The organism is Roseobacter sp. HKCCD7870 (genome assembly GCF_037830315.1).
In the GTDB taxonomy this organism is placed as follows: domain Bacteria; phylum Pseudomonadota; class Alphaproteobacteria; order Rhodobacterales; family Rhodobacteraceae; genus M30B80.
In genome coordinates, this window is sequence record NZ_JBBLYO010000001.1 from 1506227 (window position 1) to 1561703 (window position 55477).

Below are 55477 nucleotides of genomic sequence, written 5' to 3' on the forward strand. Positions count from 1 at the left end.
TGCAAAACATGCGACATCAAAGACCCCTCGCAAAATATCACTTGGGTCACACCGCAAGGTGGGGATGGGCCAAATTACCCGAATATGTGATTGAAAATCGGATTAATTCAGCAGGGCGCGGCATCTTTATCGGGTGTCGCGCCATTGTTTTCATCCGATCAAGCCCCTAATCTCAGTCACATATAAACGGGAGCCACCCTATGCGTCACCTGACAGCCTCAGCCTTGATCCTTGCCCTGTCTTTCGGCGGGCAAATACACAAGGCCGAGGCGCAGATTGTGAACCGTGACACAAGCGCGGGGGCCTATCTCGCTGCGCGGCATGCGCTGAACGAAAGCAACTATCGGGTTGCAGCGAATTATCTGGATCAATTGCTGGCCTTAGATCGCACGAACGGGGATTTGGCCATCAATGCGATCCTTTCCTATGCGGCCTTGGGGGATTGGTCACGAGCCGCCGAGATTTCAACCACCATCAAAGACGACAATCCAAGCCGTGAATTGGCAGATTTGGCGATCTTGGTCGACCTTTTGCAGAGAGGCGATGTTGAGGCCGCATTCACCCGCATCCGCGCTGAGCGGGGCGCGGGTCTATTGGTGGATGATCTGATTGCGGGCTGGCTTTACCTTGCACAGGGCCAAATGGATCTCGCAAGCGACAGTTTTAATGGGCTTGCGGGGGATCAGGGCCTTGCCGATCTCGCCTATTACCACTTGGCCCTCGCCCGTGGTGCGGTCGGCGATTTCGAGGGTGCCGCACAGATTTATGAGGGCGTGGAATTCAATCTGGGCGCAGCAGGATCACGCATCCTGCGGGCCTATGCGCAAACCTTGGTGCAACTTGACCGCGCGGATGACGCTGTGGCGATGTTGGACGGCGTCTTGTCCCAAAATCGTGATCTCAGCCTTGCGGCCCTGCGGGATGACATCGCGACCAATCCAACCCGCAGCTATGATTTTGTGGTCACCCCGCAGCAAGGTTTGGCGGAGGTTTTCTTCACATTGGCCGAGGCCTTAGGGCGCGAGAGCGGGCCGACCCTGCCGCTGATTTACGCACGAGCGGCCTATCACATCGACCCCAATCATCCGGAGGCTGCGCTTTTAAGCGGAGATCTGTTGGTGGAAACGGGCCAGTTCGAGCTGGCGGTTGAGATCTATGGTGCCGTGCCTGCAGATCACCCCTTAGCCCTTGAGGCAACGATTGGCCGTTCTGATGCCTTTGCCCGCACAGGCCGCAGTGATGAAGCGATCACAGCCCTGCAAGACCTGATTGCCGCAGAGCCACAGCCCTTTGCCGTTCATGCACAGCTTGGCGATTTGCTGCGCCGTGACGAGCGGTTCACCGAGGCCGCAGCGGCCTATAGCCAAGCGGTAGAGCTGATTGATCAAGAAGATCCAAGGTTCTGGTTCCTGTTTTATGCGCGCGGGATTTGCTATGAACAAACCGATGAATGGGATGCAGCCGAAGCAGATTTCCGTAAGGCGCTGCGCCTAAGCCCTGACCAAGCCTCCGTGTTGAATTACTTGGGCTATTCTTTGGTGGAACAACGCCGCAATCTAGACGAGGCGTTGACGATGATCGGACGAGCGGTCGCGCTAGAACCCGAGTCTGGCTATATCGTAGACAGCCTTGCTTGGGTCTATTTCCGTCTTGGTCGCTATCAGGAGGCAGTCGCGCCAATGGAACGCGCGGTCGAATTGCTGCCCACTGACCCGATCGTCAATGATCATCTGGGCGATGTCTATTGGAAGGTTGGCCGTCAACGCGAAGCGCGGTTCCAATGGGAACGCGCGCTGTCCTTTGAACCGACCGAAGAAGATGCTGAGCGGATCAGACTGAAACTTGAGCTCGGTCTGGATGCGGTTCAGCAACGCGAGGTCGAAGGGAAATGACCCTGCGGCCCGCACGCGCCAAGCTCAATCTGGCTTTGCATGTGGTGGGCCAAAGGGCGGATGGGTATCACTTACTCGACTCGCTTGTGTGCTTTGTTGAGGTGGCAGATTACCTTGAAATCAGCCTAGCAGAGGAGCTTACCCTCACAGTTTCAGGTCCTTTTGCCGAGGGTGTGCCCACCGATCAGCGTAATTTGGTGCTGAAAGCGGCGGGTCTTTTCCCGCGCATAAAGGGCCAAGGTGCTGCAATCCATCTGGTCAAAAACCTGCCCCATGGCGCAGGTATTGGCGGCGGGTCGGCCGATGCGGCAGCCACTTTGCAGGGGCTTGCAGACCTATGGGGATGCGATCTGCCCCCGCGCGATGCGATCCTATCTTTGGGCGCAGATGTGCCAGTGTGCCTCGAAACTGCGCCCGTTTATATGCGCGGCATTGGAGATGAAATCACCGCCGCGCCCACGCTGCCGCCGCTTTGGGCGGTTTTGGTCAATCCCAATCTGCCACTGGCCACACCATCTGTATTTGCCGCGCTGACCACCAAGACTAATCCCGCACTGTCGGCATGGCATGATGATTTTTGGACTTGGATCGCCGCGCAACGCAATGATCTACAAGACCCCGCCATCGCCCTTTGCCCAGAGATTGGCAGTGTTTTGGCAGAACTACGCCGCACCAAAGATATGCGTCTGGCCCGTATGAGCGGATCAGGCAGCACCTGCTTTGCCCTTTATGACAGCGCCGTTACCGCTGAAAAGGCCGCCGCAGACCTCGCGGCCAACAAGCCGCACTGGTGGGTCAAAACGGGTGCAGTTCTTCGTTAAGGATTACGCGATCCGCGCAACCACATAATCCGCTAAGTCGCGCATCATATCGCGCAAGGGATGATCAGGAAGGCCGGCCAAAGATGTCTTTGCGTGATCCGCAAACCGCAAGGCCTCAACGCGGGTTTCTTCAAGCGCACCATGGCGGGTCAAAATGGCAAAGGCCTGTTCCAAATCCCCTTCGCCCTGATCCCCGCGGCCAATCGTGCGCGCCCAGAATTCACGCTCGGTTGCATCGGCCTTAGCAATCGCACGAATGACGGGCAGGGTCATTTTCCGCTCACGGAAATCATCGCCCGTATTCTTGCCCATGGCCCCCGAAGCACCGCCCCAATCCAAAAGATCATCAACGATCTGGAAGGAAACGCCCAACGCATCGCCATATTGGGCAAGGGCCTCACGATCTGCATCACCGCGCCCCGCCAGAACGGCGCCCGACTCGGTGGCCGCCTGAAACAGGGCGGCAGTCTTGCCGCGGATCACCTGCATATAGGTGTCCTCACTGGTGGTGATATCCATCGCGGCGGTCATCTGCAGAATCTCGCCCTCTGCAATCGTTGCCGCCGCATTGGAGAGAATTTCCAAAACATCCAAATTTTGCGGCTCGACCATCAACTGAAACGCGCGCGCAAATAGATAATCGCCGACCAAGACCGAGGATTTATTGTCCCAAAGCAAATTCGCAGTCGGACGACCACGGCGCTGGTTGCTTTCATCGACCACATCATCATGCAAGAGCGTGGCCGTGTGGATAAACTCTACGGTCGCGGCCAATTTAATATGGCCCTCGCCTTCGTATCCGCACAGATTGGCCGCCGCCAAAGTCAGCATCGGGCGAATACGCTTTCCGCCTGCATCAATCAAATGTGCCGCCACCTCGGGAATGCGTGGCGCGTGCCGCGAAGCCATGCGTTCACGGATCAACTGATCCACAGCGCCCATTTCCGCCTCAAGATGGGCGGCCAAAAGCTCATGCGGTTTTGCACTGGCATGGTCTAGCGACATGAATTCTCTTTCTCCCGTGACCCGCAGCCTCTCTCGACAGACGCGATCGGGGGGCCTAAATCAACCTGATGCATGAAGTTCTGCGCAGCAACGATCCAACGGTCATCGCCTTTGCCTCCGTCATCTTATCTGGCGAGGGTATAGAGGTGTTCGAGTTTGACGTAAATATGAGCCTGCTTGAAGGCTCCATTGGCATATTGCCGCGCCGATTGATGGTGCGGCGGCAGGATTTGCACATGGCGCGCATCGCATTGCGCGATAATGGTTTAGAGGTCAGCCCATGAGCGTGCCTTTCTCGGACGATGATCTGACCTGCGATGGTTTTTTGGATGGCGCGCTTCAGATCTACCAGCCAAGCACAGGCTATCGCGCCGCCACAGACCCGATCTTTTTGGCGGCAGCCTGTCCGGCGCGCGCGGGTCAATCGGTGTTGGAATTAGGCTGCGGGGTTGGCACAGCCAGCCTAGCTTTGGGAAAGCGTATTGCTGACTTACGCATGGTCGGGGTTGAGCGGCAGGAAAACTATGCGCAGCTTGCACGGCGCAATGCCGACAATGCCGCCCTTCCCTTAGAGGTCGTGGTTGCGGATCTAACCACTCTGTCACGGCATCTCACTGAAACTTTTGATCATGTCATGGCCAACCCGCCTTTTTTCGCAACAGGGGATGGAACAGGGGCCAAGGATGCAGGGCGTGAAGCAGCACGGCGCGAGGAGACAGGGTTAAACGACTGGATCAGCTGCGCACAAAAGCGCCTAAAGCCAAAAGGATGGCTGACCCTCATCCACATCGCTGAACGTCTGCCAGAAATATTGGCGGCCCTTCAGGCCGAGAAATTTGGCGGGATTTCCATTTTGCCCCTGCAATCCCGCGCAGGGCAAACCGCAAAGCGCGTGGTGATCCGCGCGCGCAAATTGGCGAAAACACCTGCCACCCTCTGCCCGCCCTTCATCATTCATGCGGGCGCGGCCCATGAAAAGGATGGCGATGACTATTCGGATGCCGCCCGCGCCGTTCTGCGCCAAGGTGCGGCGATCAACTGGCCATAAGACCAGCATCGGCAAACTGCCGCGCATCATGACAGTTTTATGAAGGGAATGCGTGACACGACTCAAAATCCGTGATGCACTGATTTTGCCAAACATTAACGAGAGGAGATTTGACCATGTCACTGAACGGACATTTGCAGCAACTCAAGAAGAAGCACGAAACCCTCTCAAAACGCGTGGAAGAAGCGCAACGAAGTCCAAGCATGGATGGATCAGAAATCCGCGAGCTGAAAAAGCAAAAGCTGAAAATCAAAGAAGAAATTGCCCGCCTAAACGGCTGAGCCAAAAGAAAACCGCCCCCCACCAGAGTGAGGGGCGGTTTTTTCATCAGCTTCGTGATTACACGAAGAACTGCGCCCCATTGGCGGAGATGGTAGATCCATTGATGAACCCAGCATCATCGGATGCAAGGAAGGCCACGCAGCGGGCGATTTCGTCAGGTTCACCCAAGCGACCCGCTGGGATGCCTGCAACGATTTTCGCGCGCACCTCTTCAGGGATCGCCATAACCATTTCGGTTGCAATATAGCCGGGGCAAATCGCGTTGGCCGTAATGCCTGCGCGCGCGCCTTCTTGGGCCAGAGATTTCACAATCCCCAAATCTCCCGCCTTGGTCGCGGCGTAATTCACTTGGCCGAACTGGCCCTTTTGGCCATTGATCGAAGAGATCACAATGACACGGCCAAATTTGCGCTCGCGCATTCCAGGCCAAATCGGATGAACCGTGTTGAACACACCCGTCAGGTTGGTGTCGATCACCTCATGCCATTGTTCGGGCGTCATTTTGTGGAAAGGCGCATCGCGGGTGATACCCGCATTGGCGACAACAACATCAATTGGGCCAAGATCAGCCTCAACCTTGGCGATACCCGCAGCGGAATCTTCGTAAGAGCCAACATTCCATTTATAGGTTTTGATGCCTGTGGCCTTGGTGAATTCCGCAGCTTTCTCATCATTGCCCGCATAGGTTGCAGCAACCTCATAGCCTTCGGCCTTTAAACGCTTGGAAATTGCCTCCCCAATGCCGCGGCTGCCACCTGTTACTAATGCTACTCTTGCCATATCTTCCTCCGATCAGGCCTAGGTCTGTGTAACGTTGTTATGATAGATATGCTGCGTGCGCAACATTGTTTCGCATATGATTTTGCGGATGCAAAAAGGGGCGCCCGAAAGCGCCCCTTGCGAAATACCCCAATAAGTTGCCTCAGGGGCGTTCAAGGCACATGGCCACGCCCATGCCGCCGCCGATGCACAAGGTCGCCAGACCTTTTTTCGCATCACGGCGCTGCATTTCGAACAAAAGCGTGTTCAGGATACGACAGCCAGACGCACCAATCGGGTGGCCAATGGCAATCGCGCCGCCATTCACGTTCACAATATCAGGGTTCCACCCCATATCCATGTTCACAGCACAGGCCTGCGCAGCAAAGGCTTCGTTGGCTTCAACCAAATCAAGATCAGCAGCAGCCCACCCCGCTTTGTCCAATGCCTTACGTGACGCATAGATCGGGCCAACACCCATGATCGAAGGGTCAAGACCTGCAGTAGCATAAGAAGCAATGCGCGCCAATGGGGTTAGACCGCGCTTCTGCGCGTCTTCTTCTGACATCAACAACACCGCGGCAGCGCCATCATTGAGGCCCGAGGCATTGCCCGCTGTCACAGAGCCATCCTTTGCAAAGGCAGGACGCAAGCCTGCCATCGCTTCGACTGTTGCGCCATGGCGGATATATTCATCGCTATCAACAACGGTTTCACCCTTACGCGTTTTCAGCGTAACAGGGGTGATCTCATCCACGAATTTACCTGCCTTTTGCGCCGCCTCAGCCTTGTTCTGGCTCGCAGCCGCAAATTCGTCCTGAGCCTCGCGGCTGATTTGCCATTGATTGGCGACATTCTCGGCGGTCTGGCCCATGTGATAGCCGTTAAACGCATCCCACAAACCATCACGAATCATTGTGTCGATATAGGCCAAATCACCCATTTTCTGGCCCTGACGCAGGCAGGCTGCATGGGGGCTCATCGACATATTTTCTTGACCACCAGCGGCAACGATTGCGGCGTCACCCAACATGATGTGCTGTGCCCCAATTGCGACTGAACGTAGGCCCGAACCGCAGACCTGATTGATGCTCCATGCGGCCGCTTCCTTTGGGAAACCTGCATTAATATGCGCCTGACGCGCGGGGTTCTGACCTTGTGCCGCTGTCAAAACTTGCCCCAAAATTGTCTCGGACACTTCGGATTTATCAATCCCTGCACGGGCCACAATGGCCTCAAGCACAACGCGCCCAAGTTCATGGGCAGGCGTATTTGCGAATGATCCCAGAAAACTACCTACCGCTGTGCGTGCAGCAGAAACAATCACCACGTTGGTCATTAGACGTCCTTTCCTGACCTATCCCTGCCGACCCCGTGGCGGAGAGGAGAGGGCCGCGGGGCCGAAATTCTTTCCTCCGGTTCTAGTGATAGGCCTTCATCGCTCAACCGACAACAGACTTTGTTGTCGCGCTTTCTAGACATCTGCGCGATTGACAGATTAACGCGACCCAGGGCGCACCCGCCATGGCGCAGCAATAGAGGGGTGAATAGGGGCGGTTTCCTTCAGCCACGGCTTTTCCAAACTGGGCACGGCATATACATATCCTTGCAACCCATCAAAGCCCGCCCGTGACAGCCAATCGGCATGAGCAGGGTTTTCAATCCCTTCCGCCACAATCAGCATATCAAAATGGCGTGCCACGGATTGGATCGCAGAACATAAAACCTGATTGTCGGGATCATCGGCGACATGCGCCACTAATTGCGCATCAACCTTCAGAATATCAAACGAGAAGTCCCGCAAATAGCGCAAGGCAGTATTCCCTGCCCCAAAATCATCCAAGGCAAAGCTAACCCCTTCGCGTGCAGATCCCGCATAAACGGCGTCACCAATTCAGGCATCTGCATCGCGCTTGTCTTAGTGATCTCAAGGATCAAACGTTCCAAATCTTGCGGATGGGCGGCAATATGAGCGGCCAGAATTTTATGAAACGGCGCATAGCCGATAGAGCGGGCTGACATATTCACCGCAAGACGCGGATGCGGCGCTTCATGTATAGCTGCAAGCCCCATCGCAAGGGCCGCACAATCCAGTCTGCGGCCAAGTTCTGTGGCCTCAACCTCCATGATAAAATCGCGGGCGGGGATCAACCGCCCCGCCTCATCAAATACGCGCACCAACCCCTCGTAAAAGGCAGGGCCTTTCCCATGGGCCCGCATAATCGGCTGAAATGCTAAGGCGACATCCCCGCGCCTCAAAGCCCCTTCGACTAGGGCAATTGCCCCGCGCCGCATATCGGTCATGGCAACCGCGAAAGGGCTGGCCAAATCAGGATTTGCAAAATCGCTGCGCGGCACGGTCATGGTCATCTCCAATTGCTGCCTTGTAGATGTGCCGTGCCAACTCTTAATGTGAGGTGAACAAAGGGGCAGATTATGGATGATCCAACGATAATTCGCTGCGCATGGTGTTTAGGCGATCCCGACTACATCACCTATCACGACCAAGAATGGGGGCGGCCCCTTAATGAGAGCCGCGGGCTGTTTGAAAACTTGTGTCTTGAAGGGTTCCAAGCAGGCCTAAGTTGGATCACGATCCTGCGAAAGCGCGAGAATTTTCGCGCTGCTTTTGCAGGGTTTGATCCCCATGCACTTGCCAAATGGGGTGCAGCGGATATTGAGCGATTGATGCAAGATCAAGGCATCATTCGCCACCGCGGTAAAATTGAGGCTACCCTTACAAATGCACAGGCCTATCTCAAACTTGAGGCTGAGATTGGCTTTTCAAAATTTATCTGGGGCTTTGTGGATCACACCCCGCAGATAAACCGCCCCCAAACCCTTGGTGATGTTCCAGCACAAACCGCAACCTCGGCGGCGCTGTCCAAGGCCCTAAAGCAGGCAGGGTTCAAATTCTGCGGCCCCACAACAGTTTATGCCTTTATGCAAGCCAGCGGGCTTGTGAATGACCATTTTGCAACCTGTGCCTTTGCGCCAAATATCACATAGCCCCCAAAAGCGCGGATTTGTCTCTTGGAAGTTCAAGGCTTTCCCTGTTAGGGAAACCCAAACGACAATCGAGGACATGACATGGCCACACGGCGCGCTTTGGTAACGGGTTCATCTGGTTTTATCGGGTTTCACCTGTCGCAGCGTCTCTTGGCCGATGGGTGGGAGGTTCTGGGCCTAGATGCCATGACCGATTACTATGATGTCACCCTCAAAGAACGCCGCGAGGCGATGCTGAACCAGTCGCCCAATTTCCGCGTTGTGCATGATCGGGTTGAGGGTGCGGGTGTCATGGATGGGCTCATGGCCGATTTCCATCCTGACGCGGCGATCCACCTGGCCGCGCAAGCGGGGGTGCGTTATTCCATCGACAATCCCGAAAGCTATGTCGAAGCCAATTTGATCGGAACCTTCCGCGTGCTTGAGGCCGCGCGCCATCACAAGCCCGCACATTTACTGATCGCTTCGACCTCCTCCGCCTATGGCGCGAATGAGACGATGCCCTATGCCGAAACGCAAAAATGCGACACACAGATGTCTTTCTATGCGGCAACCAAGAAATCCAACGAAGTGATGGCGCATTCCTATGCCCATCTCTTCGACATCCCCACCACATTGTTTCGGTTTTTCACGGTCTACGGCCCATGGGGCAGGCCTGATATGGCACTATTCAAATTCACCAAGGCGATCCTCGAAGGTAAGCCTATTGATGTCTACAACCATGGCGAGATGGCCCGTGATTTTACCTATGTCACTGATCTGGTTGATGGGATTGTGCGTCTGATTGATGCCATCCCGACCCGCCCCAACGCGGCCACTGAGATTGCTGAAGGCGATAGCCTTTCACCTGTTGCGCCCCATCGCATTGTGAATATCGGAAATTCACAATCAGTGCCTTTGATGGAATTCATCGCCGCCATAGAAGCGCGTCTTGGGATCGAGGCGCAAAAGAATTTCATGGGTATGCAAGCAGGCGATGTGCCTGCCACATGGGCTGATGCGAGCCTTTTGATGCGCTTAACAGGCTACAAGCCACAAACTACAGTGCAAGACGGAGTTGCCGCGTTTGTGGACTGGTATCGCAATTATTATCGCTGCTAGGACGAGAACAAGATTGGCCAAAAAGGGACATTAAACCATGCGGATTGCAATGATTGGCACAGGCTATGTTGGCTTGGTTTCGGGGGTCTGCTTCTCGGATTTTGGGCATGAGGTGATCTGTGTCGACAAAGCCCCAGAAAAAATCGCTAAACTGAATAAGGGTGCGGTTCCAATTTATGAGCCTGGCCTTGAGGATCTGATGGCCCGCAATGTCGAGGCGGGGCGGCTGTCCTTTACAACGGATTTGGCGCAAGCTGTGGATGGGGCAGATGCTGTGTTTATTGCTGTTGGCACGCCCACGCGGCGGGGCGATGGCCATGCTGACCTCACCTATGTCATGGCCGCCGCCGAAGAAGTCGGGCGCGCGCTGACAGGCTACGCCGTGGTGGTGACGAAATCGACTGTGCCTGTTGGCACCAACCGCAAGGTGCAAGAGGTTGTGGCACAGGTCAATCCAAAGGCGGAGTTTGATGTTGCCTCAAACCCCGAGTTTCTTCGGGAAGGGGCCGCAATTGACGATTTCATGAAGCCAGACCGCGTTGTGGTTGGCGTGCAATCAGAGCGCGCAGCCAAGGTTATGGCCGAGATTTATCGCCCCCTGTATCTGCGCGATTTTCCAATAGTGACCACCGATTTGGAATCGGCGGAAATGATCAAATACGCGGCCAATGCCTTTCTTGCGACCAAGATCACCTTCATCAATGAAATCGCCGCGCTCTGCGAAAAAGTCGGCGCGGATGTGAAGGAAGTCTCAAAAGGTATGGGGCTTGATGGGCGCATTGGAAATAAGTTTCTACATGCAGGGCCAGGGTATGGTGGGTCTTGTTTCCCCAAGGACACCCAAGCCTTGGCGCGGATTGGTCAGGATTTTGCGGCCCCCCAACAGATTGTAGAAACAGTGATCCGCGTGAATGACGCAGTTAAACTGCGCATGATCGAAAAACTGCGTGATCTGTGCGATGGCAGTTTCAATGGCAAGAAAATCGCCGTGCTGGGCGTAACCTTCAAGCCAAACACCGATGATATGCGCGATGCGCCTTCGCTTACCATTGTGCCCGCTCTTGTGGGCGGCGGCGCGACCGTGCATGTAGTCGACCCGCAAGGCCACCGCGAAGGGGAACATCTGTTGCCAAATGTGACATGGTGCGATGACCCCTATACCGCTGCGGAAGCCGCCGATCTTTTGGTGATCCTAACCGAGTGGAACGAGTTCCGCGCACTGGATTTAACCCGTTTGTCCAAAGGCATGGCGCAGGCGCGCATGGCCGATTTGCGAAATATATACAGCCGCCAAGATGCGCTAAACGCAGGCTTTGCCACCTATGACGCTATAGGACGCTAAGGGTTTAAGCCAAACCTGCCCGCAGGCAATCGTGCAAGTGCAACAGACCGACAGGGCGTTGCTCATCATCCAACGCGAAAAGGGCTGTGATTTTATGCGCAGACATGACCGCCAAGGCCTCGGCAGCAAGGGCATCTGGGGCGGTCACGCGGGGGGATTTGGTGGCGACATCACCAGCCGTGCAGGACATCAGCCGCACCATGTTGCGCCGCAAATCCCCGTCTGAGATCACCCCATCAAGGCGACCTTCGCCGTCCAAGACCCCCACGATACCGAAGCTTTTCTCGGTCATCACCAACAGGGTCTCAGGCATCGGGGTAGTCACCTGAACCAAGGGCAAGGCCGCCCCTTCATGCATCAATTGCGCAACTTTTGACAATTGTGCGCCCAGTTTCCCGCCGGGATGAAAGGTGCGGAATTGATCGGGTCGAAAACCGCGCTGCTCCATGACACAAACGGCCAATGCATCGCCCAAGGCAAGTGTCAGGGTCGTTGAGGTTGTCGGCGCCATCCCAATCACACAAGCCTCAGGCGCGGCAGGCAAGGTCAAGCGATACTGCGCCGCCCGCATCAATGTGCTGTCTTCGCGCCCTGATATGCCAATCATCGGGATTGAAAACCGCGCCACATGGGCCACGATATCGCCCAATTCAGCCGTTTCACCTGAGTTTGAGATCAAAATTACCAAATCCTCAGGGGTGATCATACCTAAATCACCGTGGCTTGCCTCAGCAGGGTGGACAAAAGCCGAAGGTGTGCCAGTCGAAGCAAGGGTTGAGCTGATCTTGCGCGCAATATGCCCCGATTTTCCGATACCAGATAAGATCACACGGCCTTTCGCGGCCAGCATGGCCTCAACCGCGCCGTCAAAATCAGCAGGCAAATGCGCGGCCAAAGCCATCACCGCATCCGCCTCAATTTTCAAAACGCGGGCGGCGGTGTCGCGGATCGCGGCCAATTTATCCTGCTGTGTCATAATCTCTTGCCCGATCTGGTTGGTGTGGCGTGCTGTGGTCTGACTTAGACAAAAAATCAAGCTTTGCACAGGGTCTCACATGCATTTGAGGGGTTTTGAGAACGGGATACACCTGTCAAAGTCGTGCTCAAAGCAAGTCGCACCTGAGGGGGGATAAAATGAACCGCCGTTTTGGCAATTGGCCAGATCCAAACCAGTATCACCGCCCCCGCGCAGGGGCCTATGCGATTATTGATGCAGGTGATGGCATTCTGGCCACATTCCAAGAGGATCCAGACCCCGAATTTCAATTGCCTGGAGGCGGGATTGACGCAGGCGAAACCGCCATCCAAGCCTTGCATCGCGAAGTTTTGGAAGAAACGGGATATCGCATCCATGGAATTCGCCGCTTGGGGATGTTTCATCGCCATACATTTATGCCCGATTATGGCTATCACGCACATAAACAATGCCACATCTTCTATGCCCAACTGGGGCGCCGCATGGGGGATCCAACAGAGGCAGGCCATAGCGCGATTTTCCTGCCGTGGGACGAGGCTGAAACGCTATTAGCCGTGTCAGGGGATCGGCATTTTGTGCGGCAACTCCTGGCCCATTATGGCCGATAAGCCAACATGGCGGCAGCGCGTGCATTTCATGCGTTGCGCGGGGCGGCCAGTAATCTTGGCCTAACCAGCTTTTGCGAATATTGCCACAGACTTGAACATCGTGAGGGGCTCGCAACACAGGCCGATCTCGACAGTTTGACCCGACTGCTTTCGACCGGTCTTGCGGCGCTGGCGCACCATATCCCCCAACTTGGCGCCGAGATTTAGACCGCGCTTTTCAAATCAAAAACTCAGCTAAAACCTCGTCATTGGTAATGTCGCGACAGGCAAATCCACGCGCCTCAATCCGCGCCATTAGATCAGGAAAATGCGCGGCGTCTTTTGTTTCAATCCCAATTAAAACCGACCCGAAATTGCGTGCGGATTTCTTCAAATACTCAAATCGCGCGATATCATCATCTGGGCCAAGCAGGTTCAAAAATTCGCGCAGGGCCCCTGGGCGCTGCGGCATACGCAAGATGAAATATTTCTTGACGCCCAAGAAGCGCATTGCGCGCTCTTTGACTTCGGGCAATCGCTCGAAATCGAAATTTCCGCCAGAGGTCACACAGACCACCGACTTACCCGCAATCTCATCAGCAATTTCAGGCAAAACATCAACCGACAAGGCCCCCGCAGGTTCTAGCACAATGCCTTCGATGTTGAGCATCTCTTGAATCGTCACGCATATCCGGTTTTCAGGTGCCAAATGCACGCGTTCAGGCTTGATATGATTGAGCCGCGCAAAGGTTTTTTCACCAATCCGCGCAACAGCCGCGCCATCGACAAACGTATCTTCAATTTTGACCGTCTTTGGCACGCCCTCGGCCAATGCTGCGGTCAGACTTGGGCCGCCCACAGGTTCAACCAAGGTCACTGCCTGATCACGCCCGAGATACGACAACATACCCGCTGACAACCCCCCGCCTCCTACAGGCAACACCAAGCAATCGGGGGCGTGGCCCAGTTGCTCGACCATCTCAACAGCCACCGAAGCCTGCCCCTCAATCACATCTTCATCATCAAAAGGTGACAGGAAATGAGCACCTTCGCGCGCGCAAAATCCCTGCGCTGCGGCCAATGTCTCATCGAAATAATCGCCAACCAATTCAATGCGCACATTGGCCCCCCCAAAGGCACGGGTTTTGGCGATCTTCTGCTGTGGCGTGGTGACGGGCATGAAAATCACACCCTCAACCCCAAAATGCTGGCAGACATAGGCCACGCCTTGTGCGTGATTGCCCGCACTGGCGCAAACGAATTGCCGGCGCGTGGCATCCACGGCCAAGGCCTTGCGCATTGCGTTAAAGGCACCGCGAATTTTATACGAGCGCACAGGACTAAGATCCTCGCGCTTTAGCCAAATATCCGCGCCATAGCGCTCTGACAGATAAATATTTTTCTGCAAAGGCGTGGGCGCAAACAAGGCGCGCATAGCCTGTTCGGCAGCTTTGGCATTATTTTTAAAATCATTCATTCCCTAGGCCTGCCTTAAAGATTGCCCCCTGTCTAGCCTGCGCAATGCGCCAAGCGGATACTGCACCAACTTGCGTCCCTCGCCAAAACCCGTTATCGCGCGCCAATCCCTTTCAAATTCGGAGCTAAACGATGTCTGCGCCCAAGAAAGTTGTTCTCGCTTATTCAGGTGGTCTCGATACATCCATCATCCTGAAATGGCTGCAGAGCGAATATGGCTGCGAGGTCGTGACCTTTACCGCCGATCTGGGTCAAGGCGAAGAACTGGAGCCCGCACGCAAAAAGGCCGAATTGCTGGGCGTGTCCGAAATTTTCATCGAAGATCTCCGCGAAGAATTCGTGCGCGATTTTGTTTTCCCGATGTTCCGCGCCAATGCGCTTTACGAGGGGCTTTATCTTCTTGGCACATCCATCGCGCGCCCGCTGATTTCCAAGCGTTTGGTTGAAATTGCCGAAGCCACTGGGGCCGATGCGATCTCGCATGGGGCAACGGGCAAGGGCAATGACCAAGTGCGTTTTGAATTGGCCGCCTACGCGCTTAACCCAGACATCAAAGTCATCGCACCGTGGCGGTTGTGGGATTTGACCAGCCGCACAAAATTGCTGGATTTTGCAGAAAAAAATCAAATTCCTATCGCCAAGGACAAACGCGGCGAAGCCCCATTTTCAGTGGATGCAAACCTGCTGCACACCTCTTCTGAAGGGAAAGTTCTCGAAGACCCCGCACAAGAAGCGCCCGACTACGTCTATCAGCGCAGCGTCCATCCTGAAGACGCGCCTGACACGCCCGAAATGGTGGAAATCACGTTTGAGCGCGGTGATGCAGTTGCAATCAATGGCACCGCAATGAGCCCTGCCACAATCCTGACCAAGCTTAATGAATTGGGCGGCAAGCACGGCATTGGCCGCCTTGATCTGGTTGAAAACCGCTTTGTTGGGATGAAATCGCGCGGCATTTATGAAACACCAGGCGGCACGATTTTGCTTGAGGCCCATCGCGGGATTGAGCAGATCACCTTGGATAGCGGCGCGGGCCATCTGAAAGATTCCATCATGCCGCGCTATGCGGAACTGATCTATAACGGCTTCTGGTTCAGCCCTGAGCGCGAAATGCTTCAAGCGCTAATCGACAAAAGCCAGGAGCATGTATCTGGCACTGTGCGCGTCAAACTCTATAAGGGAGCGGCACGCACTGTGGCGCGTTGGTCTGATCACAGCCTATATTCCGAGGCCCATGTGACCTTTGAAGAGGATGCGGGCGCCTATGATCAAAAAGATGCGCAGGGCTTTATCCAGCTGAACGCGCTGCGCTTGAAACTGTTGGCCGCGCGCAATCGCCGCCTAAAAGGTTAATCGTTCCTGCGCTCTTGGGCCTGCATCCAAGCCCAAGAACTGACGCACATCTCATCTAGCCCGCGCTTTGCTTCAAACCCAAGCAGATCGCGGGCTTTTTCTGTTTTGGCACAATAAATTGGCACATCCCCCTCACGGCGCGCGACAATCTCATAGGGCAACTGGCGGTTCGTAGCGCGCTCATAGGCGGCGATCATTTCCAAGACCGAATACCCCCGCCCCGTCCCAAGATTGACCAAATGCCCGTGCCCCTGCCGCAACTGCGCCAAAGACAGAACATGGCCTTCGGCCAAATCTTCAACATGGATATAATCCCGAACGCCCGTGCCATCGCGCGTGTCATAATCATTTCCAAAAACCGAGATTTTTGCCAATGCGCCAGTGGCCACCTTGGCAATATAGGGCATCAGATTGTTTGGAATATCCGCAGGGTCTTCGCCAATCAGCGCCGAGCCATGCGCCCCAGCGGGGTTGAAATAACGCAAAACACCCACCGCCCATTCCGGATCAGCTGCGCACAGATCTTGCAACATTTCTTCGCAGATGATTTTGGTGCGCCCGTAAGGGTTCATCGCGCGGCGTGGCGCAGTTTCGGGCGTTGGGGTTTCATCAGGCTCACCATAAACTGTGGCGGATGACGAAAACACAAGGCGCTTACACCCTGCCCGCTCCATTGCGCCGAGGAGGTTCAAAAAACCACCCACGTTATTATCAAAATACGCCAATGGCTTGGCAACGCTTTCGCCCACCGCTTTATGGGCAGCCAAATGAATCACCCCGCCAAATTCATGTTCCTGAAAGGCCTGATCAAGGCAGGCACTGTCGCGGATGTCCCCCTCAATAACGCTTGGGGCCGTGCCCATAATCTGCGCCAAACGCACAGGCACATCGCGGCGGGCGTTGTTAAAATTATCGAATATGACGGGGGTATAGCCCGCCTCATGCAAAGCGACCACGACATGCGAGCCAATATAGCCCGCCCCACCTGTTACCAGAATTTGCTTTGCCATGGATCACCCGTGCGGAAACTGCGGTATTGTTAATCCTGCTGTCAGAAAACACCCGCGCGGTCAAACCCCTGATCGCTATTTGGCTTTGGGCAAAGTGATCGCTTTGGCCTTTGGAACCAGCGCATTGATCTGGCGCAGATGCTGAGGCAGGCAGACTTTTTCAAAGTCATAGGACTTCACCACTTGGGCACGGGCGGCTTTGCCGAGTTTCTCACCGAGTTTGTAATCCGACAAAAGTTGGATCGCCTTTTCGGCGATCTCATCAGGGTTCAATAAATCCGCTAAAAGCCCCGTCTTGCCATCTTTAATCACCTCGCGCACGGGAGCCGTGCCAGAGGCCACAATAGGGGCCTGCATCGACATCGATTCAAGCAAAGACCAGGACAAACAAAGGGCACCGTCAAATAGATGTGACAGCGCGAGAGCTGAATAATGGTGCGATAATCCGCATAAGGCACACGGCCTAAAAAGTGGACACGCGACCAATCAAGGTCTTTGCCCACTTTTTGCTCCATTTGCGCGCGATATCCCCCTTGGATATCCGATTTCTTGCCATATGAGGCCTCATTGCCACCAATGATCAACGCCCTTGCATTCGGCCGCGCCTCTAGGATTTTTGGCAAAGCGCGCATGAAGTGGTGGAAACCGCGCACAGGCTCCAAATTGCGCGCCATATAGGTGAAAACCTCATCCTCTCGCGTCAGTTTCTTCGCAAGCCGAGACAGCCCGATTGTGGCATCTGGATCAGCCATAAGCCTGTCCGTTCGGATGCCATCGTGGCAGGTGTAAAATTTAGAATGGAAGCTTTTGGGAAAGGTATCGTGCTGCCATTTCGTGGGTGTAACCCCTCGATCAACCGTTTCCAAATTGGCAAAGTTCATCGCGTTGCGCGCATGCATGATGTAGGGCGTGTCTTTGGAAGACGGATATTCAGGATCAAAGCCAACACTGCCGCCCTCATTGAGAAAGAAATATTCAAAATATCCAATGACAGGGCATCCGGGCCAAACCTGACGCACAAAGGTCAACTCACCCCAACCAATATGTCCCAAGATGATGTCGGGTGTGAACCCTTCGGCCTTTATCGCCTGCATCGCAACGGCCGCGCCATAGCCATTGCCACAACATTATTCCCAATATTTACTGAGGGCATAGGCACCGTCAGAGGGTCTGTGATGGGTTGGATAGCTGACAATCTTGACCCCATCGCGCGGCGCAATGCCCTGTCTTTGGGTCAGAAACACAATTTCATGCCCACCTTGTGCAATCAGCCAAGACAATATTTCTCGATACTGACCGGGATAATTTTGGTGAACCATCAAAATTTTCATATGCGCCTTACCCCGTTCGCAGCCTGAGGCGGTTTTTGCGCAAGCCACGCGCAATGAGAGCCAAATCAAAGTTATGGCCCGTAAATGACCATCGAAATTTGCCCAGATTGTGGCAGCCGCATGGCGGCTTTGCGGCCCAAAGCGTGGTTTGGGTCTTGCCCTTGGACGACCTATATGAAAGCAGACCGCGGTTGACGGGGCGCGGCCTTTGGCTGACCCTGACCGAAAAGGCGCGATTATTTTAGGCGAGGGACGAAAGAGAATGACTGTTGGCGCGGATGCCGCTTGGGATGATGTGGTTTTACCATTTCAATTAGACGCTTCCGATATTCGGGGGCGCGTGGTGCGCCTTGACCAGACGCTGGATCAAATTCTTAGCCAACATGATTACCCATCAGGGGTTGAGGCTATGGTGGCTGAGATGGTGCTTTTGACCGCCTTGATCGGACAGACCATAAAACTGCGTTGGAAATTGTCGCTGCAATTACGCGGTGATGGGCCGCTGCGTTTGATCGCGACAGATTTTTATGCCCCTGAAAGCGAGGGGAAACCCGCCCGCATCCGTGCCTATGCGAGTTACGACAAAGACAAATTTGACAACAGCGCCGCACCCTTTCCACAGGCGGGCAAGGGCTATTTCGCACTTCTCTTGGATCAAGGCACGGGCAGCGCGCCCTATCAGGGCATCACACCTCTGACGGGCGATGCCTTGCGCGGTTGTGCAGAGGCTTATTTTGCACAATCCGAACAGTTACCGACACGGTTTATGTTGGGCTATGGTCGTTCCTCCACCCCAGGGCAGGAGGGAGAGAATTGGCGCGCAGGCGGCGTGATGCTTCAGCATATGCCCAAAGCAAGCCCGCATGTGACTGGCGAAGGCGGATCAGGGGAAGCGGGGCTTTTGGCCGCAACCGATCTTCTCAATGAGGATGAGGGCGAAAATTGGAACCGCGCCAATATCCTTCTTGATACTGTAGACACGTTTGAATTGATTGGCCCCTCTCTCAGCCAGACGGATCTCTTGCTGCGCTTGTTCCATGAGGAATCTCCACGCGTCTTTGATCCGCTACCAGTGCGGTTTGGCTGCACCTGTTCGGAGGCGCGGGTGCGTCAAAGCCTGTCGATCTATTCGGCCAAAGATATCGCGCATATGACCACGGAAGACGGGCAGGTCTTGGCCGATTGCCAATTCTGCGGGGCGCATTATGAATTCGACCCTGAAACCCTTGGGTTCGAGGCGACAAAACCCGTGCCAGAGGTGTAAAGGGCCAATGGCGGGGGCGGCGGGAAAGATCACTCTAGATCAGGTGATGGCGGCGTTTGAGCGGCCCGCCAAACCCTCCTCCGATTATGATTTGAACCCTGACATCAAATTGCCTGCGGGACGCAAACTGCGCCCTGCCGCTGTGCTTTTCGGCATCGAGGCCTTTGGGGCCACGCCACAGGTTGTATTGACCAAACGCGCCTCGCATTTGGCCCATCACCCTGGACAAATTGCTTTCCCAGGCGGCAAGCAGGACGAAACCGATGCTAGCCTCGATCATACCGCCCTGCGCGAGGCGCATGAGGAAATCGGTCTGCCTGTGGCACAGGTCAATGTGCTGTCCCATCTGTTGCCGCATGAAACAGTCACGGGCTATCTGATCACCCCGATCTTGGCTGAAATCACCGCGCCCTTTACAGCAATGCCAGAAGCGAACGAAGTAGACGAGGTGTTTCGCGTCCCGCTTTCCTTCGTGATGGAGCCGCAGAATTTCCGTATAGAGGCCCGCCGCTGGCAGGGACAGTGGCGCAAATTCTATGCCGTGCCCTATGGCCCCTATTACATTTGGGGCGCGACCGCGCGGATATTGAAATCTCTTGCGGATCGTATCACATGAACCAATCCCCTATCATATCCGCAGGTTGGCTTTCCAATCGCACCACGCAAGCAGCCTTGGCACTTTTGAGCGATGCAGGCCACCAAGCCTATGTTGTGGGCGGTGCGGTGCGCAATCACCTGATGGGTCATGCGGTGGGGGATATTGATATCGCCACAGATGCAACCCCACAGCAGGTAATCGAATTGGCGCAAGCGGCCTCTGTAAAATGCTTAGAAACGGGCATTGAACACGGCACCGTAACCCTTATCCTATCGGGGGAAAGTTATGAAGTGACCAGCTTTCGCCGTGATGTCGAAGCCCATGGCCGCCGCGCAACCGTAGCCTTTGGCACAAGCCTGACCGAGGATGCCATGCGGCGGGATTTCACGATCAACGCACTCTATGTTGATGCGGGCGGTGCGATATCTGATCCCACGGGCCAAGGCTTGGACGATCTGCGCAGGGGTCTGTTGCGCTTTATCGGGTCGGCGCATCACCGCATCCGTGAGGATTATCTTCGTATTTTACGCTTCTTCCGATTTCATGCGCATTATGCACCGCCAGATGCAGGGTTTGATCCCGACATACTCGCGGCCTGTGCGGCACTGGCAGACGGGCTAGACCAGTTGTCGCGCGAACGGATTGGGGCAGAGATGATCAAGCTTCTGTGCGCCCAAAACCCCGCACCCGCCTTGGCCGCGATGGAGCAAGCGGGAATTTTACATCACTGCATCACAGGCGCAAATCTGCGCGCCTTAGGCCCAGTTTTGCATTTTGAGGCCGAGCGCGGCTTTGCACCTGATCCCGCCCTTAGGCTTGCCGCGATTGGGGGGGAAGATCCGCAAACGGAACTCCGTCTATCCAAATCTATGACCCAAAATGTGGCAGTTTTGCGCGAGACAGCTACGGGCAACATGGCGGGCGCAGAATTGGGCTATCGCCATGGTGAGAAAATGGCCCACGCGGCGCTGATGCTGCGCCATGCCTTCTTTGAAACCACGCTTGATCTCTCTGAATGGGAAGCCGCAACATTGGGCGCACAGGCGGAGTTTCCAATTCGCGCAGCCGATCTCATGCCCAAGTTGCAGGGGCCAGACTTGGGCAAAGCCCTTGCGGAGTTAGAAGCACGTTGGATTGCCTCAGGCTTTCGCCTGACCCGCAGCGATCTTTTGGCGCTTTAAGATTACCTCATGACGGCAGGCCCACACCATGCTAGGGCAGTGCCATGAGCGCGATCCCATCAAAAAGCGAAATCCTGCAATGGATTTCCGATCATCCACATGCCAGTTCAAAACGCGATATCGCGAAGGCTTTTGGTATCAAAGGGGCCGCGCGCATTGATCTCAAGCGCCTTCTCAAAGAGCTTGAAGAAGAAGGCCATCTGCGCCGCGCCAAGAAAACCTATGCCGACCCCGATAAATTACCACCCGTGGCCATCCTGACAGTTTTGGCCGAAGATAGCGCAGGGGATCAATTCTGCCGTCCGATGGAATGGCAGGGCGAGGGGGACGCGCCAAAAATTCTATATGTTCCCCGTGAGGCTGATCCTGCCTTGGGTGAAGGCGACCGTATCCTTGCTCGTTTGCAAGAGGTTCATGGCGAAGACCACAGCTACCTCGCGCGCCTTATTCGGCGCATCGGCACCAATCCCCGCAAATTCATTGGTATTTTCCGTACAACCTCGGAAGGTGGGCGTATTTTGCCCGTCACCAAAGGATCAGACAAAGAATGGCGCGTGGCCTCAGATGCCACCTTATCCGCAAAAGATGGCGAGTTGGTCGAGGCAGAGCTTGCAGGGCCAAAGTCCCGCATGGGCCTGCCGCGGGCGCGCATCGTGACACGGCTTGGCGATCCAAGCGCGCCGAAGGCGGTCAGCCTCATTGCTATCCATGAACATGGGCTGCGCGATAATTTCCCAGACGAGGTCATCGCAGAGGCTGACAAAGCCAAACCAGCATCAAAATCAGGTCGTGAAGATTTAACCAATCTTCCTTTCGTGGCCATTGACCCCTCAGACGCGCGTGACCATGATGATGCGTGCTATGCGCATGCAGACCCTGACCCGAAGAACAAAGGCGGTCATGTCATCTGGGTCGCGATTGCCGATGTCGCGCATTATGTGCGCGCGGGCAGTGCGCTTGATCGCGAGGCAAAAAAGCGCGGCAATTCTGCCTATTTCCCAGATCGCGTTGTGCCGATGCTGCCTGACCGATTATCGGGGGATCTTTGCTCTTTGCATGAGGGCGTTTTGCGCCCCTGTCTTGCCGTGCGGATGGTCATTGATGCAACGGGTGAGAAAAAGGCGCAAAGCTTTCATCGCGGGCTTATGCGCTCGGTCGCATCTTTGTCCTACGAAGAGGCGCAGGCCGCCCAAGACGGCGCCCCAACCCCGCGTTGCGAGACTTTGATGGAGCCCGTCATCGCGCCCCTCTTTGCGGCTTATGAGGCACTCAAAACCGCGCGGGCGCGCCGCCAACCGCTTGACCTTGATCTTCCAGAGCGGCGTATCATTCTCTCCGAAGAAGGCGAGGTTGAAAGCGTGGCCTTCCGCGACAGGCTAGACGCGCATCGCCTGATTGAAGAATTCATGGTTTTGGCCAATGTCGCCGCAGCTGAAACTTTGATTGCGAAAAAATCGCCGCTCTTGTTCCGCGTTCACGAAGAACCCGATCCCGACAAGCTGGACGCTTTGCGCGAGACGGCCGCCACAGCGGGGCTTGTTTTGGCGAAAGGTCAGGTGTTGATGACCCGCCATCTCAATGCACTTTTGGCGCAGGCCGAGGGCACGGATCACGATGAGTTGATCAATATTTCCACCTTGCGCTCTATGCAGCAGGCTTATTACCACCCCGAAAATTTCGGCCATTTTGGTCTTGCTCTGCGGGCTTATGCCCATTTCACATCCCCCATTCGCCGTTATGCAGATTTGATCGTGCATCGGGCGCTGATCTCGTCTCACGGATTTGGCAAGGATGGCTTGAGCGCCGAAGATATCGAAACGCTGGACGTCACCGCTAAACAAATCTCCGAAGCTGAGCGCCGCGCGATGGTGGCCGAGCGAGACACGACCGACCGTTATCTGGCCGCCTATCTCAAGGATCGCGTGGGGGCGGAATTAACAGGTCGCATTTCAGGTGTGGCGCGGTTCGGCGCATTCGTGAAACTGGACGAAACGGGCGCAGACGGCTTATTGCCCGTGCGCAGCTTGGGCCGCGAGTTTTTCCATTTTGATGCAGACACCCAGACATTGATGGGTGCGGATACGGGTTTAACCTTAGGCATTGGGGATCGCGTCTTGGTGCGCCTGACGGAGGCCTTGCCCGTGACAGGCGGCATTGGTCTTGAGCTACTAGAAATTCACGGCACGCAACACCGCCCCAACACAGGCGGCAAACGCGGCAAGCGCGGCTTTGGCGGGCGCAGATCGGGCCAAGCTGAAGCCAAAAAGCTTAAATTGCGCAAATTGAAAAAGCGAAAATCCTAATCTCGATTGCCCCTAGGCGGAATGCATTCTGCGCGCTAGGTTTGTCCATGAGCGGCAAAACCAAGCGCCAGCGGGCTGTTGCTGGTCTGTATCGGGGAATAAAAATGCAGGTGAAGCAAAACGCCTTGCAATGGTGCGTGGCTATGGCCGCCATTTTCATATCGCTTGGCGCAGAGGTAAGCTTGGCTCAGGGATTAGCGGTCAGCAGTTCACCCTTGCCTTACCCACGACCTGCCACGCTCAGCACCCAATCCAACCCTGCACCCCGCGAAAGTTTTTCTCAATGGCGCGCAGATTTCGCATACCGCGCCGTGGCACAAGGTATTTCGCCCGCAGTGGTAGATGCCGCCCTTGGCCGAATGACCCCTTTAGATGAGGTTGTGCGTCTTGATGGCAATCAATCCGAATTTGTGCGCCCCATTTGGGACTATCTCGACAGCGCCGTGTCCACGCAACGCATCGAAGGCGGGCGGGCCAATTATCAAAGGTGGCGCGAAGATTTGGCGCGGATCGAATCTCAATTTGGCGTTCCTGGAGAGGTGGTTGTCGCCGTTTGGGGGGTCGAGACATCCTATGGCAGTTTCCGTGGAAACACAGACACATTGCGCGCATTGGCCACGCTGGCATGGGAAGGGCGCAGGCGCGCCTATTTCGAAGCCGAACTTCTCGCCGCCTTGCAAATCCTAGAGATCGGGGCGGTCAGCCCCCGCGCCTTTGCAGGGTCATGGGCAGGGGCAATGGGGCATACGCAATTCATGCCAACCAGCTATCTGGCCTATGCGGTCGATTACACGGGCGATGGTCGCGCAGATATTTGGGGCGATGACCCGCGCGATGCCTTGGCCTCAGCCGCCAATTTCCTGAGCGAAGCAGGATGGCGGCGCGGGCAACCTTGGGCGTTAGAGGTGCGCTTGCCACAAGGATTTGACTATCGCCTTGCCAGTCGTGAGGAAAAACGCGGTGCCGGTTTTTGGCGCAACCGCGCAGTCACCCTCGCGGATGGTGAACCCTTGCCAGATCATGGGCCCTCTGCGCTACTCCTCCCCGCAGGGGCGAATGGTGTGGCGCTTATGGTCTACGATAATTTTGGTGTCCTAGAGCGCTATAACCCCGCTGACAGCTATGTGATCGCGCTAGGTCATTTGTCAGATAGGATCGTGGGGCGTTCAAACGGATTTCGCGCCACATGGCCCCGCAATGACCGCGTCCTAACGCGGAGTGAGCGTGCAGAATTGCAAACACTACTCACCGCGGCAGGGTTTGATACAGGCGGGGTCGATGGGCGGATTGGGCCCAATAGCGTGGCAGCAATCCGCGCCTATCAAATTGCCAACGGCCTCCTACCTGACGGCTATGCCAGCCCCGATCTTTTACGCCGCCTGCAATAGGTGGGACTCGACTCTTTCTGGGGCGTGGACTAAATAAGAACAAAATGTGAACATTTGATGGATGATTTCGAATGTCCGCCCCCGCCCCCCAAATGGCCCGTGCCAAAACGCGCCGCATTTTGTCGATCTATTTGCCGCATCTTGCTGCGGAGCAAATCTTGCGCCTGCATCGCGGCACGAGCCTGCAACCACTTGCCGTGATTGCGGAAGCGGGCAATCGGCAAGTTCTCTCCTCGCTCTGCCCAAAAGCACAAGCCGCAGGGCTTTATCGTGGACAAGCGTTAAGCGCCGCTATGGCGCTATGTGCAAATCTGATCACCCGCAGTCAAAACCCCGCGCAAGAACAAGCCTTTCACAAGGCGCTGTGTCGATGGACAGAAAAATTTTCGCCTTGGATCGCGGCTGAGGGGACAGATGGTCTGGTGATGGATATTTCTGGCTGCGCCCATCTTTTTGGTGGGGAAACCGCCATGGCCGAGACCATTTGCGCCGATCTCGCGGCATTGGGGCTAAGTGCGAAAATTGGGCTTGCCGATACGCGCGGGGCAGCTTGGGCCTTGGCCCGCTTTGGACATGGTCGTGGCGAAGCGCAACAAGCCCGTGGTGATGCCATCAGCCAAGAAGCGCGCGCTACGCGGGCACGCGCCGCTTTGCGCAGGCGTGACATGGGCCCAAAATTTGCGCCACTTGCCCGCCAAAGCAAAGAGGCGTCTATTCATATCGCACCCCCGTTAGAAACCCGCGCGGCAGTTTTGCCCTTGCCTATCGCCGCTTTGAGGCTTGGGGACGAAACGATAGACGGGTTGGCACGGCTTGGCCTGCATCAGATTCACCATCTGCTTGCGCAACCCCGCGCAGGTCTGGCACGGCGCTTTGGCCCGTTTTTGCTCCAGCGCCTTGACCAAGCTTTGGGAAGTCTTGCCGAACCTGTCTCGCCCGCGCGCAGTACGCCCTATTTCGCGGTGCGCATGAGCTTTCCCGAACCCATTGGCACAAGTAATGATCTTGATGCAGCGATCCTACGTTTAACCGAAGCGCTGTGTCAAAAGCTCGACAAAGCAGGGCGAGATCTGCGCAGCCTACGTCTTGATCTTGCCGAAATGACCGAAGCGCGCCGTCATATCACTTTGCGGCTTGCGCGCAGCCATACCGATGCGCGCACCGTTTACAGCCTGTTGAAATTACAGATGGAACAAGGCCTCAAAGATTTAGAACCTTCTACAGCCTTTGATATGATCCGCCTTGAGGCGCTGCAAACCGAGGCGCGCAATGCCATCGCACATCAAGGCGGGGATAGTTCCGCGCGCGCCCATGCGGCGCGCAGCGCCTTGGACGATCTGATCACGCGCATTGGCACAAGGATTGGGCTAGAAGCAATCACCCGACCCCATCCGGCAGAAAGCCATCTGCCCGAAAAATCACAGAAGTCTCTTGCGGCCGCATGGTCAGACCCGTTTGGGGGCCTATGGCCACGCGCGCATCTTCCGCGCCCTTTAACCCTATTCAAGCCCGAATTTATTGATGCCCCCGACAGCCCAGAACCGCCATTTCGCTTTGCATGGCGGCGACAAAATTTCACTGTGAAATCCTATATCGGCCCCGAAAGAATCGCGCCAGAATGGTGGCTTGATGACCCCAATTGGCGCACTGGATTGCGGGATTATTGGTGCATTACCACCGAGCAAGGTGCCAGATTATGGCTTTTTTATGCCCATGGAGGTGCGATAACAGGCGGTTGGTTTGCCCAGGGTGACTTCACCTAAAAAGCGAAACTCAAATAATTTCAATGCATTGCTGATTTGCGAACGATCCGTTTCCAAGGATTGGATTTTTTTATTTGGTCAATAATGTCTAAAAATATAAGATTGTGGCTGAATAATGGCATTTAGGGGTTTATGCTATGCTTGCTCTTTTGTTGATGGCGCCAATCTTGGCTGCGGGCATCAGCTTTGCTGTGCTTACCGATGATAATAACGATGACGACAACACATCATCAAATGGCGCTGGCACAGGTTCTGGTGCTAGCTCAGGTGGAGGCGCTGGCGCAGGTGCGGGCTCAGGTGCGGGCGCTGGATTGGCAAGTGTTCCCAATATCAATCTCACAGATGGCGCAGATAGCAGAACCATGTCTGACGCAGGGGCACTCTTCGCAAAAGACGGTGATGACACGATCTCTGGGTCAAATGGGGATGACTTCATTCGCCTCGGCTTCGGCAATGACGAAATGCAGGGCAATGGCGGCGATGACAGTCTCTCGGGCGGCGCGGGTTCGGACACGATTACTGGCGGCACGGGCAATGACTCGATTGTCGGTGAGGCGATGGCGACCTTCTTTGGGGCGGCGAAGGCAATGACACATTGCTAGGCTTCACAGGCAATGACACGCTTTTTGGCGGCGTTGGAGATGATAGCCTTGATGGCGGCTTTGGCTCCGACAGTCTGGTGGATGGGATCGGACGCAACACCCTGATCGGCGGTGGCGGTGCAGATTCTCTAGCCGCCTTGGACGAATACAATACAGGGGCAGGCGCGGCGAATGCGGATACGTTGAATGGCGGCTCTGAGGGTGATGTCTTGGTCGGCGACAATGGCGATGTTCTGACAGGCGGCTCTGGTGTTGATGCCTTTGGCGTTCAAGTGACCAAAGCGGCAGGTGCCGCGCTACTGACAGAAAATGTTGTGACTGTGACCGATTTCACCGCGAACGAAACGCTACAAGTGCTGCTGACCAATGCAGATGGTTCTTCGGCTGATCTGACAGGGGCGAGTTTGCAATTGGTGGCAGACGGCGCGAACACCAATGTTCTTGTGTCCTTTGGTGGTGGGCCAGGCACATTGGTGGCGACCTTGCAAAACATTACGCCTACGCAAATTACCGCGGGATCAATTACCCTCACAAATTAAGGTGCAATTCACTCCAACTGAAAAGGGCGCCATCTCTGGCGCCCTTCTTTTTTAGCCTTTTCAGATTGCCGCTTTACGGCTTTCTTCAAGGTAAATCTCGCGCAAACGTGTCGCCACAGGGCCAGGTTTTCCTGTGCCAATAGGCGTTCCATCCAGTTCAACCACAGGCATCACGAAGGTTGAGGCCGAGGTGATAAATGCCTCATCTGCCGCTTGCGCCTCGGCGACTGTGAAGGGGCGTTCTTCTACCTTCATCTGTGCTTCACGCGCGAAACGCAGCACCGCTGCGCGGGTGATCCCATGCAAAATTTCAGTGCCAAGATTGCGGGTGATGATCGTGCCATCCTTGATGATATAAGCATTGTTTGACGTGCCTTCTGTCACAGCACCATCTTCCACCATCCACGCATCGTCACAGCCAGCCGCCTTTGCCATCATCTTGCCCATCGAAGGGTAAAGGAGCTGAACAGTCTTAATATCGCGCCGCCCCCATCGCTGATCTTCGATAGAGATTACCTTCATCCCTGTCTTTGCCATTGGGCTTTCTGCCAAACCTGGTTTGGACTGGGTGAACAGCACCAAGGTTGGCTCTGTCTCAGGGGCAGGATAGGCAAAATCGCGATCATTTGGTGCGCCACGGGTGATCTGTAGATAGATCATACCATCGACCAAGGCATTGCGCGTGACCAGTTCGCGATGAATTTCAAGCAAGCGATCACTGTCAAATGGCGCGCGCATATCCAATTCGTTCAAGGAACGCGCAAGGCGTTTTGCGTGGCCTTCGAAGTCAATAAGTTTGCCATCCAAGACGCTGGTCACCTCATAGACGCCATCGGCAAACAGAAACCCCCGATCAAACACCGAAACTTTGGCCTGATCCTCGGGCAGATATTCGCCATTCACATATACGATGCGCGTCATCTCAACTCATCCCCATAATTCTGGACGCGCAGGATGCACCCCGTCTGCGTCAAATATCAAAGCGTGCTCACGGTCTTCTGCCAGAAGAAGCGGCCCGTCAAGATCGGTAATTGCCGCGCCTTGTGCCACGAGAAGCGCAGGGGCCATAGCAAGAGAACTGCCGACCATGCAGCCCACCATAACCCCATAGCCCTCCGCCACAGCCGCATCGCGCAACGCAAGCGCCTCCGTCAAACCGCCTGTTTTATCCAATTTGATGTTCACCATATCGTATTTGCCCACCAGATCAGGCAGGCTTGCACGATCATGGGCGGACTCATCGGCGCAAACTGGCAAGGGGCGAGCGATTTCGGCCAAAAGATCATCGGCACCAGCAGGAAGGGGCTGTTCCACCATCTCGACCCCCAGACGGATCAGATGCGGCGCAAGATCATTGTAGCTGTCCACAGTCCACCCCTCATTGGCATCCACGATGATCCGCGCGCGTGGCGCACCACGGCGCACCGCCTCAAGACGCGGCATGTCATCGGGCGTGCCCAATTTAATCTTAAGCAGCGGACGGGATTGATGGCGCGCTGCCGCAGCCTCCATGCGCTCGGGCGTATCAAGCGACAGGGTATAGGCTGTAATCTCAGCGCGCGGCGCGGACGCAAGCCCCGCCAAATCCCAAACGGGCCGCCCCGTTGATTTTGCGTCCCAGTCCCACATCGCACAATCGACTGCATTTCGCGCGGCCCCTGCGGGCAATGCGTCCTGCAAGCTTTTACGATCAATCCCTGCAGGCAGCCCCTCTATTTGCGCCACGACCGAGGCAATGCTTTCGCCATAGCGCGCATAGGGTACAGATTCGCCCCGCCCCGTGATCCCATCGCGGCTGATATGGACTGTGACCACCTGCGCCTCACTGCGCGAGCCACGTGAAATCGTAAAAACCTCGGCCAAGCGAAAGGTTTCGGGCGTGGCCGTGATGGTAAAACTCATATCGCCTCCAATGCGTCACAAAGACGTGCAGCACCTTGGCGGAAAGGATCGACAGCAGGCAAGCCCATGCGCTTTTCAATCTCTGCAAGATAGGGCAAGGCTTCATCCTCGCCAAATGCGGCGGTGTTGATTGAAACCCCCACCACTTGCGCCGCCGCATTAGATTGGCGTGCAAGTGTCAGGGCCAGATCACGCAGCGCCTCAAGGCTTGGCATTTCATAATCGGGCAGACCACGCATATGGGGGCGGGTTGGTTCATGGCACAAGATCAACGCATCGGGCTGCCCCCCATGCACCAAAGCCATGGTCACACCAGAATAGGAAATGTGGAACAGGCTGCCCTGTCCCTCGATCATATCCCAATGATCTGGGTCATTATCAGGGGTTAACCATTCCACCGCCCCTGCCATGAAATCCGCGATGACCGCATCCAATGGCACGCCTTCGCCTGTGATCAGAATACCTGTCTGGCCCGTGGCGCGGAAACTGGATGTCAACCCGCGCGCCTTCATCTCGGCATCCATGGCCAGCGCCGTATACATCTTCCCAACCGAGCAATCCGTGCCAACGGCAAGGCAACGCTTGCCGCTGCGTTTTACGCCATTAGCGATGGGATATTGCACATTTGGCACCCGCACATCATGTAGACTGCGCCCTGTCGCCTTGGCTACGGCGACCAAATCAGGCTCATCACGCAACAGATTGTGCAACCCAGAGGCCAGATCAAACCCTTCCTCTAGGGCCGCGATCAAAACCTTTTTCCATGCAGGCGAGATCACCCCGCCACGATTGGCAACGCCAATCACGAGGGTTTCCGCACCAGCGGCGCGCGCCTCGGCCAAAGTCATATCGGGCAAGCGCATATCGGCCTGACACCCTTCCATGCGGAATTGGCCTATTGCGTTCTCAGGGCGCCAATCACGAATGCCTTGCGCCACTTTGGCCGCCAAAGGGTCGGGCGCATCGCCCAAAAACAAAAGGTAAGGGGTCTTGATCATCTTGGCTCTCCGACAAAGAGGTGAAGCTTTGTCACAGGATAATCCAAGCCGTCAGAAATTCTTTCGCAAAATCACGCGACCTGCACGCAATTTTCGCACGAATTTCTTGGAAAATAGGCCACAAGCGGCGGTTTATTGCGTCATTCCAGTCGAATCAGGTCAAGTATCCCGAAACCTGTGGCGCCACTTCTTCAAAATCCAAAGCGGCGCGATCAGAGGCGGCGGTGTTGCGCTTGAATTCATAGCGCATCAAATCACCATCTTGTTCTGAGGCGATAATCAACGCCTGACATTGGTGACGAGAGCCTTCGTAAACATCCACCAAACCGCGCAAATGCGGAGTGGTTTCCGCGTCAACCGCGAAACCTGAGGGCGTGAATTCTAGGATTGCATAAACATCATCCCCGATCTGAACCGAACGGGTCGCGCGGCGCTTGAGATCGCGCATCTTCGCGTGGCGCAGGCCATCTACGACATCTTTGGGCAAAAAATCGTTCATAACACACCTATCAACTCCCACTGTAACATGGATCATGCTTGGTTTTGGTCAACATCGGGTTAACCAACCTGCAAATTCGTTGCCAATTTGCAACATGGGTTCTGTGCATATACGCAGAGTGCCTCTGCATGACCTAGGGTTGGACGAAAAGGCCACACGCATTAGGTCTGAGGCAACAGGAAACAGCGAGACGAGGCGGAACCAATGGGTCTTTTGGTCGATGGCACATGGCAAGATGTTTGGTATGACACCGAAAAATCAGGCGGCGCATTCCAGCGCAGTGTGGCCTCGTTTCGCAACTGGATGACCGAAGATGGCAGTGCAGGACCCTCAGGTGAAGGCGGCTTCAAGGCAGAATCGGGTCGCTATCACCTTTATGTTTCACATGCGTGCCCTTGGGCCAATCGCGCCATGATCTTCCGCGCCATCAAGGGTCTGACTGACCATATCAGCGTCAGCGTTGTGCACCCCGATATGCTCGGGGATGGGTGGACATTTTCCACAGATTTTGACGGCGCTACGGGGGATACACTCTACGGCCTGCCTTTCGCCCGTGATGTCTATCTCAAAGACACACCCGACATGACGGGCCGCGTTACAGTTCCAATCCTTTGGGACAAAGAGCGCGAGAAAATCGTCTCGAATGAGAGTTCGGAAATTATCCGAATGTTCAATTCGGCCTTTAACGGGATCACAGGCGACACACAGGATTTCTACCCGGAAGAACTGCGCCAAGAGATCGACCAAGTGAATGCGCGCATTTATGACGAGGTGAATAACGGCGTCTACAAATCAGGGTTCGCGACCTCACAGGCGGCCTATGATGATGCTGTGCATACGCTTTTTGAGGCGCTCGATTGGTTGGATGACGGCCTCAGTCGCAACCGCTATCTGATCGGCGCACGCATCACCGAGGCCGATTGGCGGCTGTTTACCACGTTGATCCGATTTGATCTGGTCTATCACCTGCATTTCAAGTGCAACCGCAAGCGGATCATCGATTACCCCAATCTTTGGGGCTACACGCGCGAGCTATATCAATGGGCGGGTGTGGCAGATACGGTGCATTTTAATCATATCCTGCGCCATTACCATTACAGCCACGATATGATTAATCCCGCACGCATCCTGCCGATTAACCCTGTGCTGGATTTCAACGCCCCACATGAGCGCGACCACCTCTAGGCGGGGCGGGACAAATCGCCTATCTAAGGCGGCATGACGACCAAAACCCAACATAGCCGTGACCATGGAGGCGGCATTGATGCCGCGGCTGCCCAATATGGCGGGGGGCGCGCAGATTGGCTTGATCTTTCAACAGGGATCAACCCCTGCCCCTATCCAATCGGTGACCTGCCTTCCGATGCATGGCGCGCCCTGCCCGATCAATGGGCTGAGGCCGCGCTGATTGCCGCCGCGCGCGCATTTTGGTCGGTTCCCGCATATCTTGATATTCTGCCAACACATGGCGCCTCTGCGGCAATTGCGCGATTGCCCACGATTTTTCGGGATTTGGACAAATCCGTGCAGATCGCCATGCCCACCTATAATGAATGGGCGGCCAGTTTCGAGGGTGCAGGTTGGACGATATCCCAAGGCAGTGCCGCGCTTGCGATCTATGTCCACCCCAACAACCCCGATGGTCGCCTCGCGCCTGCACCAGTCAGTGACAAAATCCGCATCTATGATGAAAGTTTCTGCGATGTGATGCCTGAGGCAAGCCACCTGCCCAAAATCGCAGAAAACAGTCGCGATATTGTGCTTAAAAGCTTTGGGAAATTCTGGGGCCTTGCAGGTCTGCGCCTTGGCTTTGTCATCGCCGCCCCCGACACGATTGCCCGTTTGCGGGCGGTCATGGGCCCATGGTCTGTTTCAGGCCCCGCCCTTGTGATCGGGGCGCGGGCCTTGCGTGATCCCGCATGGGCCGAAGATACCCGCCGCAGATTGGCGCAAGATGCGGCGCGGCTTGATGCGCTGATGGCGGCGGCAGGTGCAAATGATCCGCGCGGCACAAGCCTGTTTCGACTGTTCCATGTTGGCAACGCTGCGGCCCTGCAATCCAAGCTTGCGCAGCATCACATCTGGACACGCATCTTTCCCTATTCCACCTCTATGATCAGACTGGGCTTACCCCATGCACCCGAAGACTGGACAAGGTTGGAAAAGGCATTGGCATGATCACGGAAACCGCTGCCCTCTTGGTTCTGGCGCTTGGCCTTGATGCCCTATTTGGCGAACCGCGCATGCTGTGGCAGCGCATCCCCCATCCTGCCGTGGTGATGGGGCGGATAATTGCTTGGGCAGATCGCCGCTACAACACCGAAAACGCGGCTGCACGCAGCGCAGGCGTGACGGTTATGGCGCTTCTGTCCCTTGGCGCTTTGGGGCTTGGGGCCACAATCGCGCTGTTGCCCTATGGAGAGGTGATCTCAATCCTGCTTGCAGCCATCCTTATCGCACAGCGCAGCCTCATATCCCATGTCCTGGCCGTGCGCGATGCTTTGGGCCTATCGATGCCCGAAGCCCGCCGCGCGCTCAGCGATATCGTAGGGCGGGACACGGCTGAATTGGGTGAAAGCGAAATCAGCCGTGCCGCGATTGAATCTGCGGCTGAAAATTTTTCAGACGGGGTGATTGCCCCTGCCTTTTGGTTTCTTATCCTCGGGCTACCTGGCGTGTTGCTCTACAAACTCGTGAACACAGCCGACAGCATGATTGGCCACCGCACGCCGCGACATGAGGAATTTGGGTTTGCTGCCGCCAAGTTTGACGACATCCTCAACTACATCCCTGCCCGTCTCAGCGGGGCACTGATTGCCGCTGTTTGCGGCAAACCTGCTGCTTGGGCGGTGATGCGCGAGGACGCCTCAAAGCACCCAAGCCCCAATGCAGGATGGCCCGAAGCCGCAATGGCAGGCGCGCTTGATATCACATTGGCAGGCCCGCGCAGTTATCATGGGCATCTCAGCGATCACCCAAGCCTGAACGCCGCAGGACGGGCAGAGGCCACACGCAGCGATATTTCGAACGCGGTTACGATCCTTTGGAAATCATGGGCCGCATTTGTGTTTGCTGTCTTACTTCTGGCGGTCTTGGCCACCTAGGCGACCAAGGCCTCAGCCTTTTTCAGATCAACACTGACCAATTGGCTGACACCTTGCTCGGCCATTGTGACGCCGAACAAGCGATCCATCCGCGCCATCGTCACAGCATGGTGCGTGATGATCAAGAAGCGCGTTTTGGTGCGGCGGGTCATCTCGTCCAACATATCGCAGAAACGGGTCACGTTGGCATCGTCCAAAGGCGCATCCACCTCGTCCAACACACAGATTGGCGCAGGATTGGCCAAGAATACCGCGAAGATAAGCGCAAGCGCGGTAAGGGTTTGTTCCCCCCCCGACAACAGTGACAAGGTCGAGAGTTTCTTGCCCGGCGGTTGGCACAGGATCTCAAGCCCCGCTTCCAGAGGGTCATCGCTTTCGACCAAAACAAGCCGCGCTTCACCACCGCCAAAGAGGTGACTAAACAACTGTCCGAAATTGCGGTTGACCTCATCAAAGGCTGTCAAAAGACGCTCGCGCCCTTCTTTGTTCAAGGCCGCAATCCCCGAACGCAGCTTTGAAATGGCAGCCTCAAGATCCTGCTTTTCTGACAGCAACGTGTCATGCTCGGTTTGGACTTCGCGCGCATCCTCCTCAGCCCGCAGGTTAACCGCACCAAGCGCATCGCGCTGACGGCGCAGGCGCATAACATCGCCTTCAAGCTTTTCAGCCGAGGCCATATCGGTCGGGTCTGTCTCTAATTGCTCTAACAACGCGTCAGGGGTGACTTCCATCTCCTCATGGATGCGCTCTGCTGCATGGGCAACGGATTCTGCCGCACCATCGCGCCGCGCTTCGGCAGCCGCACGGGCTTCGCGGGCATCCGAGGCGCTGCGTTCGGCATCACGCTCGGCAGATGTCGCGGTGCGCGCAATACCTTCTGCAACGCTCAACGCATCTGCGGCAGCCGCCTTGCGTGCCTCGGCATCTTTGATCTTTTGCGCCAATTCTGCGCGCTGGCCCGCAAGATGGTCGGGTTTGTTCTTCGCATCTTGCAATTGAGCCTCGGCCTCAATGCGGCGGGTGTTCAACTCCGCCATGCGGGACTTGGCGGCATCAAGACGCTTTTGCCACCCATCTACTTCGCTTGCAATTTGGTCAATGCGGCGTTCCCGCGCTTCGCCTTCGCGTTTGATCTCGTCATGCGCCGTGCGTTTGGCCAGCATCGTCAGGCGCGCAGCCTCGACTGTCGATTTCGCGCTTTCAACCCGCGCGCGCATTGTCGTGAGGTCTTCAAGGGCTTTTTGCCCCGCCTCAGCTTCAACCAATTGCCGCTCGGCACTTGCGGCTTCCTCGCCATGGCGGCTGACGGCTTGGGTCAATGTCTCAAGACGACCCGCCAAAATATTGCGCTCTGCTTCGGCGCGCGACAAGAGGCGGCTGGCTTCGGCCATCGCGCTATCGGCGTCACGGCGCGATTGGCGGGCAGTTTTATCTGCCTCGCTTGCACCAGTGAGGCGTGCTGAAATTTCGTCATGACGGCTGCGGGCGGCATCGGCGGCATCCTTGGCCACAGTCAATTCCTGGTCCAACTTTTCCAGTTGATTGACCTGCTGCAAGCGCCGTGCAGCCGCGCTTGAGCTGTCCTCAGATGCAAGGCTATAGCCGTCCCACCGCCAGAGATCCCCCTCGCGGCTGACCAAGCGCTGACCTGGCAAAAGATCCTTTTGCAACCGCGCCCCATCTGCCACATCGACAATACCGACCTGCGACAAACGCCGCGCCAATACGCGCGGCGCGCGGGTGACATCGGCCAAACAAATCGCCCCTTGGGGCAAGGGTTGGGGATTGGCATATTGATCCAGACCAAGCCACCCCGTCAGCCGTGTTGCCAGACCATCTGCGCGGATCGGGGCCTTGAGGTCATCGGCCAAGGCCGCCCCAACGGCGGCCTCAAAACCCACATCCACCTTCACATGATCCAGCAATTGCTCCGCCGCGCCCTGTTCACGCTCAAGCAGGCGGCGCAATGCGCGCACTTCGGACTCAAGCGTGCTGAGCGTGCCATTGGCCTCAGCCAAAGCCGCGCGGGCCTCGCCCTCTTCGCTTTGTGCGGTGGCGCGATCTGCTTCGGCCTGTGCCAATGCAGCCTCAGCTTGGTTTGCTTGCTCTGTCGCACTGGCCAAAGCGGTTTGTGCTGTGTCTACATCGTGGCTCACCTCGGCCAAGCGCTCTTCGGCTTCCGCCGCCGCAAGCCGTGCCTTCTCCGCCTCGGCGCGGTTCCGCTCAAGGGCCGCGCGAGCGTCAGAAACAATGCGCTCTGCGGATTGATGGCGCGCTGCAAGACGCGCCGCGTCTTCTGTCAGCTGACTGAGGCCCGTTTCACAATCGGCCAAAACCTCAGCGGCATCAGCGGCCGCAAGTGACGCTGCGTTCAGCGCCTCATCATGGCCTTTACGCGCCTCAAAGAGGGCTTCGCGCTCCTCCATCAGCTTGGCCACTGTTTCGCTTGCATCCGTGTTAAGGCTGTCCTCGCGACCAATGTCACGGGTCAGTTGTTCAATGCGTGCTTCCAAACTTTCAATCGTTTGACGAACACGGAAATCTTCGGCTTGCAGCGTTTCGCGCTCTACAGTCAGCCGCTGCAAAATTGCGGCGGCAATTGCCTCCTCCTCCCGTTTAGGGGGAAGGGCGGCTTCGGCCTCCTCACGCGCTTGGGCGGCCTTGACCGCGGCCGCCTCAGCCTGCGCCGCAGATTGCACGGCCAAGCGCAAGGTTTCCTCAGCGCGTGCGCGGGCCTGATCTGCCTCTCGCCACCGCAAATATAACAGCATCCCTTCGGCTTGGCGCAGCTCTGTCCCAATCTCGCGATACCGCGCGGCTTGGCGCGCCTGCCGAGCAAGCGAGGATAATTGCCCCGCCAGTTGTTCAATCACATCATCAACACGGGTGAGATTGGTTTCTGCACCTTTCAGCTTTAGCTCGGCCTCATGACGGCGCTGATATAGGCCCGAGATACCCGCAGCCTCTTCAAGAACCCGCCGTCTTGCGCGTGGTTTTGCGTTGATCAACTCCGAAATCTGACCCTGCCGCACCAAGGCGGGGCTATGCGCGCCTGTAGAGGCATCCGCAAACAGCATCTGCACATCGCGCGCACGCGTGTCTTTGCCATTGGCCTTGTAGGCAGATCCTGCATCGCGGGTAATACGGCGCACGACTTCAAGGGTGTCATCCTCGTTAAACCCTGCGGGTGCGAGACGGTCTTGATTGTCGATGCTAAGGGATACTTCTGCGAAGTTACGCGCAGGCCGCGTGGCCGCCCCCGCGAAAATCACATCTTCCATACCGCCGCCACGCATCGCCGAGGCGCGGTTCTCGCCCATGACCCACCGCAACGCTTCCAGAAGATTAGACTTGCCACAGCCATTGGGGCCAACCACGCCCGTAAGACCGTCCGAAATCACCAATTCGGTCGGGTCAACAAAGCTTTTAAAGCCGTTCAAGCGTAATCTGGAAAACCGCACAGGCAGACCCTTCGGTGATTCTTATCCAGTGTTACTGTCTCGCCGCTGCCATCGCAGAGTCAATCACGAACCCCACGATGTGGATAAGTTTAACCAGTTTTCCACAAGATATAGTCAAATTTAGCCAATTTTCTGCCCTGCGACATTTCATCCATTGCTAAACTAAACCGACTAGTTCAGAAATCAGTTAACAAAGTTCATCAAAGGGGACTAGCAATGTCACTCGCTCAAAATCGATATTCACCGCTCTACTTCCTTGCTTCGCTAGGTGCGGGGGGATTGGCCGTTACGTTTTTTATGTGGCTGATGTTTTGGGTGCCGCATCCTGACCAACCCGTTCCGATCTTCGAAAACAACTTTGCGGTTTTGACAACAGGGTCAATTTTGCAGCAGGCTATGGTCTTGGGCGCCATGGCGGGGATCGCAGTTTTTGGGTTCTTGAACATCAAGCTGTTGATCTGGAACCTTGGGCGCTTCTCTGCGTTCCGCGCAGCGGCGTCTTATTCAGATTTTGCCGCTTCAAACGCAGGGAGCCAAGTTTTGGCGCTGCCTCTTGCCTTGGCGATGACGGTTAATGTTGGCTTTCTGCTGGGTCTTACCTTTGTCCCAGGGCTATGGAGCATTGTGGAATATCTATTCCCCGCAGCCATGGCCGCCTTCTTTATGATCGGCATTCTGGCATTCCGCATGATCGCTGATTTCCTCAAGGCGCGCTTTGCCAATGGCGGTTTCAAATGTGCCACGAACAACTCCTTTGCCCAAGTTCTGCCCGCATTTGCGCTGTCTATGATCGGTGTTGGCCTTGCTGCCCCCGTCGCAATGTCAAACCTACAACTGACCGCAGGGGTCTCGATTATTCTGGGAACCTTCTTCATCACAGCGGCGCTGTTGATCGCTTTTGTCGCCGCGATACTGGGTCTGCGCTCAATCATGGAGAACGGCCTGAATGTTGAGGCCGCCCCCACGCTGATGGTCATCATTCCGCTGATCACTGTTGTTTCGATTGCGATAATGCGGATCTCGCATGGCCTGCACGTTCATTTCGACATCCATGGCGGTGCGGGTGAAACATTTACCTTCCTGACACGCATGCTGTCGATTGAAGTTCTGATCGCACTCTTTGGCATCATGGCCTTGACCAGCGTGGGCTATCTCGGCCGCTTCATTAATGGCACCGAAGCCTCTGCAGGCTCATACGCCCTTGTTTGCCCTGGCGTTGCAATGTCTGTCTTGGGTCATTTTTGGATCAACAAAGGTCTGGTCGCCACAGGCATGATCGCAAAATTTGGCGCAGCCTATTGGGTGCTCAGCGCATTGGCCCTTGGCCTGCAATTCGCAATGATCGCCTTGGTTCTGATCCTTGCGCGCAAACATTTCGCGAAGAACAGCGCCGCAGCACTTGCGCCCGCTGAATAAACCACACCCCACGAGGTTACGGGCTGCGATGCACATCGCGGCCCGTTTCATTTGTATAAACCCCATATTATCCTTTGCATTGAGATCATCCCCAAGCAGTGGTATCGTTGGAGTATTCGTCAGCGCCAGATGGTTGCCCATCTTAGACTGACGCCATGAAACGGAGGGCCTTCGTCCTGACTGGACCGAGAATGGCGGTAACTGATACCGCAGAGATTGCGCCGCATGCCGACACGCATGCACCCCGCATTGGTGGCAAGGATTTGCTAGACCAAGTGCTTGACTCTCTGAGCGATGACAAAGCTGAAAACGTAATCACGATCGAGCTGGCGGGGAAATCCTCGATGGCCGATTATATGGTCGTGGCTTCGGGGCGTTCGACACGGCAAGTGGCCGCTATAGCGACCAATTTGGTGGATCGCCTCAAGCAAGATTACGGGCTTTTGTCCAAAACCGAGGGCAAAGACGCAGGTGATTGGGTTTTAATCGACACGGGCGATGTGATCGTTCATGTCTTCCGCCCGGAAGTGCGGGATTTCTACCAGATCGAAAAGATGTGGCTGCCCAATGGCACGGCGCAGGCCTAATCGGCCATGCGCGTGTCCATCTGTTGTGTTGGCCGCCTGCGGCAAGGCCCCGAACATGATCTGATTACCGATTACCTTACGCGATTTGATCGCACTGGCCGCGCACTTGGCCTGACCTTAGGCGATGTCATTGAGGTGGAAGATAAAAAGAATCAGGGCATGAAAGCCGAAGGCGACTTGCTGCGCCGTGCTTTGCCAAAATCCGCGCTGATCTGGGCGCTAGACGAGCGGGGCGAGACCCTAAGCTCTCCAGAATTCGCCACAGGTCTTGGCCAAGTGCGTGATCAAGGAACAAGCGATTTGGCGCTGATCATTGGCGGGGCAGATGGCATTGAGCCAAACCTGCGCGGCGAAGCCGCACGGCGTATTTCCTTCGGCCGTATGGTTTGGCCGCATATGTTGATGCGGGTGATGCTGTCTGAACAGCTTTACCGTGCCGCATCAATCCTTGCGGGCGCGCCTTATCACCGCGTCTGAAACCTTTCTTAAGCAAAATATCCGAACTTGGCCGTGATTGAGATTTCGCGCGAGAGGCCAAGATTGGCGATGACCTGCCTGACACCCATGTTGAATTTGGGCAGCCCTGCACCCACGGGCCAGCACCCAAGGCCAGACGGGGATATGCCGCCTAAGGGTCGGTTGGTGGCGGTGATTGCAACGCATAATCGCCTCGCGTCTTTATCGCGCTCGCTTGATGCACTTATGGAAAGCACATCTCGTGATCTGGCCGAACTGCGCGACTATTGCGATGCGGCGCTCATTCTAGAGGCGGGAAAGCTTAACTACTATGCAGACCTGAATGAGGCCATCAAGGCGCACAAGGCCATGCTGTCGTAGCGCTCAGATATCCCGCAAACGGGGCGCGTTCGCGTTCAGATCGCCTGTTGCGGGCAAGATCTGCGGGCCTTTGCACACCAGATCACAGGGCGCACTGTGCCCGAAGACAGGCATTTGCCCCTTCAACAGAGATTGCACAATCACCGCACCGCGATCCTGAGGCGAAAGCATCTGCAACACAAATGCCAGCCCAATGGCGACACTCAAAGCGACCAGTTTAAACCCACTGCGCAGTGATTTATTGTCAGTCCGTGTCATAGCCTGGCTCCCATTGCTTTGGGAAAATGTGGAAACTGCCCGCACTAAACTGTGATTGATATTGCACATCAAGACGGCATCCTGTCTCCTCACGCGAAGGTGATTAGGGCAAGGGCGAGGCAAATCATGGTCAGCACACATCAAAGCGAAGAAGACGCGCGCAATGAACATATTCTGATCTGGATCAACGGAGCGCTCAAACCGCGCGCCGAGGCAATGGTCAGCGTCTATGACAGCGGCTTCATGCTTGGTGATGGCGTTTGGGAGGGGTTACGTCTCTATAATGGGAAATGGGCCTTTTTAGACGATCATATGGATCGCCTATTTGAGGCTGCCAAAGCGATTGATCTTGATATCGGCATGACCCACGCTGCGGTGATTGCGGCCCTCGAACACACCCGCCGCGCCAACGAGATGCAGACCGATGCCCATGCCAGGTTGATGGTCACGCGTGGGGTCAAGATGCGCCCCTTTCAACATCCTGCCCTGTCGCGTTCTGGCGCGACTGTTGCGATCATCATGGAGCATTCCAAACCCTCCATCCCGCGCCCCATTCGTCTGGCCACAGTGCCACATCTGCGCGGCTTGCCGATGACGCAGGACCCTAAGCTAAACTCTCATTCCAAATTGAATTGTATTCTCGCTTGCATCGCCGCGGAAAAGGCGGGAGCAGATGAGGCATTGATGTTAGACATCCATGGCTTTGTGAACACCACAAATGCGTGCAATTTCTTCATCATTCGCAAGGGCGAGGTTTGGACAAGCACAGGCGATTATTGCATGAAGGGGATCACACGGCAGAAGGTCATTGACCTGTGCCGCAACAATGACATCCCCGTCTTTGAGAAAAACTTTTCCTTGGTGGAAACCTATAGCGCAGATGAGGCATTTTTGACGGGCACATTCGGCGCACAAACCCCTGTAGGCAAGATTGACGGCCGCGTCATCGGCACAGGCGATTTGGGGCCACTGACCACGCGCATCCGCGCGCTTTATAAAGACATGATTGATCAAGGCACAGAATAGAATGACAAAAATTGCCATGTGGTCGGGGCCACGCAACCTTTCGACTGCGATGATGTATGCCTTTGGGGCGCGCGCCGATTGCGCGGTTTGGGACGAGCCATTCTACGCCCCCTATTTGGCAGAGACAGTGCTCGACCACCCGATGCGATCCGATATCCTTGCCGCGCATGAAAGCGATGCAAAGATCGTGGCGCGGCGCTGTGCGGGCAGCCCGCCTGACGGAAAAGAGCATTGGTATATGAAACACATGTCCCACCATATGTTGGATGGGTTTGACATGACTTGGGCTGAGGGCTGCGTGAATATGCATCTGATCCGTCACCCCGCCCGCGTCATTGCCTCCTACCTCGCCAAGCGCGATATGCCGAGCCTGCTTGATATTGGCTATCCTCAACAATGGGCGCTTTATCAGCGCCTCCCTGGCCTAATTTTCGACAGCACAGATATTCGCGCGAACCCAGAGGCCATGTTGCGCATGATCTGCGCAGCGGCCGACCTTCCGTTTGACGCAGCAATGTTATCTTGGCCCGCAGGGCCACGGGCCCAAGATGGGATCTGGGCCAAGCATTGGTATGGGGCTTTGCATCGCTCAACTGGGATTTCTGATCCCGAAGGGCCATTGCCTGATTTACCCAAAGAATATCATGGGCTGCTGACCGAGGCGCTTGAATATTACGAACAAATGCGCAGTCTAAAACACACAGGCTAAGGTTAAATCAGGGGGAGTGCGCGATGCGAAAATCAGCCAAAGACGAACAAATCCTATCCCCCGCCGCACCTCACCCCAAATATTTCAGCAAGGCCGCAGACGCAGTCGCCGAATTGCAACTGCTGTATCAGGCGGCCACAAAATTCCTTTACGATGCCTTTTCCGAGGCCTTAAAAGCCCCGCGCGAGAACACCCGCTATCGCGCCTTTTATCCCGAGATACGGATTACCACGACAGGTTTTGGCAAGATCGACACCCGCCTTTCTTTTGGTCATGTCGCAGAACCGGGCACCTATTCCACAACGGTCACGCGCCCCGATTTATTTGCAAATTATCTGACACAGCAAATCGCCCTGCTGATTGAAAACCATAATGTTGAGGTCGCGATTGGGGTATCCTCCACCCCAATTCCACTGCATTTTGCGGTGCTGACAGATCCCAATCTCAACATCCCGCAAGAGGCTGCGCTGACCTTTCCCTTGCGCGATATGTTTGATGTGCCTGATCTGGGCGGCATCCATGACGAGATCGTCAATTCTTTTGGCTTTAAGCATCCAGACGGATCGGGGCCGCTTGCGGCCTTTACCGCCGAACGGATCGACTATTCTCTAGCACGGCTCGCTCATTATACCGCGACTGATCCTGTTTATTTCCAGAACCATGTTCTGTTCACCAATTACCAATTCTATATTGACGAATTCATTGCCTATGCGCGGGCAATGTTGGCCGACCCAAACAGTGGCTACACCGCCCTCGTTGGGCCAGGCAATCAAGTTTTGATGACGGCTGAAGCAGAGCTTACACATCCCGCAAAAATGCCCCAGATGCCAAGCTATCACCTCACCCGTAAAGACAATGCAGGTATTAGTTTGGTTAATATTGGGGTCGGGCCTTCAAACGCAAAAACCGCCACTGACCATATTGCAGTTTTGCGACCCCATGCATGGTTGATGGTTGGTCATTGTGCAGGTCTGCGCAACACGCAGGCGCTTGGCGATTATGTCTTGGCACATGCCTATCTGCGCGAAGATCATGTTCTTGATGATGACCTGCCCGCATGGGTTCCCATCCCCGCATTGGCCGAAGTTCAAATTGCCCTTGAGGATGCGGTGGCAGATGTTGCGCAAGTGTCTGGCTATGAATTGAAACGGATCATGCGCACAGGCACGGTCGCCACAATCGACAATCGCAATTGGGAATTGCGCGATCAATCTGGCCCCGTAAAGCGCCTCAGCCAAAGTCGCGCCATCGCACTTGATATGGAAAGCGCAACGATCGCCGCCAATGGATTTCGCTTTCGGGTGCCTTATGGCACGCTGCTTTGTGTCTCGGATAAGCCGCTGCATGGCGAATTAAAGCTGCCCGGAACGGCCTCAGAATTCTATAAAACCCAAGTGACGCGACATTTGTTGATCGGCATTCGCGCCATGGAAAAATTGCGCGAAATGCCGCTTGAACGCCTTCATAGCCGAAAATTGCGATCTTTTGAGGAAACGGCTTTCTTATAAATATATAAATTTCTGTCAAGATGCATGTTTTCTGCACCATTATGTCTACTAATTGTTGTGTCCCTCCACAATATTAGGGTAATTTCGCACCAGCGAGCCCAAGGGTTCGGGGAGTAAAGGAGATAAAAATGGCACAGAAACCGATGACAAAGACGCAGCTTGTTGCCGCGCTTGCCGACGAAATGGGCAGTGACAAGAAAACCGCAGCAGCCGCTTTGGATGCAGTGACCGCAGTGGTCACCAAAGAAGTCGCAGGCGGTGGCGCAGTAACCCTTCCTGGGATTGGCAAAGTATACTGCCGCGCACGTCCCGAGCGTATGGTGCGCAACCCAGCAACGGGTGAGCAGATCAAAAAGCCTGCCGACAAGGTTGTGAAGGTCACAATCGCAAAGGCATTGAAGGACAGCGTAAACGGCTAAGTTTTCGCAGTTTCGAAATTTTAAGGGCCGCCTTCTTGGGCGGCCCTTTTTCTTGGGCAGGTTTCATGCTTCTGTGTCGCAGGCAGGTTTCGGCAGGATGCATGACATGGATTTTCGCGCAATTGGAATGGGGCTGATTTTCGCCCTCATATGGTCTTCGGCTTTCACCTCTGCGCGAATGATCGTTGAAGCCGCGCCCCCCCTCTACGCATTGGTTCTGCGATTTGGATTAGCGGGTCTGATTGGTGTGGCCATTGCCAAGGCCCTCGGACAACACTGGAAATTTTCGGCCAAGCAATGGCGCGGCATTTTGATTTTTGGCACCTGCCAAAACGCGATCTATCTGGGTCTGAATTTTATCGCCATGCAAACGGTCGAAGCAGGGCTTGCAGCCATTATCGCATCCAGTATGCCGCTGTTGGTGGCGACTGCGAATTGGGCGTTTTTCCGCAAAACCCTCCCGAAGCTTGGGATTTTCGGCCTGATTGCGGGCTTTACTGGGGTGGCGCTGATTATGTCACAGCGATTAACAGGCGGGGCGGATGTCATGGGCCTTGCACTCTGCGTCATAGCTGCCGTGGCGCTGACCATCGCAACATTGGCCGTGCGCAGTGCTTCAGCCTCGGGCGGAAATGTGATCATGACCGTTGGCTTGCAAATGGCGGTTGGCTCGATTGTCTTGCTGCCCTTTGCCTTAATCTTTGAAACGCCAGAATTTGACATGTCGCAGCGCCTCTTTTGGGCCTTCACTTATACAACTTTAGCCCCAGGTCTTTTGGCAACGTGGGTTTGGTTTTTGTTGGTCGCCCGCATTGGGCCAACCCGCGCCGCAACGTTTCATTTCTTGAATCCGTTTTTCGGCGTGGCGATTGCCGCGGCGCTCCTTGGGGAACAATTATCTTTGGCCGACATAATTGGGGTTGCCATTATCGCAGGCGGAATCTTGGCGGTGCAGTTGGCCCGCGTCACCCCATCGCCGCCAAGCAGTTAGGCCCCGTCAAGCGGCGTATCGCTGACAATGACGCGCAGATTATCAATAGCGATGCGATAGGGGCTATCCGTACCATCGCTGCCAAATAGGCTGATTTCGCCCTCTGCGTCATAGCTGCTGACCGCAATGCGTAAAGATAATCGTGTGGTTTCTTCTCCCGATTGCGCTGACCCATCGGGTTTGGGATGCGCGTCAAGCAATTGAAACCGCGTGCCTGTTGGGCTCTGCCGCGCGATCTCGATCACGGGGGCGTGCGCCTCGCCTGTAATGCGCAAGGCTGCATCGGCAAAGCTCAGTTCAACCGCTGCACCGTCCCATCCGTCAAGAAGCCATAGGTCTAACTCAAGCACAGCATTGCGAAAACCAAGTGGCAAAAGGATTGGTTTTTGGATCACCAACCCCGCTGCAACAGGACCCAGAATACCGCCCGTTATCACGGATTGATTTGATTGGGCCACGCCACTAAAGCCGCCTTCGTTAAACTCGAAATCTTCGAAATAGACCAGTCGGTCGTCTTGCGAGAACACCCGCAAACCCGCCGTGCTGTCATTGGTGCTTCCCCAGACATCGGGGGTCGGGCCGATCCGCCTAACCATCCCAATGAGGAGGCCAAGCGCCATAAGCGCGATGATCATCGTTCTTCCATCCACCCGAAAGGATCTCGGAAGTGCCCATGTTCGCTTGGCCTGTCGCATAGTTAACCTCTTACTCGTTTACCCACTCAATATCGCAAGGAAACTTGGTTCATACGCGGCAAGGCCAAGAAAATTTTACGGAATTTGAAACTAATCTAAGAAACGATCAGCCGATGTTGCCACGATTTGCGCCGATTTGTCCGCGATGCAGCAACAAATGATCCAGGACCACACAGGCCATCATCGCTTCGCCCACAGGAACGGCACGAATACCCACACAAGGATCATGCCGCCCTTTTGTGATGATCTCAGCCGATTCGCCCGATTTCGTGATTGTTTGGCGCGGTGTCAGGATGGAGGAGGTGGGTTTCACTGCAAAACGCACAACCACATCTTGGCCAGTAGAAATTCCACCCAAGATCCCGCCCGCGTGATTAGAGGCGTATTGCGGGCCATCTGCGCCCATCGTGATTTCATCCGCGTTTTCACTACCCCGCAAGGCAGCGGCGTTCATGCCCTCGCCAATCTCAACACCTTTCACGGCATTGATTGACATCATCGCTGCAGCCAAATCCGTATCAAGCTTGCCATAAATCGGCGCGCCAAGCCCTGCGGGCAAACCGCGCGCGACCACCTCGATCACCGCGCCGACACTGTCGCCCGATTTGCGAAGACCATCTAAATAGCTTGCCCAATCTGCCGCTGCCTTGGGGTCAGGCGTCCAAAATGGGTTCTGCTCAATCTGATCCCAGTCAAACCGCCTGCGGTCAATCTGATGTGGTCCCATTTGTACCATGAAGCCCGTGATTTGCAGATCAGGCAGCAGCGTGGCCAAAACCGCGCGTGCGACCCCGCCTGCGGCCACGCGTGCAGCGGTTTCTCGCGCGCTTGATCGCCCACCCCCGCGCGGATCGCGGATACCGTATTTTTGCCAATAGGTGATGTCGGCATGGCCTGGACGGAATTTTTCGGCAATTTCAGAATAATCTTTCGACCGCTGATCCGTGTTGCGGATCATCAACTGTATCGGCGTGCCTGTCGTCTGGCCCTCGTAAACGCCCGAAAGAATTTCCACCTCGTCAGGTTCGCGGCGTTGCGTGGTGTATTTATTTTGCCCTGGTTTGCGGCGATCAAGCCAATGCTGCAGCATTGCGGCATCTATCGCGACACCTGGGGGGCATCCGTCAACAGTCGCGCCAAGGGCTGGCCCGTGGCTTTCGCCCCAAGTGGTAACCCGAAAAAGATGACCGAATGTGTTCATCGACATTGGCGTGACCTACATAATTTTAGCCTTCACAGGGGTTAGCCTTCCTGAGGCAAAATGCCAAGACCCTTGCCCTTCGTAGAAAACCTGCCTAGATCAGTCTTTGTCTCGGGGTGGCCCGTTATTGGGCCTGAGATGCGCAATCCTGCGTAAACCCGTTGAACCTGAACCGGTTAGGACCGGCGGAGGGAAGGCTTTGGAACAGAGGGCAATTTGCCCAAGCTCCATCTTCACTTCGCCCGTCGCAATGGAGGAGTGAGGAAATGAAACACACCATCATAGCAGCGGGTATGAGCATCTTTGCAGGGGCGGCAATGGCCGAAAACCCTGTTTTGCATGTCTATACCTATGATTCATTTGTCGCTGATTGGGGGCCTGGGCCCCAGATTGAGGCTGCTTTCGAAGAAAGCTGTAGCTGTGATCTGCAATTCGTCAGCGCGGGCGATGGCGCAGCACTGCTGTCGCGGCTGCAGCTTGAGGGGAGCCGCAGCGAAGCGGATGTGGTCTTGGGCCTTGATACAAACCTGATGACAGTCGCGCGCGATACGGGCCTATTCGCCACGCATGATATCTCCGCTGAGGGGCTAACCCTACCAATCGCATGGGATGATGCAGAATTTCTGCCCTTTGATTGGGGCTATTTCGCTTTTGTCCATAACGCTGATCTGCCCAATCCCCCTCAAAGTTTTGAGGAATTGGCCGCAAGTGATCTGCGCATCTTGATCCAAGACCCACGCAGTTCGACCCCAGGTTTGGGCCTGGTTTATTGGATTGAGGCCGCCTATGGCGATGGGGCTGCGCAGATTTGGCAGGATTTGGCGGATAACATCGTCACCGTCACCCCAGGATGGTCTGAGGCCTATGGCCTGTTCCTAGAGGGTGAGGCCGATATGGTGCTTTCCTACACAACATCCCCCGCCTATCACCTCATTGCTGAGGAAGATCCCAGCAAATCTGCCGCTGCCTTTGACGAAGGGCATTATATGCAAATTGAAATTGCAGGCATCACCGCAGCAAGCGATCAACCCGATTTAGCGCGTGCGTTTATGACCTTCATGCTGTCGCCCGAATTCCAATCCGTAATCCCCACGACAAACTGGATGTATCCTGCGGCTTTGCCCGCTTCGGCGCTGCCCGATGGGTTTGAAACCTTGATTGCCCCTGAAAAAGTGCTGCACTTCTCGGGGGATGAGGCTGCGGCGCTTCGCGATGCAGCGATTGACAGATGGCAAACCGCACTCAGCCGCTAAGTGCCTTGGTTTGGGTCGGGACGGGCGCTTTGGCGCTTGTCCTGACCGTGACCCTTGCCCCGCTTGTGGCGATTGCCGTCACGGCGGACGATAGGTTTAAATTGCACGCGGCTGACTGGGCCGCAATTCGCTTTACGCTCCTTCAGGCATTCCTCTCCGCAAGCCTGAGCCTTGCAATTGCCATTCCATTGGCCCGCGCTGTTGCGCGGCGGAGGTTTATTGGGAGGGGCATTTTCATCAGCCTGATGGGTGCCCCATTTATCCTTCCCGTCATCGTTGCCGTAATCGGGCTGATTGCCAGCTATGGTCATAACGGGTGGCTTGCGCGTGCCTTACAGATCATTGGCCTGGACCTCCCCAAAATTTACGGGCTACACGGCGTTGTTCTCGCACATGTGTTTTTTAACCTCCCCCTTGCCGCGCGTTTGATCCTGCAAGAGTGGCAAGCCATCCCACAGGAACGCATACGCCTTGCACAATCTTTGGGGCTTAAGGGCGGCGCTTTTTTTCGGCATATCGAATGGCCGATTGTGCGAAGCACTGCACCGGGCGCTTTTGTGGTGATTTTTCTGCTCTGTTGCTCAAGTTTCGCAGTTGCGTTGATCTTGGGCGGCGGCCCGCGCGCGACCACAATTGAATTGGCCATTTATCAAGCGTTTCGATTTGATTTTGACCTTGGGCGCGCCGCAAGTTTGGCCGCCGTGCAGGCCCTGCTGTGCCTCGGCCTCGGCGCGTTTGCGCTGCGGCTGTCAGCCCGTGGCACGGGACTTGGCACGGGGCTGGATCGCACATTGGCCCTGCCCACTGAGGGGCGCGCATTTGTCGATACTCTGGTGATCGTGGCTGCGGGTGGATTTCTCGCATTGCCCTTGGCGCGGATCGTGATCCTTGGCCTGCCAAATCTTACAGAACTACCCACAGCCGTTTGGATTGCGGCGCTGCGCTCGCTGATCATGGCGTTATCTGCGACCGCTCTGTCGATTGCGATGGCGCTGCCAATCGCCTTTGCCTTGCTCCGCTTGCGCCGCGCCGCAATGTTTGAGGCTCTTTGCCTGCTTGCCTTGGTCATTTCACCTTTGGCCCTCGGCACAGGATGGTTTTTAATCCTGCGCCCAATCACCAATCCCGTGACATGGGCCTTGCCCGTTACCGTATGCGTCAATGCCCTGATGGCACTGCCCTTCGTGCTGCGTGCCGTTCTGCCCGCCCTTCGTGAAGCTGAAGCAAGCCAAGCCCGCCTTGCCACGGCGCTGGGCCTTGTCGATTGGCACAGATTTCGGCACGCGATCCTGCCGCGCCTTGTCCGTCCATTGGGCTTTGCGGCGGGTTTATGTGCGGCCTTATCAATGGGGGATTTGGGCGTGATCGCCCTATTCGCGGCACCTGATCAAGCCACTTTGCCCCTAGAGATGCTGCGCCTGATGGGGGCCTATCGTATGGCGGATGCCCAAGGGGCTGCATTGCTGCTCTTGATCCTAAGCCTGGGCTTGTTTTGGATATTTGACCGTGGGGGCCGTTACCATGCTTGAGATCACAAACCTAACCTATTGCAGCGAAGGCTTTGAATTGAACGCCACCTTCCGCGTGGAGCGAGGGGAACGGCTGGCCTTAATGGGGCAATCAGGCGCGGGGAAATCCACGTTGATCAGCCTCATCGCAGGGTTTCTCAGCCCAAATGCGGGAGAGATCTGGTTTGACAGCGCAAACCTGACACAGTGCGATCCATCCAAACGGCCAATTTCAATCCTGTTTCAAGACAGTAATCTTTTCCCTCATCTGACTTTGCGGGAAAACCTAGGCTTGGCCCTCTCGCCGCGATTGGCGTTGAACGCGGCGATGGAGGCGCAGATCAGCGCCGCTTTGGCACAAGTGGGCCTGCGCGGGTTTGAGGGGCGCCGCCCCGCAAGCTTGTCAGGTGGACAACAATCCCGTGCAGCCATTGCGCGCGTCCTTTTGCAAAATCGGCCAATCCTGCTGATGGACGAGCCGTTTGCAGCCCTAGATCCCGCTTTGCGGCGCGAGATGGCAGAGTTGATCCGCAGTTTGTGCCGCGATTTGGGACTGACCTTGATCCTCGCCTCTCATGATTTCACGGATGCCGAACGGATGTGTGACCGCGTGATGCTTTTGTCCGAAGGGCAGATTACGGAAGATTGCCCCATCGCAGGACTACAAGCCGCACCCCCTGCGGGTTTGGTGCCATGGCTGTAGGCAAAAGAAAAAAGCGCCTCTGGGATCAGAGGCGCTTTTAGGTTTCTATCGTCCCTTCGGGGGCGTGGCTTATTTCGCCGCGCCCGCTTTGGCGCGCGATTTGATAGGCGCCCAAAGTTTCTTATTGGTCAGATACAGCATCACAGCGAGAATGCCGAGCATGATAATCGCGGTGAAGCCAAGCTGCTTACGCTCCATCATGCGGGGTTCTGCCGCCCAAGTCAGGAACGCAGCCACATCTTTGGCCATGCTCTCGATATCATTGGGTGAGCCATCTGCGAACTCAACCGCACCATCCCACAAGGGAGGGGTCATTGCGATCAAACCACCAGGGTAAGCTTCGTTCTCGTAAAAGTATGTCCCATACTGCTCCACCTCTTCACCCGTGTAATGGGTCAGAAGAGATGCAATATATTCTGGGCCACCGATGCCGTTGAACAACTGGTTCAGACCCAAACCATATGGCCCATGAAAGCCAGCACGGGCCTTCGCCATAAGGCTCAGGTCAGGTGCGTTTTCAAGGCTAGACTGCGGGAAATGGTCATTCGGGGTCGCAGTGCGCCAATCATCAATGGAGGGGTCGTACACCTCGAACTGTTCCGCATAGGCGCGGGCCTGTTCGGGAGTATATCCCAAGCCATTTTCATCGGCGAGGTTACGGTAAGCCACATATTGCAGACCATGGCAGGCAGAGCAAACTTCGGTAAAGACCTGAAGCCCGCGCTGCAACTGATCTTGGTCATAGCGACCAAATGGGCCTTGGAACGAGAATTCATAATTCACGATATGGCCCGCTGCACCTGCTGCAAATCCCGCTCCGGTCGAGAGGCTCAGCGCAGCAATTGTGCTGATCACAAGTTTCCTGAACATGTCAGACTATCCTTTCTCTCACTCAGCAGGAATTTTCGCAGAGGCAGGGCCAGTGCCCACGCTTGCGTTGCCGTAATGGGCGTTGAAATCCTCTTCGATGGTCGAAGGCGGTGTGGTTGGCTTTTCCAGAACCCCCAGAAGCGGCAGGATTACGAGGAAATAGGCGAACCAATAGGCCGACCCGATCAAAGCGATGTAGGGGTAAATCCCTTCTGCAGGCATTGCACCCGCCCACATCAGCACGAAGAAGTTGATCACGAAGACCCAGAACCAAGGCTTGAACATTGGGCGGTAGCGGCCAGAGCGCACCGAAGATGTATCAAGCCATGGCACCAAGGCCATCACGATAATCGCACCAAACATGGCGAGAACACCGAAGAATTTCGCGTCAACAATCCCGCCTGTCAGGAACTCCGCCGCAATCACAACCCAAACTTCACCGTCAAAAGCGCGCAGGATCGCGTAGAAGGGCAAGAAATACCATTCAGGCACGATGTGTGCAGGCGTGACCATTGGGTTTGCCTCGATATAGTTATCGGGGTGACCCAAATAGTTCGGCATAAAGCCCACGATGGCAAAGAAAGCCACCAGAACAACCGCCAAGGCGAACAGGTCTTTGATCACGAAATAGGGCCAGAATGGCAGCGTATCGGCTTCGGCCTCTTTCTTAGAGGCGCGGCGCACATCAACACCTGTTGGGTTGTTGTTACCCGTGGTGTGGAAGGCCCAAACGTGAACGATCACCAGACCCAAGATCACGAATGGCAGCAGATAGTGCAGCGACAAGAAGCGGTTCAGCGTGGCGTTGTCCACCGCAGGCCCGCCCAAGAGCCATGTCTGGATCGCTTCGCCCACAAAGGGGATCGCGCCAAATAGGCCCGTGATCACGGTCGCGCCCCAGAAGGACATCTGACCCCAAGGCAGAACATAGCCCATAAAGGCTGTGCCCATCATCAGTAGGTAAATCAGCATACCGACAATCCATGTGACTTCGCGTGGCGCCTTGTAGGAGCCGTAGTAAAGACCACGGAAAATGTGCAGATAAACCGCGATGAAGAACAAAGACGCCCCGTTTTGGTGGATATAGCGGATCGCCCATCCCCCGTTCACGTTGCGCATAATGTGTTCAACGCTTGCAAAAGCGAGATCGACATGTGGGGTGTAATGCATCACAAGGATGATCCCTGTGACGATCTGCATGACCAAGCAGAACACAAGAACGATGCCCCAAATCCACATCCAATTCAGGTTCTTGGGGGTTGGGATCATCAATGTGTCATAAAGAAGGCCCACGATGGGAAGGCGCGAATGCAACCACTTCTCGGCGTTGGACTTCGGTTCGTAATGGTCGTGGGGAATGCCAGACATCGGTCGTTTCCTCCGTTAACCGAGCAAAATTGTTGAATCGTCTACGAAAGACGCGTTTGGAATGTGCAGGTTCTCCGGCGCGGGGCCTTTGCGGATACGGCCGGCCGTGTCGTAATGCGAACCATGGCAAGGGCAGAACCAACCGCCGAACTCGCCTGCGCCATCACCCAACGGCACACAGCCCAAATGGGTGCAAACGCCCTGCATCACCAACCACTCGCCTGTGTTCTCACCCTCAGGGGTGGTTAGGCTGCGGTTCTCGTCATGCGCATCCGAGCCTGACGCGATGTTTGGGTTGCGGCTATCGGTATCGACAAGGTCATTCATGTCAACGGCGCGCGCCGCTTCAATCTCATCTTGCGTGCGGCGGCGGATGAAAACGGGCTTGCCGAGGAACAGAACGGTCAACTGCGTTCCTTCCTGCACACCCGAGACATCAACGCGCATCGTGGATGCGGCTTGAACGTCTGCCGAAGGGTTCATTTGATTGACCAGCGGCCAGACGGCGGCGCCGGTTACAACAGCACCTACACCGCCTGTCGCATAGTACAGAAAGTCGCGGCGTGTGCTGGACTGGTCTTCTGCGTGTGACACTGAAAGCGTCTCCCTTGTCAGCGACCCACCAAACGGGGCCAATTGAATCGAAGCCACAGGAATCCCCCGCAGCTTTTCTCGGGCTGTTTATGCAATGAAATGATGAGCGTCTAGCGGACAAACGCGCGCAGTTTGGCCGAAATGTCGCGGTTTGTGATGAATTTTCAACCTCTGCGCGAAAAACATGAAGGTTTCACACGAAAAAAATTTCGCAAAGCCCGCCTATTTCCCGAAGTTTATGGCCATTTTTCGGTGCAAAATACCTGACCCATCATCAAATTCGGGGCCTGTGGCGGTGAATCCCAAGCGCTCGTAAAAGGAAATCGCGCTCAATTGCGCGTCCAATTCCATCTGATGTGGATCTGGTTCCGCGGCGATGTGGCGAATATGCGCCATCACAAACCGCATAAGTGCCGCACCATAGCCCGCGCCCCGCGCATCTGCGACAACCGCGATGCGTCCGATCCGCCACGCCTGACCTGTGCGATAGAGCCGCCCTGTCGCCACAGCCCGCCCCGCCAAACGACCCAAAACATGAGTGGCTTTTGCGTCAATCGTATCAAATTCCTCTGAAAGCGGCACAGATTGCTCGAGCACAAAGACAGCGCGGCGGATCTCGTAGCACAGATCTAAATCAGCCTGTGTTTGCACAAGGCTAAATTCGGGCGAAGCATTCATCCAACTGGGAATGTTTCTTTGAAAGAGGGACGCGCGCTTAAGCGATCAAAAAACGCGGTCAAGTTCGGGCGGGTCGCGCGCCAATCAAATTGGCCTTGGCGAAAATCAAGATAGCCCAAGCCCGCACCAACCGCGATTTGGCCCATATCAAGCGCCTGATCAAAACTCGGCACTTGGGTTTCGAAATAATCAAGCGCGCGCTCTACTTTGGCCCATTGGCCTTCATACCAAGGCTCATACCAATGTGTTTCGGGGCGGAAGCGTTTTTCATACACCATGGCCACCACAGCCTCGATCATACCATCTGCCGCCGCTTCGGTGGTCAGCACCTCCCAAAAACGGCTTTCCGGGTAAAGCCCCGCTTGCGCATGTTGATCCAAAAAGCGGGTGATCACACGGCTGTCAAAAATCGGGCTATCCCCTTCGCGCAAAAGCACAGGAATACGTCCTGAAGGATTGGCGGCATTGAGATGGGCATCCCCGCCCATGGGTGAGGCTTTGACAGTTTCGAACATCACATCTGTCATACCCGCCTCTTTGACCATCACAAGAACCTTCCGCACGAAGGGGGATGCAGCAGAGCCGAGAACCTGAAATTGCGCCATTTTTCTTGTCCCTTTGGGCTTAGATTAAACCAAATTCTTGAAACACGGCGGCATAGATATCGCGCTTGAACGGCACAATCTGCACCAAAAGATCCTGCGCTCGCATCCATTGCCAATCGGAGAATTCAACATCCTGATAGCTGAGGTCAATCGCGTCATCCGGGGCGATTAATTCAACCATAACCCAATGCTGCTTTTGTCCCCGAAATTTGCCGCCCCAACGATAGGGGATCACTTCTAGCGGCAGATCGTAGGTCAACCAATCAGCGGTCTGCCTTACAAACCGCGTTTGATCTTCTGAAATGCCAGTTTCCTCAAGCAATTCACGGGCAGCGGCTTGACGTGGGGTTTCACCCGCATCAATACCGCCCTGCGGCATTTGCCATGCAGGTTTGTCCATGTCCGCGCGCGTGCCCGCGAAAACACCACCCACGGCATTGACCATCACAATGCCAACACAGGGCCGATAGGGCAGCGATGCGATATCAGCAGGCGACAGCACCGCGCTCATCGGGCGTTTGGCCCCAAGGCGTTTAGCCCCGTCAGAATATCAATCGCATAGGCCAATTGATAATCCTGATTGCGCAGGCGTGCGGTTTCCTCGGCAATGGCTTGCTCCTCATCGCGAAGACGCTGCTCATCTTCGGTCAGGGTGGT

General features: G+C 55.7%; 59 protein-coding genes, 1 pseudogene and 1 riboswitch (2 of these 61 cut by a window edge). Of the genes and pseudogenes, 35 read left to right on the forward strand and 25 right to left on the reverse strand.

The window, feature by feature from the left end; genetic code table 11:
- From AAC637_RS07575 to AAC637_RS07585, 3 genes are all read left to right on the forward strand, one after another.
- Window positions 1–90 carry the final stretch of an electron transfer flavoprotein-ubiquinone oxidoreductase gene (locus AAC637_RS07575; RefSeq protein ID WP_340302983.1) on the forward strand. It extends 1563 nt beyond the left edge of the window, so 90 of the gene's 1653 nt are visible here — the last part of the coding sequence; the start codon falls outside the window, past its left edge; its stop codon occupies window positions 88–90.
- A gap of 110 nt (window positions 91–200) precedes the next feature.
- Window positions 201–1892, forward strand: a complete 1692-nt coding sequence (locus tag AAC637_RS07580; protein ID WP_340302984.1) for a tetratricopeptide repeat protein — start codon at window positions 201–203, stop codon at window positions 1890–1892.
- Window positions 1889–2713 carry a 4-(cytidine 5'-diphospho)-2-C-methyl-D-erythritol kinase gene (locus AAC637_RS07585; RefSeq protein ID WP_340302985.1) on the forward strand — a complete coding sequence of 275 codons (825 nt, stop codon included), beginning with the start codon at window positions 1889–1891 and terminating at the stop codon, window positions 2711–2713. The genes AAC637_RS07580 and AAC637_RS07585 overlap by 4 nt, the downstream gene beginning before the upstream one ends.
- A 3-nt stretch (window positions 2714–2716) precedes the next feature.
- On the opposite strand, the gene AAC637_RS07590 is transcribed toward AAC637_RS07585, so the two are convergent.
- Window positions 2717–3718 (reverse strand): polyprenyl synthetase family protein, encoded by a 1002-nt coding sequence (locus AAC637_RS07590; protein ID WP_340302986.1) that lies wholly within the window; start codon window positions 3716–3718, stop codon window positions 2717–2719.
- 68 nt (window positions 3719–3786) lie between these two features.
- Between AAC637_RS07590 and AAC637_RS07595 the strand changes: the two genes are divergently transcribed.
- The 3 genes from AAC637_RS07595 to AAC637_RS07605 all read left to right on the forward strand — a co-directional run bounded on the left by AAC637_RS07595 (window position 3787) and on the right by AAC637_RS07605 (window position 5047).
- Complete coding sequence (locus AAC637_RS07595) at window positions 3787–4002, forward strand: putative signal transducing protein (RefSeq protein WP_317656846.1); 216 nt, start codon at window positions 3787–3789, stop codon at window positions 4000–4002.
- The gene (locus tag AAC637_RS07600; RefSeq protein WP_340302987.1) at window positions 3999–4766 is read left to right on the forward strand and encodes a tRNA1(Val) (adenine(37)-N6)-methyltransferase; all 768 of its coding nucleotides are present in this window, start codon (window positions 3999–4001) and stop codon (window positions 4764–4766) included. Before AAC637_RS07595 ends, AAC637_RS07600 begins: the two co-directional genes overlap by 4 nt.
- A gap of 116 nt (window positions 4767–4882) precedes the next feature.
- The gene (locus AAC637_RS07605; protein WP_340244221.1) at window positions 4883–5047 is read left to right on the forward strand and encodes a YdcH family protein; all 165 of its coding nucleotides are present in this window, start codon (window positions 4883–4885) and stop codon (window positions 5045–5047) included.
- A 58-nt stretch (window positions 5048–5105) separates the two neighbouring features.
- Here the strand turns inward: AAC637_RS07605 and phbB are convergent, their stop codons facing one another.
- From phbB to AAC637_RS07625, 3 genes and pseudogenes are all read right to left on the reverse strand, one after another.
- Complete coding sequence (gene phbB, locus AAC637_RS07610; protein ID WP_317656849.1) at window positions 5106–5828, reverse strand: acetoacetyl-CoA reductase; 723 nt, start codon at window positions 5826–5828, stop codon at window positions 5106–5108.
- A 142-nt stretch (window positions 5829–5970) separates the two neighbouring features.
- Window positions 5971–7146 carry an acetyl-CoA C-acetyltransferase gene (locus AAC637_RS07615; protein ID WP_340302988.1) on the reverse strand — a complete coding sequence of 392 codons (1176 nt, stop codon included), beginning with the start codon at window positions 7144–7146 and terminating at the stop codon, window positions 5971–5973.
- 159 nt (window positions 7147–7305) lie between these two features.
- Window positions 7306–8177, reverse strand: a pseudogene (locus tag AAC637_RS07625) (EAL domain-containing protein).
- Window positions 8178–8243: 66 nt separating this feature from the next.
- Between AAC637_RS07625 and AAC637_RS07630 the strand changes: the two are divergent.
- The 3 genes from AAC637_RS07630 to AAC637_RS07640 all read left to right on the forward strand — a co-directional run bounded on the left by AAC637_RS07630 (window position 8244) and on the right by AAC637_RS07640 (window position 11259).
- Window positions 8244–8816: a DNA-3-methyladenine glycosylase I gene (locus tag AAC637_RS07630; protein WP_340302991.1), complete on the forward strand. Its 573-nt coding sequence runs from the start codon at window positions 8244–8246 to the stop codon at window positions 8814–8816.
- A gap of 81 nt (window positions 8817–8897) precedes the next feature.
- A complete protein-coding gene (locus AAC637_RS07635) occupies window positions 8898–9917 on the forward strand; it encodes an NAD-dependent epimerase/dehydratase family protein (protein ID WP_340302992.1) in 1020 nt (339 codons plus the stop codon).
- A 37-nt stretch (window positions 9918–9954) separates the two neighbouring features.
- Entirely contained in the window at window positions 9955–11259 is a 1305-nt protein-coding gene (locus tag AAC637_RS07640; RefSeq protein ID WP_340302993.1) for a UDP-glucose dehydrogenase family protein, read from the forward strand.
- 4 nt (window positions 11260–11263) lie between these two features.
- Here the strand turns inward: AAC637_RS07640 and AAC637_RS07645 are convergent, their stop codons facing one another.
- Window positions 11264–12235 (reverse strand): KpsF/GutQ family sugar-phosphate isomerase, encoded by a 972-nt coding sequence (locus AAC637_RS07645; protein WP_340302994.1) that lies wholly within the window; start codon window positions 12233–12235, stop codon window positions 11264–11266.
- A gap of 158 nt (window positions 12236–12393) precedes the next feature.
- Here AAC637_RS07645 and AAC637_RS07650 point away from each other — a divergent pair, with 158 nt between their 5' ends.
- Both AAC637_RS07650 and AAC637_RS07655 read left to right on the forward strand, forming a co-directional pair.
- Window positions 12394–12843: an NUDIX hydrolase gene (locus tag AAC637_RS07650; protein ID WP_340302995.1), complete on the forward strand. Its 450-nt coding sequence runs from the start codon at window positions 12394–12396 to the stop codon at window positions 12841–12843.
- Window positions 12844–12849: 6 nt separating this feature from the next.
- Window positions 12850–13050, forward strand: a complete 201-nt coding sequence (locus AAC637_RS07655) for an Hpt domain-containing protein (protein WP_340302996.1) — start codon at window positions 12850–12852, stop codon at window positions 13048–13050.
- A gap of 10 nt (window positions 13051–13060) precedes the next feature.
- Here AAC637_RS07655 and ilvA read toward each other — a convergent pair whose 3' ends face one another.
- Window positions 13061–14299, reverse strand: coding sequence for a threonine ammonia-lyase IlvA (gene ilvA / locus AAC637_RS07660; protein WP_340302997.1), 1239 nt, complete (start codon window positions 14297–14299; stop codon window positions 13061–13063).
- Between the two features lie 131 nt (window positions 14300–14430).
- Here ilvA and AAC637_RS07665 point away from each other — a divergent pair, with 131 nt between their 5' ends.
- Window positions 14431–15651, forward strand: a complete 1221-nt coding sequence (locus AAC637_RS07665; protein WP_340302998.1) for an argininosuccinate synthase — start codon at window positions 14431–14433, stop codon at window positions 15649–15651.
- On the opposite strand, the gene galE is transcribed toward AAC637_RS07665, so the two are convergent.
- The 4 genes from galE to AAC637_RS07685 form a co-directional block, all read right to left on the reverse strand.
- Entirely contained in the window at window positions 15648–16661 is a 1014-nt protein-coding gene (gene galE / locus AAC637_RS07670) for a UDP-glucose 4-epimerase GalE (protein ID WP_340302999.1), read from the reverse strand. The two genes, AAC637_RS07665 and galE, sit on opposite strands and share 4 nt — an antisense overlap.
- A 75-nt stretch (window positions 16662–16736) precedes the next feature.
- On the reverse strand, window positions 16737–17018 hold the full coding sequence (locus tag AAC637_RS07675; RefSeq protein ID WP_340303000.1) for a glycosyltransferase: 282 nt from the start codon (window positions 17016–17018) through the stop codon (window positions 16737–16739).
- On the reverse strand, window positions 16970–17755 hold the full coding sequence (locus tag AAC637_RS07680; RefSeq protein ID WP_340303001.1) for a glycosyltransferase: 786 nt from the start codon (window positions 17753–17755) through the stop codon (window positions 16970–16972). Before AAC637_RS07680 ends, AAC637_RS07675 begins: the two co-directional genes overlap by 49 nt.
- A 33-nt stretch (window positions 17756–17788) precedes the next feature.
- Window positions 17789–17992, reverse strand: a complete 204-nt coding sequence (locus tag AAC637_RS07685) for a hypothetical protein (RefSeq protein WP_340253084.1) — start codon at window positions 17990–17992, stop codon at window positions 17789–17791.
- Window positions 17993–18254: 262 nt separating this feature from the next.
- Here AAC637_RS07685 and hslO point away from each other — a divergent pair, with 262 nt between their 5' ends.
- From hslO to AAC637_RS07725, 8 genes are all read left to right on the forward strand, one after another.
- Window positions 18255–19256, forward strand: coding sequence for an Hsp33 family molecular chaperone HslO (hslO, locus tag AAC637_RS07690; protein ID WP_340303002.1), 1002 nt, complete (start codon window positions 18255–18257; stop codon window positions 19254–19256).
- 7 nt (window positions 19257–19263) lie between these two features.
- Window positions 19264–19872: a CoA pyrophosphatase gene (locus AAC637_RS07695; protein WP_445322716.1), complete on the forward strand. Its 609-nt coding sequence runs from the start codon at window positions 19264–19266 to the stop codon at window positions 19870–19872.
- The gene (locus AAC637_RS07700) at window positions 19869–21035 is read left to right on the forward strand and encodes a CCA tRNA nucleotidyltransferase (RefSeq protein ID WP_340303003.1); all 1167 of its coding nucleotides are present in this window, start codon (window positions 19869–19871) and stop codon (window positions 21033–21035) included. Before AAC637_RS07695 ends, AAC637_RS07700 begins: the two co-directional genes overlap by 4 nt.
- A 44-nt stretch (window positions 21036–21079) precedes the next feature.
- Window positions 21080–23338, forward strand: a complete 2259-nt coding sequence (gene rnr, locus AAC637_RS07705) for a ribonuclease R (protein ID WP_340303004.1) — start codon at window positions 21080–21082, stop codon at window positions 23336–23338.
- A 47-nt stretch (window positions 23339–23385) separates the two neighbouring features.
- A complete protein-coding gene (locus AAC637_RS07710) occupies window positions 23386–24726 on the forward strand; it encodes a lytic murein transglycosylase (RefSeq protein ID WP_340303005.1) in 1341 nt (446 codons plus the stop codon).
- Window positions 24727–24797: 71 nt separating this feature from the next.
- Window positions 24798–26489 (forward strand): Y-family DNA polymerase, encoded by a 1692-nt coding sequence (locus AAC637_RS07715; protein ID WP_340303006.1) that lies wholly within the window; start codon window positions 24798–24800, stop codon window positions 26487–26489.
- Window positions 26490–26626: 137 nt separating this feature from the next.
- Complete coding sequence (locus AAC637_RS07720; RefSeq protein ID WP_340303007.1) at window positions 26627–27091, forward strand: calcium-binding protein; 465 nt, start codon at window positions 26627–26629, stop codon at window positions 27089–27091.
- Entirely contained in the window at window positions 27085–27630 is a 546-nt protein-coding gene (locus AAC637_RS07725; RefSeq protein ID WP_340303008.1) for a calcium-binding protein, read from the forward strand. Before AAC637_RS07720 ends, AAC637_RS07725 begins: the two co-directional genes overlap by 7 nt.
- Before the next feature lie 60 nt (window positions 27631–27690).
- Here AAC637_RS07725 and AAC637_RS07730 read toward each other — a convergent pair whose 3' ends face one another.
- The 4 genes from AAC637_RS07730 to AAC637_RS07745 form a co-directional block, all read right to left on the reverse strand.
- Window positions 27691–28551 carry a D-amino-acid transaminase gene (locus AAC637_RS07730; protein ID WP_340303009.1) on the reverse strand — a complete coding sequence of 287 codons (861 nt, stop codon included), beginning with the start codon at window positions 28549–28551 and terminating at the stop codon, window positions 27691–27693.
- Window positions 28552–28557: 6 nt separating this feature from the next.
- Complete coding sequence (gene dgcA, locus AAC637_RS07735; RefSeq protein WP_340303010.1) at window positions 28558–29532, reverse strand: N-acetyl-D-Glu racemase DgcA; 975 nt, start codon at window positions 29530–29532, stop codon at window positions 28558–28560.
- The gene (gene dgcN, locus AAC637_RS07740) at window positions 29529–30530 is read right to left on the reverse strand and encodes an N-acetyltransferase DgcN (RefSeq protein ID WP_340303011.1); all 1002 of its coding nucleotides are present in this window, start codon (window positions 30528–30530) and stop codon (window positions 29529–29531) included. The genes dgcA and dgcN overlap by 4 nt, the downstream gene beginning before the upstream one ends.
- Before the next feature lie 154 nt (window positions 30531–30684).
- Complete coding sequence (locus AAC637_RS07745) at window positions 30685–31029, reverse strand: hypothetical protein (RefSeq protein WP_340303012.1); 345 nt, start codon at window positions 31027–31029, stop codon at window positions 30685–30687.
- Window positions 31030–31233: 204 nt separating this feature from the next.
- On the opposite strand from AAC637_RS07745, the gene AAC637_RS07750 reads away from it, so the two are divergent.
- The 3 genes from AAC637_RS07750 to cbiB are packed head-to-tail and all read left to right on the forward strand — an operon-like array spanning window position 31234 to window position 34133.
- A complete protein-coding gene (locus tag AAC637_RS07750; protein ID WP_340303013.1) occupies window positions 31234–32214 on the forward strand; it encodes a glutathione S-transferase family protein in 981 nt (326 codons plus the stop codon).
- A 33-nt stretch (window positions 32215–32247) separates the two neighbouring features.
- Window positions 32248–33207 carry a threonine-phosphate decarboxylase gene (locus AAC637_RS07755; RefSeq protein WP_340303014.1) on the forward strand — a complete coding sequence of 320 codons (960 nt, stop codon included), beginning with the start codon at window positions 32248–32250 and terminating at the stop codon, window positions 33205–33207.
- On the forward strand, window positions 33204–34133 hold the full coding sequence (gene cbiB, locus AAC637_RS07760) for an adenosylcobinamide-phosphate synthase CbiB (RefSeq protein WP_340303015.1): 930 nt from the start codon (window positions 33204–33206) through the stop codon (window positions 34131–34133). Before AAC637_RS07755 ends, cbiB begins: the two co-directional genes overlap by 4 nt.
- On the opposite strand, the gene smc is transcribed toward cbiB, so the two are convergent.
- Window positions 34130–37594 (reverse strand): chromosome segregation protein SMC, encoded by a 3465-nt coding sequence (smc, locus tag AAC637_RS07765; protein ID WP_340303016.1) that lies wholly within the window; start codon window positions 37592–37594, stop codon window positions 34130–34132. The two genes, cbiB and smc, sit on opposite strands and share 4 nt — an antisense overlap.
- Before the next feature lie 216 nt (window positions 37595–37810).
- Here smc and AAC637_RS07770 point away from each other — a divergent pair, with 216 nt between their 5' ends.
- The 4 genes from AAC637_RS07770 to AAC637_RS07785 all read left to right on the forward strand — a co-directional run bounded on the left by AAC637_RS07770 (window position 37811) and on the right by AAC637_RS07785 (window position 40434).
- Window positions 37811–39010: a TsoY family (seleno)protein gene (locus AAC637_RS07770; RefSeq protein WP_340303017.1), complete on the forward strand. Its 1200-nt coding sequence runs from the start codon at window positions 37811–37813 to the stop codon at window positions 39008–39010.
- Between the two features lie 191 nt (window positions 39011–39201).
- On the forward strand, window positions 39202–39597 hold the full coding sequence (gene rsfS, locus AAC637_RS07775; protein WP_317656889.1) for a ribosome silencing factor: 396 nt from the start codon (window positions 39202–39204) through the stop codon (window positions 39595–39597).
- Window positions 39598–39603: 6 nt separating this feature from the next.
- Window positions 39604–40074, forward strand: a complete 471-nt coding sequence (gene rlmH / locus AAC637_RS07780) for a 23S rRNA (pseudouridine(1915)-N(3))-methyltransferase RlmH (protein WP_340303018.1) — start codon at window positions 39604–39606, stop codon at window positions 40072–40074.
- Between the two features lie 33 nt (window positions 40075–40107).
- Window positions 40108–40434 (forward strand): hypothetical protein, encoded by a 327-nt coding sequence (locus AAC637_RS07785; protein ID WP_340303019.1) that lies wholly within the window; start codon window positions 40108–40110, stop codon window positions 40432–40434.
- A 3-nt stretch (window positions 40435–40437) separates the two neighbouring features.
- Here AAC637_RS07785 and AAC637_RS07790 read toward each other — a convergent pair whose 3' ends face one another.
- A complete protein-coding gene (locus tag AAC637_RS07790; protein WP_340262378.1) occupies window positions 40438–40692 on the reverse strand; it encodes a hypothetical protein in 255 nt (84 codons plus the stop codon).
- A 126-nt stretch (window positions 40693–40818) separates the two neighbouring features.
- On the opposite strand from AAC637_RS07790, the gene AAC637_RS07795 reads away from it, so the two are divergent.
- From AAC637_RS07795 to AAC637_RS07815, 5 genes are all read left to right on the forward strand, one after another.
- Complete coding sequence (locus AAC637_RS07795; protein ID WP_340303020.1) at window positions 40819–41718, forward strand: D-amino acid aminotransferase; 900 nt, start codon at window positions 40819–40821, stop codon at window positions 41716–41718.
- A 1-nt stretch (window position 41719) separates the two neighbouring features.
- Window positions 41720–42427, forward strand: coding sequence for a sulfotransferase-like domain-containing protein (locus AAC637_RS07800; RefSeq protein ID WP_340303021.1), 708 nt, complete (start codon window positions 41720–41722; stop codon window positions 42425–42427).
- A gap of 23 nt (window positions 42428–42450) precedes the next feature.
- Window positions 42451–43935: an AMP nucleosidase gene (locus AAC637_RS07805; protein WP_340303022.1), complete on the forward strand. Its 1485-nt coding sequence runs from the start codon at window positions 42451–42453 to the stop codon at window positions 43933–43935.
- A 128-nt stretch (window positions 43936–44063) separates the two neighbouring features.
- The gene (locus AAC637_RS07810) at window positions 44064–44354 is read left to right on the forward strand and encodes an HU family DNA-binding protein (RefSeq protein ID WP_340244157.1); all 291 of its coding nucleotides are present in this window, start codon (window positions 44064–44066) and stop codon (window positions 44352–44354) included.
- Between the two features lie 106 nt (window positions 44355–44460).
- On the forward strand, window positions 44461–45345 hold the full coding sequence (locus tag AAC637_RS07815) for a DMT family transporter (RefSeq protein ID WP_340303023.1): 885 nt from the start codon (window positions 44461–44463) through the stop codon (window positions 45343–45345).
- On the opposite strand, the gene AAC637_RS07820 is transcribed toward AAC637_RS07815, so the two are convergent.
- Complete coding sequence (locus AAC637_RS07820) at window positions 45342–45980, reverse strand: hypothetical protein (RefSeq protein WP_340303024.1); 639 nt, start codon at window positions 45978–45980, stop codon at window positions 45342–45344. The two genes, AAC637_RS07815 and AAC637_RS07820, sit on opposite strands and share 4 nt — an antisense overlap.
- Before the next feature lie 166 nt (window positions 45981–46146).
- Window positions 46147–47247, reverse strand: a complete 1101-nt coding sequence (gene aroC, locus AAC637_RS07825; protein WP_340303025.1) for a chorismate synthase — start codon at window positions 47245–47247, stop codon at window positions 46147–46149.
- A gap of 96 nt (window positions 47248–47343) precedes the next feature.
- Window positions 47344–47452, forward strand: a riboswitch (TPP riboswitch).
- Window positions 47453–47507: 55 nt separating this feature from the next.
- Between aroC and thiB the strand changes: the two genes are divergently transcribed.
- The 3 genes from thiB to AAC637_RS07840 are packed head-to-tail and all read left to right on the forward strand — an operon-like array spanning window position 47508 to window position 50705.
- The gene (gene thiB / locus AAC637_RS07830; RefSeq protein ID WP_340303026.1) at window positions 47508–48494 is read left to right on the forward strand and encodes a thiamine ABC transporter substrate binding subunit; all 987 of its coding nucleotides are present in this window, start codon (window positions 47508–47510) and stop codon (window positions 48492–48494) included.
- The gene (locus AAC637_RS07835) at window positions 48470–50023 is read left to right on the forward strand and encodes a thiamine/thiamine pyrophosphate ABC transporter permease ThiP (protein WP_340303027.1); all 1554 of its coding nucleotides are present in this window, start codon (window positions 48470–48472) and stop codon (window positions 50021–50023) included. Before thiB ends, AAC637_RS07835 begins: the two co-directional genes overlap by 25 nt.
- Window positions 50016–50705 (forward strand): thiamine ABC transporter ATP-binding protein, encoded by a 690-nt coding sequence (locus tag AAC637_RS07840; RefSeq protein WP_340303028.1) that lies wholly within the window; start codon window positions 50016–50018, stop codon window positions 50703–50705. Before AAC637_RS07835 ends, AAC637_RS07840 begins: the two co-directional genes overlap by 8 nt.
- A gap of 69 nt (window positions 50706–50774) precedes the next feature.
- On the opposite strand, the gene AAC637_RS07845 is transcribed toward AAC637_RS07840, so the two are convergent.
- The 7 genes from AAC637_RS07845 to AAC637_RS07875 form a co-directional block, all read right to left on the reverse strand.
- A complete protein-coding gene (locus tag AAC637_RS07845) occupies window positions 50775–51575 on the reverse strand; it encodes a cytochrome c1 (RefSeq protein WP_340303029.1) in 801 nt (266 codons plus the stop codon).
- An 18-nt stretch (window positions 51576–51593) separates the two neighbouring features.
- Complete coding sequence (petB, locus tag AAC637_RS07850) at window positions 51594–52943, reverse strand: cytochrome b (RefSeq protein ID WP_317656921.1); 1350 nt, start codon at window positions 52941–52943, stop codon at window positions 51594–51596.
- A gap of 15 nt (window positions 52944–52958) precedes the next feature.
- Window positions 52959–53537: a ubiquinol-cytochrome c reductase iron-sulfur subunit gene (petA, locus tag AAC637_RS07855; protein ID WP_340303030.1), complete on the reverse strand. Its 579-nt coding sequence runs from the start codon at window positions 53535–53537 to the stop codon at window positions 52959–52961.
- A gap of 222 nt (window positions 53538–53759) precedes the next feature.
- Window positions 53760–54215 carry a GNAT family N-acetyltransferase gene (locus AAC637_RS07860; RefSeq protein ID WP_340303031.1) on the reverse strand — a complete coding sequence of 152 codons (456 nt, stop codon included), beginning with the start codon at window positions 54213–54215 and terminating at the stop codon, window positions 53760–53762.
- The gene (locus AAC637_RS07865; RefSeq protein ID WP_340303032.1) at window positions 54212–54820 is read right to left on the reverse strand and encodes a glutathione S-transferase family protein; all 609 of its coding nucleotides are present in this window, start codon (window positions 54818–54820) and stop codon (window positions 54212–54214) included. Before AAC637_RS07865 ends, AAC637_RS07860 begins: the two co-directional genes overlap by 4 nt.
- A 19-nt stretch (window positions 54821–54839) precedes the next feature.
- Window positions 54840–55331 (reverse strand): RNA pyrophosphohydrolase, encoded by a 492-nt coding sequence (locus AAC637_RS07870; protein ID WP_340303033.1) that lies wholly within the window; start codon window positions 55329–55331, stop codon window positions 54840–54842.
- On the reverse strand, window positions 55328–55477 hold the final stretch of the coding sequence (locus tag AAC637_RS07875; RefSeq protein ID WP_340303034.1) for a S41 family peptidase. The gene runs 1179 nt beyond the window's last position; only the last 150 of its 1329 coding nucleotides appear in the window; the start codon falls outside the window, past its right edge; the stop codon is at window positions 55328–55330. The genes AAC637_RS07870 and AAC637_RS07875 overlap by 4 nt, the downstream gene beginning before the upstream one ends.

What these genes read in the sequence shown, in the direction of transcription:
- dgcN (WP_340303011.1), bottom strand. Translation starts at nt 30,530, where the DNA reads ATGATCAAGACCCCTTACCTTTTGTTTTTGGGCGATGCGCCCGACCCT.
- AAC637_RS07695 (WP_445322716.1), top strand. Translation starts at nt 19,264, where the DNA reads ATGGCGGGGGCGGCGGGAAAGATCACTCTAGATCAGGTGATGGCGGCG.
- galE (WP_340302999.1), bottom strand. Translation starts at nt 16,661, where the DNA reads ATGGCAAAGCAAATTCTGGTAACAGGTGGGGCGGGCTATATTGGCTCG.
- AAC637_RS07845 (WP_340303029.1), bottom strand. Translation starts at nt 51,575, where the DNA reads ATGTTCAGGAAACTTGTGATCAGCACAATTGCTGCGCTGAGCCTCTCG.
- AAC637_RS07795 (WP_340303020.1), top strand. Translation starts at nt 40,819, where the DNA reads ATGGTCAGCACACATCAAAGCGAAGAAGACGCGCGCAATGAACATATT.
- phbB (WP_317656849.1), bottom strand. Translation starts at nt 5,828, where the DNA reads ATGGCAAGAGTAGCATTAGTAACAGGTGGCAGCCGCGGCATTGGGGAG.
- AAC637_RS07745 (WP_340303012.1), bottom strand. Translation starts at nt 31,029, where the DNA reads ATGAACGATTTTTTGCCCAAAGATGTCGTAGATGGCCTGCGCCACGCG.
- AAC637_RS07710 (WP_340303005.1), top strand. Translation starts at nt 23,386, where the DNA reads ATGAGCGGCAAAACCAAGCGCCAGCGGGCTGTTGCTGGTCTGTATCGG.
- AAC637_RS07655 (WP_340302996.1), top strand. Translation starts at nt 12,850, where the DNA reads ATGGCGGCAGCGCGTGCATTTCATGCGTTGCGCGGGGCGGCCAGTAAT.
- AAC637_RS07730 (WP_340303009.1), bottom strand. Translation starts at nt 28,551, where the DNA reads ATGACGCGCATCGTATATGTGAATGGCGAATATCTGCCCGAGGATCAG.
- AAC637_RS07810 (WP_340244157.1), top strand. Translation starts at nt 44,064, where the DNA reads ATGGCACAGAAACCGATGACAAAGACGCAGCTTGTTGCCGCGCTTGCC.
- AAC637_RS07800 (WP_340303021.1), top strand. Translation starts at nt 41,720, where the DNA reads ATGACAAAAATTGCCATGTGGTCGGGGCCACGCAACCTTTCGACTGCG.
- ilvA (WP_340302997.1), bottom strand. Translation starts at nt 14,299, where the DNA reads ATGAATGATTTTAAAAATAATGCCAAAGCTGCCGAACAGGCTATGCGC.
- AAC637_RS07715 (WP_340303006.1), top strand. Translation starts at nt 24,798, where the DNA reads ATGTCCGCCCCCGCCCCCCAAATGGCCCGTGCCAAAACGCGCCGCATT.
- cbiB (WP_340303015.1), top strand. Translation starts at nt 33,204, where the DNA reads ATGATCACGGAAACCGCTGCCCTCTTGGTTCTGGCGCTTGGCCTTGAT.
- AAC637_RS07750 (WP_340303013.1), top strand. Translation starts at nt 31,234, where the DNA reads ATGGGTCTTTTGGTCGATGGCACATGGCAAGATGTTTGGTATGACACC.
- AAC637_RS07860 (WP_340303031.1), bottom strand. Translation starts at nt 54,215, where the DNA reads ATGAATGCTTCGCCCGAATTTAGCCTTGTGCAAACACAGGCTGATTTA.
- AAC637_RS07605 (WP_340244221.1), top strand. Translation starts at nt 4,883, where the DNA reads ATGTCACTGAACGGACATTTGCAGCAACTCAAGAAGAAGCACGAAACC.
- AAC637_RS07755 (WP_340303014.1), top strand. Translation starts at nt 32,248, where the DNA reads ATGACGACCAAAACCCAACATAGCCGTGACCATGGAGGCGGCATTGAT.
- AAC637_RS07645 (WP_340302994.1), bottom strand. Translation starts at nt 12,235, where the DNA reads ATGACACAGCAGGATAAATTGGCCGCGATCCGCGACACCGCCGCCCGC.
- AAC637_RS07585 (WP_340302985.1), top strand. Translation starts at nt 1,889, where the DNA reads ATGACCCTGCGGCCCGCACGCGCCAAGCTCAATCTGGCTTTGCATGTG.
- aroC (WP_340303025.1), bottom strand. Translation starts at nt 47,247, where the DNA reads ATGTCGATGAACACATTCGGTCATCTTTTTCGGGTTACCACTTGGGGC.
- AAC637_RS07665 (WP_340302998.1), top strand. Translation starts at nt 14,431, where the DNA reads ATGTCTGCGCCCAAGAAAGTTGTTCTCGCTTATTCAGGTGGTCTCGAT.
- AAC637_RS07680 (WP_340303001.1), bottom strand. Translation starts at nt 17,755, where the DNA reads ATGCAGGCGATAAAGGCCGAAGGGTTCACACCCGACATCATCTTGGGA.
- AAC637_RS07595 (WP_317656846.1), top strand. Translation starts at nt 3,787, where the DNA reads ATGCATGAAGTTCTGCGCAGCAACGATCCAACGGTCATCGCCTTTGCC.
- dgcA (WP_340303010.1), bottom strand. Translation starts at nt 29,532, where the DNA reads ATGAGTTTTACCATCACGGCCACGCCCGAAACCTTTCGCTTGGCCGAG.
- AAC637_RS07600 (WP_340302987.1), top strand. Translation starts at nt 3,999, where the DNA reads ATGAGCGTGCCTTTCTCGGACGATGATCTGACCTGCGATGGTTTTTTG.
- AAC637_RS07805 (WP_340303022.1), top strand. Translation starts at nt 42,451, where the DNA reads ATGCGAAAATCAGCCAAAGACGAACAAATCCTATCCCCCGCCGCACCT.
- AAC637_RS07870 (WP_340303033.1), bottom strand. Translation starts at nt 55,331, where the DNA reads ATGAGCGCGGTGCTGTCGCCTGCTGATATCGCATCGCTGCCCTATCGG.
- thiB (WP_340303026.1), top strand. Translation starts at nt 47,508, where the DNA reads ATGAAACACACCATCATAGCAGCGGGTATGAGCATCTTTGCAGGGGCG.
- AAC637_RS07815 (WP_340303023.1), top strand. Translation starts at nt 44,461, where the DNA reads ATGGATTTTCGCGCAATTGGAATGGGGCTGATTTTCGCCCTCATATGG.
- AAC637_RS07640 (WP_340302993.1), top strand. Translation starts at nt 9,955, where the DNA reads ATGCGGATTGCAATGATTGGCACAGGCTATGTTGGCTTGGTTTCGGGG.
- rnr (WP_340303004.1), top strand. Translation starts at nt 21,080, where the DNA reads ATGAGCGCGATCCCATCAAAAAGCGAAATCCTGCAATGGATTTCCGAT.
- petB (WP_317656921.1), bottom strand. Translation starts at nt 52,943, where the DNA reads ATGTCTGGCATTCCCCACGACCATTACGAACCGAAGTCCAACGCCGAG.
- hslO (WP_340303002.1), top strand. Translation starts at nt 18,255, where the DNA reads ATGACTGTTGGCGCGGATGCCGCTTGGGATGATGTGGTTTTACCATTT.
- AAC637_RS07590 (WP_340302986.1), bottom strand. Translation starts at nt 3,718, where the DNA reads ATGTCGCTAGACCATGCCAGTGCAAAACCGCATGAGCTTTTGGCCGCC.
- AAC637_RS07630 (WP_340302991.1), top strand. Translation starts at nt 8,244, where the DNA reads ATGGATGATCCAACGATAATTCGCTGCGCATGGTGTTTAGGCGATCCC.
- AAC637_RS07700 (WP_340303003.1), top strand. Translation starts at nt 19,869, where the DNA reads ATGAACCAATCCCCTATCATATCCGCAGGTTGGCTTTCCAATCGCACC.
- rlmH (WP_340303018.1), top strand. Translation starts at nt 39,604, where the DNA reads ATGCGCGTGTCCATCTGTTGTGTTGGCCGCCTGCGGCAAGGCCCCGAA.
- AAC637_RS07650 (WP_340302995.1), top strand. Translation starts at nt 12,394, where the DNA reads ATGAACCGCCGTTTTGGCAATTGGCCAGATCCAAACCAGTATCACCGC.
- AAC637_RS07840 (WP_340303028.1), top strand. Translation starts at nt 50,016, where the DNA reads ATGCTTGAGATCACAAACCTAACCTATTGCAGCGAAGGCTTTGAATTG.
- AAC637_RS07580 (WP_340302984.1), top strand. Translation starts at nt 201, where the DNA reads ATGCGTCACCTGACAGCCTCAGCCTTGATCCTTGCCCTGTCTTTCGGC.
- AAC637_RS07770 (WP_340303017.1), top strand. Translation starts at nt 37,811, where the DNA reads ATGTCACTCGCTCAAAATCGATATTCACCGCTCTACTTCCTTGCTTCG.
- AAC637_RS07615 (WP_340302988.1), bottom strand. Translation starts at nt 7,146, where the DNA reads ATGACCAACGTGGTGATTGTTTCTGCTGCACGCACAGCGGTAGGTAGT.
- AAC637_RS07720 (WP_340303007.1), top strand. Translation starts at nt 26,627, where the DNA reads ATGCTTGCTCTTTTGTTGATGGCGCCAATCTTGGCTGCGGGCATCAGC.
- rsfS (WP_317656889.1), top strand. Translation starts at nt 39,202, where the DNA reads ATGGCGGTAACTGATACCGCAGAGATTGCGCCGCATGCCGACACGCAT.
- AAC637_RS07685 (WP_340253084.1), bottom strand. Translation starts at nt 17,992, where the DNA reads ATGAAAATTTTGATGGTTCACCAAAATTATCCCGGTCAGTATCGAGAA.
- AAC637_RS07675 (WP_340303000.1), bottom strand. Translation starts at nt 17,018, where the DNA reads ATGCAGGCCCCTATTGTGGCCTCTGGCACGGCTCCCGTGCGCGAGGTG.
- AAC637_RS07790 (WP_340262378.1), bottom strand. Translation starts at nt 40,692, where the DNA reads ATGACACGGACTGACAATAAATCACTGCGCAGTGGGTTTAAACTGGTC.
- AAC637_RS07635 (WP_340302992.1), top strand. Translation starts at nt 8,898, where the DNA reads ATGGCCACACGGCGCGCTTTGGTAACGGGTTCATCTGGTTTTATCGGG.
- AAC637_RS07820 (WP_340303024.1), bottom strand. Translation starts at nt 45,980, where the DNA reads ATGATCATCGCGCTTATGGCGCTTGGCCTCCTCATTGGGATGGTTAGG.
- AAC637_RS07865 (WP_340303032.1), bottom strand. Translation starts at nt 54,820, where the DNA reads ATGGCGCAATTTCAGGTTCTCGGCTCTGCTGCATCCCCCTTCGTGCGG.
- AAC637_RS07835 (WP_340303027.1), top strand. Translation starts at nt 48,470, where the DNA reads ATGGCAAACCGCACTCAGCCGCTAAGTGCCTTGGTTTGGGTCGGGACG.